This window comes from Streptomyces sp. APSN-46.1, assembly GCF_022815725.1.
Lineage (GTDB): Bacteria > Actinomycetota > Actinomycetes > Streptomycetales > Streptomycetaceae > Streptomyces.
The window spans coordinates 115,012-170,913 of the sequence record NZ_JALGRF010000002.1 but is presented as its reverse complement, the minus strand read 5'-3'; the positions used below and the strand labels follow the sequence as shown (position 1 = coordinate 170,913).

Here is a 55,902-nt window from a genome sequence, read left to right as displayed (position 1 = left end):
AGCCGACGGAGTTCGTAGCCGTAGTAGTCCAGCGGTGAGGCGCTGGGATCGAGTTGGCGGGCCTGGACCATGGATGGTCACCCCCATGGAGACGTGGGACGGATTCAGTCTGTGGCCGAGCGTAACGAGTTCAACACGCTCCGGTGTCAGAAATTCGGTAACCATGTGACACACCTCCGCCCCGCACCCGGGAGGCGGGTGCGGGGCGGGGTGTCGCTCGGCGCGGGGTGGGGGGATCAGCAGGCGCCGAGGTCCTTCCAGACACCCCATTCACCGGTGGTGCCCGGCGTCTCGTTCTGCGTCCACCACTGGGCCTTGTACTTGCGGCCGTTGTACGAGACCTCGTTGCCGGCCGTGTAGACCGTGCCCGCGACGTACGCCGGGGTCGAACCGCAGCCGGTGGGCGGCGTCGTGGTCGGCGGGGTCGTCGTGGGCGGCGTGGTCGTCGGCGGCGGTGTGGTCGGAGGCTGGGTGGCTCCGCCGAGGGCATCCGAGATCTGGTTCAGCAGCGTGGCGTTGGTGTCCAGGCCGAGCAGGGAGTACATCATCGCGCCGGCCAGGCCGCGCTGCTTGCCGTAGTCCACCCGGGCCTGGATGGACTTCTGGTTGAGGCCGGTGAAGAACTCGCCGTCCTTGTAGAAGTACGAGGCCTTGGCCGTGTCGTCCCAGAAGGTGGTCGCCGGGTTGTCGACGATCCCGCCGAGCTCCTTGTAGTTGGCGATGCCGGCCTGCTGGCTGGTGGGCCGGGCGGCGGAGGGGCCGGTCGCCGTCTGGGCGAGGCCGTTGCTGGTCCCGGCGGGAACGCCCTTCCAGCCGCGGTAGTAGAACTCGTAGCCCAGCGTCAGCTTGTTGGCGGGGAAGCCGCCCGCGATGCCGTAGGCCGGGTTGCCGTCGATCCAGGAGTCGATGGCGTTGTCGATGCTGTACTTCTCGGTGCCCGGAGCGATCGGGTCGGTCGGGTCGGCCGCCGAGGGCTGGAGCGGGGACTGGTGGTACGTCGGCCCGTCGCCGTCCCAGGCGCCGTGCATGTCGTACGTCATGATGTTCGCGTAGTCGAGGTACGAACCGATCTTGTCCGTCTCGATGTACTTGATCTTGTCCTGGCCCGCCGGGAGGGCCGCGGTCAGCAGGTACTTCTTGCCGCCGTTGGCCGCGCCGTGCGCGTCGAGCTGCTCGCGGAACTCCTTGAGCAGGAGCGTGAAGTTCTGCTTGTCCTCCGGGGCGTAGTGGTTGCCCAGGTGGCCGCCGGAGGAGCCGGGGTACTCCCAGTCGATGTCGATGCCGTCGAAGATGCCGGCCGCCGTGCCGGGGCCTCCGTAGCCGCCCTCGACCGGCAGGTTGCCCTTGATGTACTGGTCGATGCAGGAGGACACGAGCTTCTTGCGGGAGGCGTCGGTCTTCGCCGCGTCGCTGAAGTACTTGGAGTACGTCCAGCCGCCGATCGAGATGTTGATCTTCAGGTGCGGATACTTCGCCTTCAGTTCCTTGAACTGGTTGAAGACGCCCACGATCGGCTGGTCCCACTTGTCGGCGACGCCGTCGACGCTGTCCGCCGCACCGAAGGACTTCTGGTAGTCGGCGTACGAGTCGCCCGCGCCGTCACCGGCGTTGGGGTTGGCGTCGTCGCCCGCCGCCTTGTTCGCCTCGAAGCAGGTGAGGTTGGTGGGGTGGATGTTGCCGAACGAGTAGTTGATGACGTCCAGCTTGCCCGCTATGCCACGGGTGTCGAGGTGCTTGGGATAGAAGGCGTTCCCGTACACGCTCCACTGGTCGTAGTAGGCGATCCGGACGCCGCCGCTGCTCACGGTGGTGGCGGTGTCGGCGGCCTGGGCGGTGCCGAGTCCCGCGAAGGCGGCCAGCGCTCCGGCTGCCAGCGCGGCCGTGGCGGCGGCCGCGATGAGGGGTTTACGGATGTGCATGAACTGTCTCCGTGGGGATGGGAGGGGAAGCGAGAGATCAGGTGGGAGAAGTGATAGCGATCGCCTCGCGCCCGCGTCAATGGTTTGGACCAAAGAAGGACTAGACCACTCCCGGCCCATATCCCCTCGTCAGAGACCTGAGCGCACATCAGAAACCGCTCGCCACCCCGGGTGACGAGCGGCTTAAGGGTGCCTTCAGGCACCCTGTGCGCAAGGTTTCGGCAATAGACCAGCCACACCCCGTTCGCGATCAGCCGGTCGGGGCGGGACCCGCCTCCGGCATCCCGTACGCATCTGCGACGAGCTCGTACGAGCGCAGGCGGGCGGCGCCGCTGTGCGCGCTGGTGGTCAGCATCAGTTCGTCGGCGCCCGTCCGCTTCGCCAGGTCGTCGAGCCCGTCACGGACCTCGTCCGGGGCACCATGGGGGATGTTCGCGATCCAGCCGTCCATGAACTCCCGCTCCGCCGAGGAGAAGTGGTACGCCGCCGCCTCCTCGGGTGTCGGGACCAGCCGCGGCCGGCCGGTGCGCACCAGCAGCGAGGCCAGCGCGCCCGCGCGGACCTGGGCGCGGGCCTCCTCGGCGGTGTCGGCGGCGAGCGCCGCGACCCCGACGGCGGCGTACGGGGCGTCCAGGACGGCCGAGGGGCGGAAGGACTGCCGGTAGAGGTCGAGCGCGGGCAGGGTGCCGGCCGGGGAGAAGTGGTGGGCGTACGCGAAGGGCAGCCCGAGTTCGCCGGCGAGGCGGGCGCTGTACCCGGAGGATCCGAGCAGCCACAGCGGCGGCCGCCCGGTGAGGCCCTGCACGGGCCCGGGTATGGCGTGCACCCGGGCGTACGGGTGTCCGTCGGGGAAGTCGTCGTCGAGGAAGCGGGCGAGCTCCGCGAGTTGGCGCGGGAACTCCTCCGCGGCCTCGTCGAGGCGCCCGGGCCCGCGCAGCGCGGCCGCCGTACGCCCGTCGGTGCCGGGGGCGCGGCCGAGGCCGAGGTCGATCCGGCCCGGGGCCAGGGCCTCCAGGGTGCCGAACTGCTCCGCGATGGCGAGCGGGGCGTGGTTGGGCAGCATGACGCCGCCCGACCCGAGCCGGATGCGGGAGGTGTGGGCGGCGAGGTGCGCCAGGATCACGGCCGGGGAGGAGCTCGCGACCCCGGGCAGGGAGTGGTGTTCGGCGACCCAGTGGCGCGCGTACCCGCGGGACTCGGCGAGCCGGGCGATCTCGACGCTGGTGCGCAGGGAGGCGTAGGCGGTGCTTCCGACGCCGACGGTGACGAGGTCGAGCACCGACAGCGGCACCGGCGCCCGGCCCGGCGCGGTCCCCCGGACGGGGTCCGCGGCCCCCGCCGCCTCCGGGTTCCCCGTGTCCCGACCCGCGTCCCTCGTGTCACTCATCATCGCTCCTGTCCCGTTCGATGTCCGTACGAAGACCTCGAACCGTGGGGCGGCGCCGGGCATTCCCGGCGGATTCCCGGAAACCGGGACTCCGGACATGACCCTGGCATATGCCAAGTGAATAGGGCCTGGCCGAGGGACTTGATTGAGCCATCAATCTCATCAACAGGCGCTCCACGTGGGCCTCTTGATGGCTATCGTGGTAACGCAAGCGGTAACAACCTGGTAGGGGGAAACCGTGGCGCTGAAGCCCGAGCCGACCGCGCCGTTCCACTCGGTGCAGTACGCCCTGCGCGTACTCGAAACGATCGCACGGCACACCGGAGGTGTGACCGACGCGCAGATCGCGCGTGAGACCGGCCTGCCCGCAGTCCATCTCACCCCGATGCTGCTCATGCTGCGCCGGGAGGGGTACGTGCTCCAGGTGTCCGACGGCGCGTACTCGATAGGTGACTCCCTGGTCCTGCTGGGCTCGGGCATCGACCGCCAGCAGGCCTTGCAGGACAAGCTGCAGGAGACCCTGGACCGGCTGCGGGACTCCGTCGGCGCGGCGGTCTACATCAGCCGGTACGTGGACGGCGAGGTGAAGATCACGCAGTTCGCGGACAGCCCGCGCACCCCGAAGGTGCACGAGTGGGTCGACTTCCGCTCGGCGGCGCACGCCAGCGCGGTGGGCAAGTGTCTGCTGACCCAGCTCGACCAGAACGGGCGGCGCGACCACCTGTCCCGGCACAGGATCGCGCGGCTCACGTCGAAGACGATCGTGAACGAGCGGATCCTGTTCTCCAAGCTGGACGCCCAGCCGGCCACGGTTCCGGTGCTGGACCTCCAGGAGTACGCGGTGGGCACGGTCTGCGCGGCGGTGCCGATCACGGCCGGGGCCTCGGTGGGCTGCCTGGCCCTGTCGTTGCCGGTCGAGCACGCGCACCGGCTGCGGGCCGCGGCGGACGCGCTGAACCGGAAGGCGGCGCCGCTGCTGCTGTCGCTCACGCTGTGAGGGCGAAGGGAGGGGCGGGGGCCCGGTCGGGGGCCCGGAAAACACTTCGGGCGGTTCCCAGTGAACCGGAAACCGCCCGAAGGACAGGTGCGCCGCCAGGGACTCGAACCCCGGACCCGCTGATTAAGAGTCAGCTGCTCTAACCAACTGAGCTAGCGGCGCCTGCTGACAGAGAAAATACTACCTGGTCCCGAGGGGTGCTCAAAACCCATACCCCGAGGCCGGGCGGGGTGCGGGTCACCAGGTGGTGGCGATCACCTTCGAGCCGTCCTCGGTCCGCACGCCGACCGTGCCCTTGTCCCCGTAGATCGCGTGCCGCCACGCGCCGAACACCTCCGCGACCCGGCGGGCATCGTCCCCCAGGCCCTTGCCCACGCTGTCGGTGGAGATGGTCACCCAGGCCTCGGCGCTCTTCGCGGTCGTGCGGACCCGGACCTCCTTGACGCCGTCGCGGGCGATCGGGTCATCCGAGGCGTCCGGGCGCGCGGCGTAGTACGCGGTGAAGTCCCGGGTCATGTCGTACCAGCCGGCGACCACGGCGCAGGGGGCGGCGCCGTCGGTCGGGATGTCGGGCCCGCCGGTGAGCTCCTCGGTCGGGATCACGGGGGTACCGGTTTCCTCCTCGGTCGGGATCACGGGCGTACCCGTGTCCTCCTCGGTCGGAAGGTTGGGCGTACCGGTCTCCGCCTCCGTCGGGAGGTTCGGCGTACCCGTGTCCTCCTCCGTCGGGAGGTTCGGCGTACCGGTCTCCTCCTCCGTCGGGAGGTTCGGCGTACAGGTCGGCGAGGCCGGGATGCCGGAGGGCGGCGCGGCGCTCTGGCCGGCCACGCGCGTGCCGCACGCCGCCAGCACCACACAGAAGAGCCCCGTCACCACCACGCGCCCGGCTGCGGAAACAGCGGAAACAGCTGTCATGGTCATCCCCCCTTTCCGAGGAAGAGGGGCGTCGGGCCCCCGGCGTTCCCGCTACCGGTCCAGGAGATCGGTGCGGCCCCGCGCCTCATAGGCCGCGAGGAGGGCCGCCAGCGCCTCGGGGTTCAGGGGGCGGTAGCCCGGGTGGCCCGGCGGGGAGCACCAGACCGGGTCCGGGGCGGCGCGGAAGCCGGCCCGCCGGAGGGCGACCCGGTGGACCTTGTTCGTGGCGGTGACCGGCATGTCCGCGACGATCCGGACGTAGCGCGGGGACATCTTCGTGCCCAGGTCCGGCTGGGCGGCGAGGAACTCCGCGAAGGCCTCCGGGTCGAAGACGGCGCCCTCCCGGAGGGCGAGGGCGGCCATCACCTGGTCGCCCGCCACCTCGTCGGGGACGGCGTACACGGCGACCGCCGCCGCCTCGGACCACCGGGCCAGGATGTTCTCGATCACCGCTGCCGCCAGGTTCTCGCTGTCGACCCGCAGGCGGTCGTCCGTACGGCCGGCGAAGTAGAGGAACCCGGCGGGGTCGCGGAAGAAGAGGTCACCCGTCCAGTACCAGCCGTCGCGGGTGCGGGCGGCCTCCGCGTCGGGGTTGCGCCAGTAGCCCTCGAACAGGCTGCGGCCCCGGTTGACCAGTTCCCCGATGGCCTCGTCCCCGTTCAGCAGGCGGCCCCGCGCGTCGAGGAGGGCCGGCGGGCACTCCGCGCCCGTGTCCGGGTCGATCACGGCCAGGTCGTCCCCCGCGGCCGCCCGGCCCAGGGCGCCCGGCGGGGTGTCCGGGGCGTGCTGGACGGAGGCGCCGCCCTCGGTGGCTCCGTAGCCCTCCACCAGCCGGACCCCGAACCGCTCGGCGAACCGGGCCGCGTCCACCGGCCCGGCCTCGGTGCCGAAGCCGAGCCGCAGGGTGTGCTCGCGGTCGTCGCGGCGGGGTTCGGTGGCCAGGAGGTACTGGACCGCCCGGCCGACGTACGTGAAGTACGTCGCCCCGTACGCCCGTACGTCGTCCAGGAACGCGGTGGCCGAAAAGCGTCGGCGCAGCGCCACCGAGGCCCCGCCGGCGAGGGCCGGGAGCCAGTCGGCGATGACGGCGTTGCCGTGGAAGAGCGGCATGCAGACGTAGTGCACGTCGTCCGGGGAGACCGAGAACCGGCGGGCCAGGGCGTCGCCCGCGGCGGCGAGCCGGCCCTGGGTGCGGATGGCGGCCTTGGGGGCGCCAGTCGAGCCGGAGGTGAAGTAGAGGAGCAGCCGGGAGGCCGGGCCCGGGCCCGGGGCGGCGATCGTCGCCTCGCCGGGCTTGGCGGCGGCGTACGGGGCGAGGAGGGCCTCGTACTCCTCGGTGTCGGTCACGAGGATCCGTACGCCGGGCAGGTCGAGGCCGCGCAGCAGCGGCAGGTGGGCGCGCTCGGTGACCAGGATCCGGCAGTCGGTGTGCAGGATGTCGCGGGCCAGTTCGGGGCCGCGCCGGGTCGGGTTGATCCCGGCGACGGCGGCCCCGGCGAGGGCCGCCGCGCCGAGCCAGAACGGGAACTCGGGGGTGTTGTCGAGCAGTACCCCCACGTGCGGTTCGGCCTCCGGCGGCAGGAGATCGACGAGCAGCGCGGCGCGCGCGGCGGCCTCCTGGGCGGTCCGGTGGCGGCTGAGGACGGTGTGCTCGTTCTTCAGGCCGGGCCGGTGGTCGCCCCATTGGCGCGCGATGAGCTCCGCGACGGTTTCGGGTGTCGTCCGCATGCCGCCGGAGGGTAGCTGACGTACCGTCAGAATTGAACGTCGGAGCAGGCGTAGAAGGCCATGGGGGTGTCGTTGACGGTCCAGACGGCGAGGATCATGTGCCGGCCGGTCTTGCCGCTGGGCATGGCGCCCTGGTGGACGGTGGTCATGGCGGGACGGGCGCCGTTGTAGGCGACCGTGAGGAAGGGCTGCGGGTCGAGGGCGGCGCGGGTGAGGGGCTTGGTGGGGTCCCAGCCGTTCCGCGTGACGTAGTACTTGAAGTCGGTGGTGGAGTGGTTGGCGGTGAACTGCCAGCGGAAGCCGTAGCTCTGCCCGCTGGTCACCCGGGTGGTGGGCCAGGCGCCGCCGCGCGGGTCGTCGAGCTGGGCGAACTCGCTGTGGCCGCCGGAACAGATCGCGCCGTCGGCGGGGCCGGCGGCCGGGAAGCCCTTGAAGCCCTCGACGCTCTGGGGCTCCCACTGGATGGGGCCGCAGTCGGCGACGGTCTTGTTGGCGCAGAGCTTCTGGCGGCTGATGGGGGTGTCGGTGTAGCCGTGGCTGCTGGCGTTGGGGGCGCCGAGCAGGCTGACGCCGGCGACGATGCTGACGCCGAGCGCGGCGATGCCGGCTCGGCGGGGGATTGTGGGCATGCGGACGGTACGCATGGGGCTCCTTGGACGTGGGGGGAGTGCGGTGGGGGCGCGTGCGCACGCATGGCGGTGCATCCCAGGTTCCAGGTCTAGACCAAGTCCCAGAGTATTGACGGGAGTTGGCCGTGTCTAGACCAATGCGGGAACGGGTGGTCCGGTCGATACCGGCCACCCGTTCCGTGGTTCTCTTCGGCTATTCGGCTATTCGGCGCGTCCCGTGTAGAAGGCGACGGTGAGGTCCTTCACCAGGGCCTTGCGTTCGTAGTCGTCCAGTTCCACGAGCCCGCGCGAGGTCAGCCGGTGGACGGTGTCGTCGACCGCGTCCACGACCGAGGTCAGGACGGCGTCCCGGTGCTTGGCGTCGATGGCCGCCACCCGGCGCCGTCGCATGGCTTGCGCGACCTCGGGCGCGTACTCGATCCGGGTCGGCTGGGCGGAGAACACCTCGACCCCCACCGCCTCGGTCTCGGCCGCCAGCATCCGGGTCAGCGCGTCGCCGACGGCCTCGGCGTCGCGCAGGGTCGGGGCGTCCTCGTGGAAGGCGTCGGCCGGGAGCTGGGACAGGACCCGGGCCATGGCCGACTCCACCTGCTCAGCGAGGTATTCCGTGTGGTCCGCGACGGCGAGGGTGGCCCGGGCGGTGTCCTTGACCTGCCAGACGACCTGGACGACGACCTGGAGGGCGAGGCCGCCCGAGTCCACGGCGGGCATGGGCTCGCTGCGCCAGTGCCGCAGCCGTACGTCCACCCGGCGGCGCAGCAGGAGGGGGCTGACCCAGGTGAGTCCGGTACGCCGGACCGTGCCCCGGTAGCGGCCGAAGAGGGTGAGCACCCAGGCGTGGCCTGCCTTGGCGCGGCCGAGGCCGCCGAGGGCGACGAGCGCGACGATGCCGAGGAAGGCGAGCGGGGGCCAGTGCGTGGCACGCAGCCCGTGGTAGGCGCGGGGGGTCGCGCCGAAGGCGGCCATGATGACGGCGGGGACGGCGCCGGCCCGCCAGAGCACGGCCGCGCAGCCGGTGAGGGCGAGGGCGCCGACGAGTACGGCGGCCCAGCCGGGCAGCACCGGGCCGCGGTGCTCGCGGAGCCGGTCGTCGCCCCGGGGGACGCGGCGGCCGGCGGGGGTCCGCGGGGTCGCGGTGGCGGCGGCGGGCGGGCGCGGCGGGGTGGCGCGCGCGCCCGCCGGGGGCTCCGGGGGGTGCGCCGCCCGCCGGAACGGAAGGTGCACGGGCACCTCCGTGACGGCGGCTCCGCGGCCCGGCCCGGGCCGGGGAACGTCCTGGGCGTCGTCCTCCTCCCGCTCCCGGATACCGCGGACCACGGCCTGCGCGACGAGATCGACGACGCGGCGCCGGACGCCTGCGGCGGGCGGCTCGGAATCGGCGGGACGCGGGACGCCTGCGGCGGGCGGTTCCGAATCGGCCGGACGCGGGACGCCTGCGGCGGGCGCGTCGGGGTGGGCGGGATGCGGGACGCCTGCCGCCGGCGGCTCGGAACCAGCGGGACGCGGGACGCCTGCGGCGGGCGGCTCGGGGTGGGCGGGATGCGGGACGCCAGCGGCCGGCACGTCGGAATCAGCGGGACGCGGAAAGCCTGCGGCCGGCACGTCGGGGTGGGCGGGATGCGGGACGCCTGCGGCGGGCGGCTCGGGGAGGGCGGGATGCGGGACAGCTGCCGCCAGCGGCTCGGGATCGACGGAACGCGGGATGCCTTCGGCCGGCACGTCGGAATCAGCGGGACGCGGGACACCTGCGGTCGGCGTGTCGGGGTCAGCGAGGCGCGGGATGCCTGCGGCAGGCGGCTCGGGGTGGGCGGGGTGCGGGACACCTGCCGCCAGCGGCTCGGAATCCGCAGGATGCGGGACGGCTGCGGCGGGCGGGCGGTTGGGGGCGTGCGCCGACTCGGGATTCGGTTCCGACTGAACCCGGGCCGCCGGTACGTCGCTTCGGGCCGGGCGGGTTTCGGGCTCCTCGGCGTCGTGGCCCGCTGGGCCCTCGCGCCAGTCCGGGGTGGCGTGCCACCCGAACGGCACGACCGCGCCCACGCCGGCCAGGGCGTCGGCCTCCTGCCCGGGTCGCGTGTGCGGCACCGCCGCAGCGTCCCGTCTTCCGGCCGACCCCGGAGGCTCCGACTGCGCCGCAACCTCCGTCCACCGCCCGGGGCGGTGCTCGGGCCCGGCCGCCGGAACGGGGGCCGGGCCCGCCTCGGACAGGGGCTCCGGCGCAGCCGAGGAGGCCGCCTCGGACGTGGTGTCCGTCCACCGCCCGGGGCGGGACTCCGGCCCAGCCGACGGAACCGGGGCCGGGCCCTCCGGCACCGCGGCCTCGGCCGCGACCGGCACAGCAACGGACTCCGCCCGCTGTACGGGACCACGCTCGGACGCAGCCACCGCCACCGGAGGCTGCACCCCGACCGCCGTCCACCGCCCCGAGCGGGGCTCCGGCGAAGCCGAGGAGGCCGCCTCGGACGTGGCATCCGTCCACCGCCCGGGGCGGGACTCCGGCCCAGCCGACCGAGCCGAGGCCGGGCCCTCCGGCACCGCGGCCTCGGCCGCGACCGGCACAGCGACGGACTCCGCCCGCCGCACGGGATCACGCTCGGGCGCGGCCGGGGGCTGCACCGCTGCCTCCGGCGCAACCGCCGGAACGAGGGCGGGGGCCGCCTCGGACGCGGCCTCCGTCACCCACCCGAGGCGGCGTTCCGCCGCCAGGGGCTGCGGCGCGGCATCCGTCCACCGCCCCGGGCGGGGGTTCGGCGGGGACACCGGGGCCGGGGACACCTCGGACGCTGTCTCCGCCCACCGCCCGAGGCGGGGCTCGCGCGCGGACACCGGGGCCGGGGGTTCGGGCGCGGCAGCCACCGGCCGGGGCGAAGCCGGGGCCTCCGTCAACCGCGGAAGGCGGGATTCCGGCGCGGCAGCCGCCGCCGGGAACTGCGCCGCAGCGTCCGTCCACCGCCCCGGGCGGGGGTCCGGCGCGGACAAGGGGGCCGGGGGCTCCGGCGCGGCAGCCGCCGCCCGGGGCTGCGGCGCGACCTCCGTCCACCGGCCCGGGCGGTGGGCCGGCGGGGAGGCCGGGGCCGCCTCGGTCGCGGGCTCCGTCCGCTGCGCGGGGTGAGGCTCGCGCGCGGCCCCCGAAAGCGGGGCCGCCTCGGCCAGGGGTTCCGGCGCGGCAGACGCCGCCGGGTGCTGCGGCGCGACCGCCGTCCACCGGCCCGGGCGGGGTCCTGACGCGGCGGCCACCGCTGGGGGCTGCGCTGCGGCGTTCGGCCAGTGGCCGGGGCGGGGCTCCGGGGTCGGGCGGGCCTCGGGCGCGGTGACCGGTCGCCGTGGTGCGGCCGGCGGAATCGGGGCCGGGGGTGCCTCGGGCGCGGCGGCCGGCCACCGCAGCGCGGCCGGGGGAACCGGGGCCGGGGGCGCCTCGGGCCGCCGGTCCCGGGCGGGGGCCGGGGGTGCCTCCGGTCGCTGCCCGGCGGCGGGGGTCGGGGGTGCCTCCCGGCGGTGGCCGGCGGCGGGGGGCGGGGGTGTCTGCCGGCGGGGGCCTGGGGTCGGTGGGGGGGAGGGGAGGTGGGGGGTGGTTGGGGGGATGGTGAAGGTGCCCGTCGTGGAAGTGGTGCGGGTGGGGTACATGGTTGCCTCCCTCATGCGAACAGTCGGCGCCAGGTTTCCGGGCCCGGGTAGCCGTCGGCCTGGGCGCCGCGCCAGCCCTGGGCGCGCTGGAACGCCTCGACGGCGCGACGGTCGGCCTCCGTCCAGCGGGGCCCCGTCCCGGACGTGTAGTACTTGCCGAAGCCCTTCTTCACGAGCCGGCGGCCAAGGGCCGCGACGGCGGCGTGGGTCGAGCCCGGGCGGAACACCTTCGCCCCCGGGTACGCGCGTACGCCGCCCGGACCCTGCGCGCCCTCGACCGTCGGCCGGATGTCGTTGCCCGTGTTCTCCACCAGCAGCCGCCACGTTTGCGCGCCCGGGATCCCGTCCGCGTCCGCGCCCGTCCAGCCCTGCGCCTGCTGGAACGCCTGGGTGGCCAGCCGGTCGGCGTCGCTCCACTTCGAGCTCGCGCCCTTGGGGTAGAAGCGGAGCCCGCCCCGGTCGATCAGCATCTTGCCCAGCTGCTTGACGTACTCGTTGTCCGCGCCCGGGCCGAACTGGGCGGCGCCCGGGAACTCCGTCGGGGTGCCCGGCTTCACGGCCCCGGGCGGATCCTCCGGAACGATGCCGCCCGTCACCCCGGTGAACCGGTACGGGACGTACTTCGTCGCGTTGGTCCAGTACCCGTACGGCGTGGCCAGCTTCCGGGTGGCCGGCCGGGTCTGCTCGTAGCCGATGTAGCTCGTCTGCGTCTCGTCGACCCAGCCGCCGAAGATGAGGACGTGCGAGCCGTTGGTGGGGTCCTTGGGGTTGTGGAAGAGCAGCATGTCCCCCGGCAGCAGCTCAGCCTTGGTGATCTGGGTGGCGAACTTGTCGAGGCTGCCGGTCCACTCGTTCGTACCAAGGTTCCAGACCATCGAGACGTAGCCCGAGCAGTCCTGCCGGTATCCGTCGGTCCAGTAGTCGGACATGCTGTACGGGACCTCCGCGTCCAGCCACAGCTGCGCCCGGTTGATGATCGTCGTCCGGTCGATCCGCTTCACGGCGGCCGGCGCCCCGTGCGCGCCCGAGGGTCGTGCCTTCGGACCGTGCAGCGGGGCCCGGCCGCCCTGCGGGGTGCCGGGGACGTCGTCCCGTTTCACCGGTCCGGCGCCGGGGCCGGCGCCGGGGCCGGAGCCGGTCCCGGGACCCGGGCTCGGGACCGGGTTGGCCATCGCGAGTGCGGCGCTGCCGCCCCCGCCGAGGACCACGCCGGCCGCGGTCGCCAGCACCAGCACCCGGCGGGCACCGCGCGCGGCGGGGTGGCCGCCGTCCCGGAGCGGTATGGCCCGCGCGTGGGCGAGGGCGCGACGGCGCTGCGTACACCCCAGGCACACGCAGTCGCCGGCGGGCTCGTACTCCTGGAAGACCGGCATCTGCATGGACATCGACTTCGACATCGACGTCGGCGCGCGCGGCGGCGTCTGCGTCGGCGGCGGCATCTGCACATGCGTCGGAGGCAGCATCGTCATGCGGTTCCGTCCACTCCCCTGCTCGTCCATTGATCGGCCGGCCCGGATCTGGCGGGGCATCAGATTCGGCTCGGCCAGACATATCGTGCACGATAATCCCCTCAAACATGGGTTAATCGGACAAGGTGGGCGTGGCTGGTCACGAGCACCGCTGGAGGTGGGGTAGAGTTTTCCCTGTCAGCAGGCGCCGCTAGCTCAGTTGGTTAGAGCAGCTGACTCTTAATCAGCGGGTCCGGGGTTCGAGTCCCTGGCGGCGCACAGACGGAAGAAGCCCCTCGTAGCGAAAGCTGCGAGGGGCTTCTTCGTTCCACGGGGCCGCCGGGGCCACGGGGCCGCAGGGCCGCGATGGCGGCCTCACACCGCCGTCCCGGCCCGGACTCCCGATCCCGTCAGGTACGCGGAGACCACCACGTTCGCCGTGTACTCCTTGGCCGCCTTGTCGTACGTGCCCCCGCAGGTCACCAGCCGCAGCTCGGCCCGGCCCCGAACTCGCGGCCCGTACGCCTTGTGGGGGTCGAATGCCGCGCGCTCGTAGACCCGTACCTCCTCGATGGTGAACTCGGCGACCGTCCCGTCGGCCCGCACCACCCGGACCGTGTCGCCCGGCCGGGCCGTGCTCAGGCCGTAGAAGGCGGCCGGCTTGGAGGCGGTGTCCACATGGCCGACCAGCAGCGCGGTCCCGGCCGCGCCGGGCTGGGTGCCGCCACTCCACCAGCCCACCGTGCCGGGGCGGTCGTACGGGGGCGGTTCGATCGCGCCGTCCTTGTCCAGGCCCCGGGAGATCACCGGGGCCTTGATTCCCATGGAGGGCAGGTCGACCCGGGCGGGCGGGGCCGCGCCGAGCGGGGCGTGCGCCGCGGGCAGCGGCACTCCGGCCGGCCCGGCGAGCGAGCCGCCCGGCCGGCCCGGGACCTGGGCCGGGACTCCGGTGATCTCCCGGCCCCACAGCCACAGCGCGAGGACCAGCACCGACCAGGCGGCGAAGGTCAGCAGCTTCGCGCCGCCGCCGGACTTCGGCGCGTCCGAGGCCGTCACGGGCCGGCCCTCACTCGCCGCTGCGGCGCCGGCGCAGGGTCAGCGCCCGGCCCGCGACCGCGAGCGTGGCCGCGGCGGCGAGGGCGGCGCCGATCAGCGTGTGCGGCAGGCCCGGGCCGTCGTCGCCGTGGTGCTTCTTCTCGGGCGCCGCCTCGGCCATCGGGGCGGACGCGGCGAGTTCGGCGGCCATGCCGCCGCCGCCCGCGTGGACCGGCCGGACGGGGCTGTGGTGCGGGTAGGGCTTCGAGGGGTCCTGCCGGTGGTGGGCGGTGATCTGGAGGGAGCCCCGCACCGCGCCGTCCCGGCCGCCGCACTTGATCCGGATGTCGTGCCGGCCCGGCTCGGCGCGCGAGCTGATCAGGGCGTCGCCCGACAGCCCGTGCCCGCTGTCGCGGCCTGCGTCGCCGCCTCCTTCACGGCCTGCGTCACGCCCGGCGTCGCCGCCTGCGTCACGCCCAGCGTCGCCGCCGCCGTCCCGGCCTGCGTCACGCCCGCTGTCGCCGCCTCCGTCGCGGCCGCCGGCAGCGCCTCCGTCACGCCCGCCGTCATGACCGGACAGGTCCACGTCCGCAACGAAGACGGAGGACTTGGCGGACGCCGAATCGCCGTCACAGCCTTGGACGCGCAGTTTGACCCGCGCCCCCGGCTCGGCCGGGTTCGGGTCCGCCGAGACACTGCCGCGGTCGTCGTCGCCCGCGAGGGCGGCGGGGGCGGTCGCGGCGGAGACGGCCGTCAGGACGACGGCCACCCCGGCGGCACGGAGAGCGATCTGAGCACTGCGCATGGTGAACCTCCTCAACAAGGAGGTTCACGCGCGGCCCGCCGCTCCGCATCCGGAGCGGCGCGCGCTTGGCCCGTACGTGTCAGCCGCCGCCCTGATCGGACGAGCAGACGATCAGACGAGGTCGATCAGGTCCGCGATGGAGTCGACGGTCTTGGTCGGGCGGTACGGGAACTTCTCGGTGTCCGCGACCGTGGTCAGGCCGGTCAGCACGAGGAAGGTCTGCATGCCCGCCTCCAGCCCGGCCAGCACGTCGGTGTCCATCCGGTCGCCGATCATCGCGCTGCTCTCGGAGTGCGCGCCGATGGCGTTCAGGCCCGTCCGCATCATCAGCGGGTTGGGCTTGCCGGCGAAGTACGGCTGCTTGCCGGTCGCCTTGGTGATGAGCGCGGCGACGGCGCCGGTGGCCGGGAGCGGGCCCTCGGTGGAGGGGCCGGTCTCGTCGGGGTTGGTGCAGATGAAGCGGGCGCCGGCGTTGATCAGGCGGACCGCCTTCGTCATGGCCTCGAAGCTGTACGTCCGGGTCTCGCCCAGGACCACGTAGTCGGGCTCGTGGTCGGTCAGGACGTAGCCGATGTCGTGCAGGGCGGTGGTCAGGCCGGCCTCGCCGATGACGTACGCGGTGCCGCCCGGGCGCTGGTCGTCGAGGAACTTGGCGGTGGCGAGCGCCGAGGTCCAGATGTTCTCGACGGGGACGTCCAGCCCCATCCGGCTGAGCCGGGCCTGGAGGTCGCGCGGGGTGTAGATGGAGTTGTTGGTCAGGACCAGGAAGGGCTTGCCGGATTCACGCAGCCGCTTGATGAAGGCATCGGCTCCGGGGATCGGAGTGCCCTCGTGGATGAGGACCCCGTCCATGTCGGTGAGCCAGGATTCGATCGGCTTGCGCTCTGCCACTGGACTGTTCTCCGCTCTCGGTGGCCGTGACTGCGTCCGGCGGCCGCATGGCCTGCGACCGCTGGTCTCTACCACCCTATCGGGGGCGGGCTGTGGACGCCGTCGGCGTCCACAGCCCGGACCGGGTCGGAGCCGGATCAGCCGAGCTTGACGTTGTCGACGGTCCAGAACCAGTTGTTGCTACCGCTGTAACGGAAGCGGATCTGGACGTCGGTGGCGCCGGCCGGGACCTGGAGGGTCAGGGCCTCGGACCGGGCGACCGCGTCGGCGGTGTAGCTCTTGACGACGGTGGGCGCGGCGCCGTTGTAGGAGACCAGGACCTGAGCGGTCTGGCCGGCCTCGTGGCGGTAGTGCGTCTGGAAGGACAGGTTCTTCGTGGTGCCGCCCGTGACCGCCCACTTGGGGGTGATCAGCGTGGAGTCGAAGGAGCCGGTGTGGCTCTTGTCGTCCCACTCGTCGGAGTCGGCGACGGCGAACACGTCACGGGAGCGGACGTTCAGCTCGCGCCACTGGTCGCGCTGCGCCTGGCTCCAGAACTCGTCGGTCGCGAAGGCCCATCCGGCCCACTCGGTGACACCGCCGGTGCCCATCTTGGAGTTGTCCACGGACCAGCCGGCCGGCGGGGTGTGCGTGAAGCCCTTCGCGCCCGCCGGGATGCCCGTCTCGTCCACGCGGGCCCGGAGGTTGGGGCGCAGGGTGTCGAAGGGGTCGTCGTCCGGGGCGCCCAGCGGGACGCCGTCGATGCCGGTGGCGCTGACACCGACGTGCGCGAGCGCGGTCGCGGCGACGTCGACGAGCCTCACGTCGTCGCGTACCGAACCGGCCGGGATGCCCGCGCCCTTGGCGAGGACGAAGGTACCGCGCTCCTGGAGGGTGGAGCCGCCGTGACCGCCGGCATCGGTGTGGCCGTGGTCGGTGGTGACCAGGATCTTCCAGTTCTCCTGGGCGTACGTCGGACGGTTCTGGACGGCGGTGAGGAGCCGGCCGACCAGCGCGTCGGACTCGGCGATGGTGTCCAGGTACCGCTGGCTGGCCGCGCCGTAGGTGTGGCCGGCGTGGTCGATGTCGCCGAAGTAGACGAAGGCGGCATCCGGGTTCTGGTCGCGCAGTTCGGCGGAGGCCGCGGCGGCGATCTTCGGGTCCTCGGTGTGGTAGCCGTCGCGGTCGCCCTTGAGGGAGAGCCGCTTGTCGACCTTGGCGGAGAAGATCGGGCCGTTCTGGTCGGTGGAGGTGATGGGCTCCCAGTCGGCGGCCGCGTAGGTGTTGAGCGCCGGCTCGGCGTTCTCGATCCGGGTCAGGAAGTCCGGGTACGCGGTGTAGTTCTTGCCGGTGAAGGAGTTGTCCTTCACCCCGTGCTTGTCGGGCCAGACGCCGGTCGCGATGGTGGACCAGCCGGGGCCGGAGGAGGTGGCGGCCATCGGGTTCGCGTACAGGGTGCTCTTGGCGGTCAGGCCCTGGGCCATCAGGCCCTTCAGGTACGGGGCGTTGGCGGCCTTGACGCGGTCGAGGACGGCGCCGTCCAGGCCTATGACGAGGACCTTGTCGGTGGTGGCGGGGGCGTCCGCGGGGGCGTCCGCGGCGCCGGCCGGAGTGGCCAGGGCGGAGGCGGCGATCAGGGCGGCGCAGGCGGCGGTCACGGTGATGACGCGGCGGCCGGGCAGGGCAGGGGACACGTACTCCTCCTGGGAGCAAGTGAGCGGCGAAGGGTGCGGGGCACGAGCGGGGGTCTGAACCGAAGGGCATTGCGGTCCAGACCCGTTATCCATTCGTCACTGTCCTGGTCGTGGGTGACCAGAAGGTGACCGATCAGCTGCCGGTCGCCGACTTCCACGCGTCCACGTAGCCGGTGAGGTTCTTGTCGATGTCGGCCCAGTCGGGCTCGAAGATCTCGACACCGGTCATGAGCTTGGTGAGCTCGACGGCGTTGGCGTCGGTCGGCTTGACGTCGGCGCGCGCCGGGAAGCCGCCGCCGACCTCGCTGACGAGCTTCTGGGCGTCCTCGCCGAGCAGGTGGTCGAGGAGCTTCTTGCCGTTCTCGGTGTGCGGGGCCTTGTCCACCAGGCCGGCCGCGTACGGGAGGGAGAAGCTGGTGGGCTTGCCGCCGTCCTTCGCCGGGAACCAGATGCCGAGGTTCGGCATGGACTTGGACTGCGCGAAGTTCATCTGGACGTCGCCGTTGGCGACGAGGAGTTCGCCCTTGTCGGTCTTCGGCGCGAGCTTGCTGGTGGAGGAGGACGGGCCGACGTTGTTGGCCTGGAGCTTCTTCAGGTACTCCATCGCCGGCTCCTTGCCGCCGAAGTCGTGCATCGACTTGATGAGCACGGCGGTGCCGTCGCCCGCCACGCCCGGGGTGGAGTACTGGAGCTTGCCCTTGTACGTGGCGTCCAGCAGCTCCTCCCAGGTCTTGGGGGCCTCGGCGAGCTCCTTCTTGTTGTAGATGAACCCGAAGTAGTTGTTGACCACTGAGGTCCACTTGCCGTCGGAGGCCTTGTCGCCGCCCTTGACCTGGTCGGAACCCTGCGGCCGGTAGGCCTGGAGCAGGCCCTTGCCGTCGGCCTGCTGGATGAACGGGGGGAGGGTGATCAGCACGTCGGCCTGGGTGTTGCTCTTCTCGCGGACGGCGCGCTGCACCATCTCGCCCGAGCCGCCCTCGACGTACTTGACCTCGATGCCGGTCTTCTTGGTGAAGTCGGCGAAGACCTTGTCGTACCAGCCATCGCCCTTGTCGCCCTTGAGGCCGTCGGCGCTGTAGACGGTGACGACCTTCTCGCCGCCGCCCTTGGAGCCGGTGGCGGCGGAGGAACCGCCGCAGGCGGTGAGGGCGGCGGCGAGGGCGAGGCTGCCGGCGACGGCGGCGGAGGAGGAGAGGCGGGGGTACGTGGTGCCGGTCATGGAACTTCCTTACGGGGAAAGGGAGTCAGCGGTGGGTGGCTCTGGTGCGGATGCGGGAGACGGCCAGCAGGACCAGCAGGGTGGTGGCCATCAGGACCACGGCGACGGCGGAGCCGCTGAAGAGCGAACCGCGGTCGGTGGCCGTGAAGATGCGGACCGGGAGGGGCATCCAGTCCGGCGGGTAGAGCATCATCGTGGCGCTCAGCTCCCCCATGGACAGGGCGAAGCAGAGCCCGGCGGCCGCGGTGAGGGACGGCAGCAGGAGCGGCAGCTTGACCCGCCACAGCACGTACGCGGGACGGGCGCCCAGGGAGGCGGCCGCCTGCTCATACGCGGGATCGAGACGGACGATCGCAGCCGAAACCGACTGATGGGCGAACGCCGTGACAAGAACGGTGTGCGCCAGGATCACGATGGAGCTGGTGCCGTTGAGCAGCAGCGGGGGCTTGCTGAAGGCGACCAGCACGGCGAGGCCGACGACCACGGACGGTACGGCGACCGGCAGCATGAACAGGGCGTCCAGGGCGCGCTTTCCGCGCTCTTTCAGCCCGGCGGCGGCCAGCGCCGCCCAGGCGCCGACGGTGAGTGCGAGCACGCTGGCGACCAGGGCGGTGACCAGCGAGGTGGTCAGCGCCTGGAGGGATTCGCCGCGCACGGCGGAGGCGTAGTTCGCGGCCGTCGGTCCGGAGGGGAACGCGCCGGACCAGTGGGTGGCGAAGGACGCCGCGACCACCACGAGCAGCGGCAGCGCGAAGAGCGGCAGGAAGAGGAGGCCGAACAGGCCCCAGGCGGCCAGGCGGCCGGTCTTGCTATGCACCAGCACGCTTGCTCACCACCCGGTAGAGGCCGAACAGGCCGACGGAGATCGCGATGTTGACGACGGCGACCACGCAGGCGGCCGCGTAGTCGGATTCGAGGATCGCCTTGCCGTAGATGAGCATCGGGAGCGTGGTGACGTCCTTGGCTCCGGTGAACAGGACGATCCCGAACTCGTTGAGGCACATGACGAGGACGAGGCTGCCGCCCGCGGCGAGGGCGGGCAGGGCCTCGGGGAGGATGATCCGCCGGATGATCCGGGCGGGCTTCGCACCGAGGGAGGAGGCCGCCTCCAGCTGTGCGGTGTCCAGCTGGGAGAAGGCGGCGAGCAGCGGCCGCATCACGAAGGGCGTGAAGTACGTGATCTCCGCGAGGAGTACGCCCCAGGGGGTGGCGAGGAAGTGGAAGGGGCCGTCGGCGGCGCCGACGCCGGTCAGGCCGGTCCAGACCCCGTTGGCCATGCCCACCGTCCCGTAGATGAAGAGGAGGGCGAGGGTGATGAGGAAGGAGGGGAAGGAGAGGAAGACGTCGATGAACTTCGAGACGGCCTTGGCCCCGGGGAAGGGCACGAAGGCGATGACCAGCGCGAGCGTGAACCCGAGGACGAGGCAGCCGGCGGTGGCGCCGAGGGCCAGCCAGACCGTGGTCCCGAGAGCCTCGCGGAAGCCGTGCGAGGCGAAGACGGAGGCGTAGGCGTCGAAGGCGCCGCCGCCGTTCTCGGGGGTGAGGGACTGCTGGACCACCAGCGCGAGGGGATAGAGGAAGACCAGCCCGAGCACGACCACGGGCGGCCCGGCCCACACGCCGCGCGGCACCCGGGCAAGCCGCGACCCCTGCGGGGCAGCTCGGAGGGGGCGGGAGCCGGACCCCTGCGGGGTGGCCCGGGGGTGCGGGGTGTTGGGCCCCGGCGGGGCGGCCCGGGGGGTGCCGGACCCCGGCGGGGTGTCTTCCTGGTGGGTGCCGGGTGTCGGGGTGGCTTCGCGCTGGGGGGCGGGGGGCTGCGCGTCCGGGCCGGAGGGCCCGGCAGCGGGCGGCCCCTGCGGGGCTGGTCCGCTGACCGCGTCTTCCCCCCGCACTGCCCTGTGCGGCTCCGCCCCGTGTTCCAGCCCCGCCGGCGTTTGAGGCGCGGGGGCCGGGGCAGAGCCCCGGGCCTCCCCGGAGGGGGCCTCACGGGTGACCGGGGCCGCTTCGCCCTGGCGGGCGGGGGGCGGAGGCGTGGACGGTGCTGAGGCCTCGGCCGGGAGGCGCGTGGGCGGGCCGGGCTCGGCGGAGGGTCGGCGGGCGGCCGGGATGGGCGTCGTTCGGTGCGTCGCGGGACGCGAGTCCTCAGGCATCCGACACCCCCGCGGCCAGCAGCACCGCGTCCCGGGGCTCGAAGTGCAGGGTCACCTCGTCGCCCAGCGCCGGGGTTTCGCGCAGCTCCGGGAGGTCCGCCTTGACGCGGTGGCCGCCGATGTCCACGTACAGCCGGTGCGTGGAGCCGCGCCACTGGACCTCGGCGATCGTGCCGCGCAGGGAGTTGGGGCCGTCGCCGAGGCCGAGCAGGTGGGGCCGTACGCACAGCGTGGCGGTGGAGCCCGGCGCCGCGCGGCCCCGGTCGAGGGCCAGCGGGCGGCCCTCGAAGACCGCCCCGGCCTCGGCCACGGTCACCGGCAGCAGGTTGGCGTTGCCGACGAAGGACGCGGTGAACTCGGTGCGCGGGGCCCGGTACAGCTCCTGCGGGGTGCCGCAGTCCTGGAGCCGGGCCCGGTCCATGACGGCGATCCGGTCGGCCAGGGTGAGCGCCTCCACCTGGTCGTGGGTGACGTACAGAATCGACACGTCGGGCAGTTCGCGGTGCAGCCGGGCCAGTTCGGTGAGCATCCCGGAGCGCAGCTGCGCGTCGAGCGCCGAGAGCGGCTCGTCGAGCAGGAGCACCCCGGGGCGGATGGCGAGCGCGCGGGCGATCGCGACGCGCTGCTGCTGGCCGCCGGAGAGCTCGCGCGGGTAGCGCTTGGCGTAGGCCGCCATCCCGGTCATCTCCAGGGCCTCCAGGACCCGCCCCGGAATCCCGGCCTTGGGGGCCTTCCCCGCCTTGAGCCCGAACGCGACGTTGTCCTCGACCCGCATGTGCGGGAACAGCGCGTACTGCTGGACGACCATGCCGATGCCGCGCTGGTGCGGCGGGAGCGCGGTGACGTCCCGGCCGCCGATCAGCACCCGGCCCGCGACGGGCCGTACGAACCCGGCGACCGCGCGCAGCGCCGTGGTCTTGCCGGAGCCGGAGGGGCCCAGCAGCGCCATGACCTCGCCCGGCTCGACGGTCAGGTCGAGGGAGTCCAGGACGGTGGTGCCGGCGTAGGCGACCGAGACGGAGTCGAAGCGGATGCCGCTCACGCGCCGGACTCCCGTTCCAGCAGTGCGGGGAGGTCGGCGATGGAGTCGAGGACGTGGGTCGCGCCGTGCGCGTCGAGGGCCTCGCGGCCGTGGGCTCCGGTGAGGACGCCGGCCACGGTCCCGGCCCCGGCGCGGCGGCCGCTGAGCATGTCGTACGCCGTGTCGCCGGCCACCACGGTGTCGCGGACGTCGGCCACGGCGCCGGTGCGCAGGAACGCGGCGAGCACCATGTCCGGGTACGGGCGGCCCCGTCCGCCGGCGTCGGCGGGGCAGAGCGTGAGGTCCGCGAGGCCCTGCCAGCCGAGGGCGTCGAGGATGGCGTCCTGGGTGACGCGGGCGAAGCCGGTGGTCAGGACGACGGTGCGGCCGTCGGCGCGGAGCTTCTCGATGGCGGCGCGGGCGCCGGGGACCGGGGCGATCAGGCCGCCGTCGACGAGCTCCCCGTACGCCTCCTCGAAGGCGGAGTTGGCGCGCCGGGCGAGTTCCTCCGTACCGAAGAGGTGGCGGAAGACCGAGATCTTCGACTCCCCCATGGTGTCGCGGACGTACTGGAGTTTGGCGGTGTGGTCGGCGGTGCCGGGCTCGACGCCGAGGCGTCCGGCGGCGCGCTCGAAGGCGCGCTCGACGAGGCCGCCGTCGGCGACGGTGGTGCCGGCCATGTCGAGGACGATCAGGTTGTCGCGGGTGCGGTCGCGGTCGCGGTCGCGGTCACCGGTGCGGTCGCCGGTGCGGTCGCGGTCTCGGGTGCGGTCGGTGCTCATGGTGGCTACCAGCCCAGTTCGTCGGCGGTGGTCTCGGCTATGGCGGGCGAGCAGGTCATGCCGCGGCCGCCGGGTCCCGTCACCAGCCAGACGCCGTCGGCCACCCGCTGGCGGTGGACGACGCGGGTGGTGTCGGTGCACTGCGCGTACACGCCGGCCCAGCGGCGGTGGATCTTCGGCAGCGGGCGCCCGAGGAAGGATTCGACCACCTCGGTGAGGTGCTCGTAGGGGTCTTCGAGGGTGTCGAAGGCGAAGGGGTGCTCGTATTCGTGGGTGTCGCCGATGGTCAGTCCGCCGTCCTGGCGCTGGACCATCAGGAGCTGCATCTTGTGCGCGGCGGCGACCGGCGCCTGCGCCTGCTCGGCGTTGAGCGCGTCGAGGGCTTCGCTCTTGTACGCGGGGTAATAGCGGAAGCTGTCGGCGTCCGCGACCGAGGTGGTGAGCGGCTCGCCGAGCGGGGCGGTCTGCATCATCTGGAGCCGGACGCGGCGCACGGGCAGGTCGGGGACCAGCTCGCGGACCAGGCCGGACAGCCAGGCGCCGGTGGCGAGGACGACGATGTCGCCGCGGTGGACGTCGCCGCGGTCGTCGCGGACGGCGCCGTTCCCGACGACCTCGCGGACCTCGCGCCCGGGCAGGAAGGTGTAGCGGCCGGGCGCTTTGGCGCGCAGGGCCTGGCGGAGGTGGAGCTGGGCGGTGCGCGGTTCGACGGCCGCGTCCCGCTCGCACCACAGGGCCGCCTCGAAGGCCCCGCGCAGGGCGGGGTTGATCTCCCGGGCCTCGGCGGCGGTGACCAGTCCGTAGCCGCGGGCGGCGGCGTCGGGGCGGGCGGCGGCCGCCTCGGCGACCGCGTACTCACGGGCGCCCCGTAGGGGGGTGAGGGAGCCGATGGCGCGGAAGCCCAGGCCGGGCACCTCCGCGCCGATGCGCTCCCAGAGCTCGCGGGCCCGCAGGGCGGTGTCGAGCTCCTCGCCCCCGGCCCGTCCGCTGACCCAGATCTGGCCGAAATTGCGCAGCGACGCGCCGCGGGCCTCGGCCTCTCGCTCGATCTGGACGACCTCGTGGCCGCGTTCGACTGCTTGCCAGGCGTGCATGGTGCCGACCACGCCGCCTCCGACGACTATGACTCTCACGCCGTCCAAGGTGGTCGCGGCCCGTGGCCCGGAGGGGTCGCGATGTCAACGGGCCGGTGAACAGCCCTCGACGCTTGGACTAGACCCGTTACCTTCTCGTGATGCTAGTGCGCCCCTTTTGGGAGCGTTGGATGGATATTGATTGGCGCTACTCGGGCCTACTCGGGCCTCAGGCGGGTCGTGAAGCTGAACCGGTCGCCACGGTAGAGCGAACGCACCCGCTCCAGGGGACGGCCGTCCTGGTCCCGCGAGAAGCGGTGGATGAGCAGCATCGGCAGGGCCGGCGGGGTGCCGATCAGCAGGGCCTCGCGCGGGGTCGCCAGTACGGTCTCCAGCTTCTCGTCGGCGTCCCCGAAGGAGATGCCGAGGCTGTCGTGGAGATAGCCGTAGAAGGAGGAGTCCGGCTGGAAATCGCTGTCCAGGCGGGGCGCCCGGGCGACCCGGATGTACGTGCTCTCCAGGCCGACCCGTTCGTCGTCGGCCAGCAGCACGCGCTCCAGGTGCCAGACGGGCTCGCCGGCTTCGGCGCCGATGCCGCGGGCCAGGTCGGGCGGGCACGGGAACCGCTCCAGGCCGATGAGGTGACGGCCGGGCGTGCGCCCCTGGCGGCGCACGCCCTCGGTGTAGCTGGCGAGCGACAGCGGCTGCTCCAGCTTCGGCCCGGCCACGACGGTGCCCCGCCCGGCGCGGCGGAGCCGGCCTTCGAGCAGGAGCTCGCGCAGGGCCTGGCGTACGGTCTCGCGGGAGACCTCGTACCGCTCGGCGAGATCGCGCTCGGTGGGCAGGAGCCCGCCTTCGCCGAGCTCGTCGAGCAGCTCCGCGATGCGGGCTTTGACTGCGTAGTACTTGGGGACGCGGCCGTGCTCGGGGATGCCGGAGCGGACGGGCGATCCGGGGCGATGGGGCGGCGGGATCTGTTCTTCCACGCTCGGACTGTACGTCGGCCGGTGAGCCGGCCGTCCTGCGCGTCCGCCGGTCGGCCTGTACGCCGGGCTGGTCGGCCTGTTCGCCGGCCTGCGTGCCATGTCTGCCGGTCAGCGCAGGCGGCGGGCCCCCAGCAGGAGTCCGCCGCCGGCGACGAGGGCGACCGCGGCCGCGGTCCCGTACGCCCTGTACGTCTCGTACGTCCACCCGCGCGGGCCGGTGTCCGCGAGGGTCCCGGCTTCGCCCGACTCCTCGCCCGACTCCTCGTCCGATCCCTCGATCGAGAAGCGGTAGCCGCCGGCCTCGCCGACCCAGTCGCCGTCGTCTCCGTTGCGCTGGACGAGTGCGGCGTCGGCGACGACCTCGCCGTGCGGGGCGTCGGGGGCGAAGGCGAGCCGCACCTTGACGGTCAGCGAGCCGCCGGCGCCGACGGAGAACCCGGAGAAGGCGTCGCCGCCGTCGAACACGGCGATGATCTCGTCGCGGTCGGTGTGCTCCAGGCTGACGGGGAAGCTTCCGCCGGGGGCGTCGAACTCCATCCGCAGGTGGGCGGGGCGCAGGGTGCGGGCCTTGTCGGTGAAGACGACGACGGGGTGGATGGCCGTGCAGGCGGAGCCGGTGGTGTTGGTCAGGTCCAGGAACCAGGTCTGCGGCCCGCCGCTGGTCCGGTAGACGGCCGGGCCGCCGCGGATGCGGGACCCGATGGGGAACGCGGTGCTCTTTCCGTCGCCGCAGGTGGCCTGGGCGCGGGAGGGCAGCGCGGGTGCGGGCCGGGCACCACCGCCGGCGTCGATGTCCGCGGCGGCGGTGGGCGCGGCGGTGGCGAGGAGGACGGCGGAGAGGGCAAGGGCTTTGCGCAGTCGCATGGAAGACCTTCGCTGCTCGCCAGACGGTCGGGACGGGTCGGGACGGGACGGGACGGGATGACGATCGGACGAGGCGACAATCGGCCCGCCCCTGCCCGCACCCTCCCACGCGCGCGCGGCCCTTCCCCGCCCGCCGCGCGCCGGTGCCCCCCGGTTTACGCCCGATCGGCGCACGGGGTCAACCACACCACGGCCCCACCCAACACATGCCCCGCCGGCGATTGAGGCGCGGGGCACGGGTCAGAGCCCCGAACCCCGGGGTCGAGGCCCGCCACCCACCCCAAGCCCGTCAGCACCCAGGGCGCGGGGCGGAGCCCCGGATCCAGCCCCGCCGGCGATTGAGGCGCGGGGCGGAGTTCGGCATCACGGGCATCACGGGCATCACGCCGGGCGGCCGAAGAAGGGGCCCCACACCAGTTCCGCCGCGCCCTCCGCCACCCCTCCCGCGGCCAGCGCCACCGCCGGGGCCTCCGCTCCCCCCAGCGCCCGCGCCGCCAGCACCCCCCGTACCCCGGCCAGGAACACCTCCGCCGCGCCCCCCACCACGCGGCCGCCCAGCAACACCCGGTCCACATCGAGCAGCGCGACCAGGTTCGCCGCCGCCTCCCCCAGCACCCGCGCCGCCTCGGCGACGTCCCCCCGCGCCACCGCCCCCAGGCACAGCACCTCCACGCACCCCCGCCCCCCGCACCGGCACGGCGGCCCGTCCAGCGCCAGCACCTGGTGCCCGAACTCCCCCGCCGCCGACCGCGCGCCCCGGTACACCTCGCCGTCCAGCCGCAGCCCCGCCCCCAGGCCGGTCCCGACGTGCAGGTAGACCGAGGTCCCGGAACCGCCGGCCGTGGCCGCGCCCGCGTTGGTGTCCTTGTCCACCACCACCGGCACGCCCAACCGCCCCTCCAGTACCTCCCGCAATGGGAACCCCTCCCATTGCGGAAACCCCGTCACCCGCCCCAGCACCCCGGTCCGCCAGTCGAGGGGCCCCGGTGCGGCGACCCCCACCCCCAGGAGCGCCGCGGCCGGCTCCGGCGCGACCCGCGCGACCGCCCGTACGACCGCCTCCACCACCACCGCCGGCCCGGCTCCGAAGTCCAACGGCACGCGCCATTCCGCCGCGAGACGGCCCGCCAGGTCCACCCGTACCGCCCGCAACGCGTCGCGATCGACATGCACCCCGACCACATGGCGCGCCTCCGCGACGAGCCTCAGCAGCGTCCGCGGTTTGCCGCCGGTGGACACGCCCCGCCCGGCCTCCGCGACCAGGCCCTCCGCCCGGAGCCGCGCCGTGATCTTGCTGACGGCTTGCGGGGTGAGGCCCGTACGGTCGGCCAGCTCGGCCCGCCCCCACCCGGCCGGTCCCGCGCCGCGCAGCAGATCCAGTACCAGCGCGTCGTTGTGCCCGCGCAGCGCCGGCAGGTTCGCGCCACCGCGGCCGGCACCGCGCCCGGCACCACGGCCGGCACCGCGCCCGCCGCCCCGCCCACCGTCGCGGCCGGCACCGCGCCCGCCACCGCCACCGTCCCCACCGTCCCGCCCCTCACCGTTTGCCCTGTTCACCCGCCCATTGTCCACCCTCCTTGCACTTAGGCAACACTGTTGCCAAAGTGGTCCCATGCACCCCTCCACCCCCCTCCGCGTCGGACTCATCGGCTACGGACTCGCCGGTTCCGTCTTCCACGCCCCCCTGGTCTCCGCCACCGACGGGCTCGTCCTCGACACGGTCGTCACCTCCGACCCCGGCCGCCAGGCCCAGGCCCGCGAGGCGCACCCCGGTGTCCGGATCGCCACCACCGCGACCGAGCTGTGGGAAGGGGCGGGCCCGCGCGTCGATCTCGTCGTCATCGCCTCCCCCAACAAGACCCACGTCCCCCTGGCCACCGCCGCCCTCACCGCCGGCGTCCCGGTCGTCGTGGACAAGCCGCTCGCCGCCACCGCCGCCGAGGCCCGCGAGCTCACCGATCTGGCCGAGCGGACCGGAACCTTCCTCTCCGTCTTCCAGAACCGCCGCTGGGACAACGACTTCCTCACCCTGCGCCGGCTCATCGCCGACGGCGAACTCGGCGAGATCCAGCGCTTCGAGTCCCGCTTCGAGCGCTGGCGTCCGCAACTCAAGGGCGGCTGGCGCGAGTCCGGCGCCCCGGAGGAGATCGGCGGCCTGCTGTACGACCTCGGCAGCCACGTCGTGGACCAGGCACTCGTCCTGTTCGGCCCGGCGGTACGGGTCTACGCGGAGGCCGACGTCCGCCGCCCGGGCGCCGAGACCGACGACGACACCTTCATCGCCCTCACCCACGCGAGCGGGGTCCGCTCCCACCTCTACGTCAGCGCGACGACCGCCCAGCTCGGGCCGCGGTTCCGCGTCCTCGGATCCCGCGCGGGCTACGTCAAGTACGGCCTGGACCCGCAGGAGGCCGCCCTGCGCGAGGGGCTGCGCCCGGGGGGCGGGCAGCCGTGGGGCGAGGAGCCGGAGCACATGTGGGGCCGGCTCGGCTCCGGGGAGTCCCCGGCGACCGGCGGCGGAACGCCCGTACCGACCCTCCCGGGCGACTACCCGGCGTACTACGCGGCGGTGGCGGCCGCCCTGCGCGAGGGCGGACCGGCTCCGGTCACCGCGCACGAGGCGGCGCGGTGCCTGGCGGTTCTGGAGGCGGCGCGTACGTCGTCCCGGGATGGGGTGACGGTAGACATTGCTGCCGATATGTCCGATTCACAATAAGCGGGAAGTTCACGACAAATGCGCGTGCATCAGGAAAGCGCAATATCTGTCTTTTTTCGGAACTGGGTCATGTCGTCCGCGAAGTGTCGGCACGATGGGGGGCCATGAAGGCAGACGCGGGGCGCAGGTATCGTGCGTACCCCACCAAGGTCCAGGACGAGATCCTGACCGGGTGGGGTCATACGGCGCGTGCTCTGTGGAACGTGGCCTTGGAGCAGCGCGTGTACCTGTGGGAGCAGCGCCGGTACACCCTGCGCTCGGCCGAGCAGTGCAAGCACTTGACCGCTGCCCGCACGGATCTCGACTGGATCGGTGACCTGCCGGCGCAGGCGGGGCAGCAGATCCTGCGCAGCCTCGACCGGGCGTACGACAACTTCTGGAACCCGGGGCATCCTGCTGGGTTTCCGGTGCGGAAGAAGCGCGGCCACCGCCTGTCGGTCCCGTTTCCGGGGCAGGCGGTCGAGGTCCGCAAGCTGAACCGCAAGTGGGCCGAGGTGCGTCTGCCGAAACTCGGCTGGCTGCGGTTCCGGCTCTCCCGAGCCATCGGGGGCACGATCCGTAACGCCACCGTCTCCCGGGACGGCAACGGCTGGCACATCTCCTTGGGCGTCCATACCGGCCGCAAGCCGGACGCGCCGAACGGGAAACCCGCGTGCGGGGTGGACTTCGGCGTCGCCGCCTCCGCGTTCGTGTCCACCGAGACCACACCCAGGCTCATGCCGCAGACGCTCACCGCCAACGAGAAGAAGCGTCTCAAGGCACTGGAGCAGCGCAAGGCGCGCCAGTTCACCTACGCGAAGAAGCACAACGGAGAGAAGTACAGCAACCGCCTGCGCGCGACGATCGCCCAGATCGCGACGCTCACCACCCGCCGGGCCAACCGGCGAAGGGACTTCACGCACAAGCTCACCACCGACCTCGCCAAAAACCACGGCCTGATCGGCATCGAGGACCTGTGCGTGAAGAACATGAGCAAGTCGGCGAAGGGCACTGCCGAGGAGCCGGGTAAGAACGTCCGACAGAAGGCTGGGCTGAACAGGTCGGTCTTCGACAATGCCCCGGGCGAACGGCGGCGGCAGCTTGAATACAAGGCCCGCAGCTACGGATCCGTACTCGTCGCCGTGCCGCCGTTCCACACCTCCCAGACCTGCGCCGCCTGCGGCCAGGTCGATGCCGAATCCCGTAAGGGATGCGGCCGACTGTTCGCCTGCACCCACTGCGGGCACGAGGACGACGCCGACCACAACGCCTCGGTCGAGATCGAGGCCCGAGCCCGCCGGACGGGCGGCTCGGACATCAACAGCACGCGCAGCACCCCCAGGGTGCGAGTCCCGGCCACCGGCCGTAGGCGGATGCGTGAAGCCCCAAAGCCCGCTCACGCGAGCTGAAGGGAATCGCCCCCGATTCACGGGAGCGAGTATCGTCAAGCGCCCTTGAACTCCTGGCGCTGCCGCCCCAGGCCCTCGATCTCCAGCTCCACGACGTCACCCGCCCGCAGGTACGGCTTCGGCTCCGGCTGGCCCATGGCCACGCCCGCCGGCGTACCGGTGACGATGACATCGCCCGGGTGCAGGGTCATGAACTGGCTCAGGTACCGCACGACCTCGCCGACCGGGAAGATCTGGTCCGCGGTGTTCCCGTCCTGCTTGAGCTCCCCGTTGACCCACAGCTTGACGCCCAGTACCTGCGGGTCGGGGACCTCGTCAGCGGTGAGCAGCCAGGGGCCGAGCGGGGTGAAGGTCTCGCAGTTCTTGCCCTTGTCCCAGGTGCCGCCGCGCTCGATCTGGAACTCGCGCTCCGAGACGTCGTTGACCAGCACGTACCCGCCGACGTGCGCGAGACCCTCCTCGGCGGAGGACAGGTAGCGGGCGGTGCTGCCGATGACGACGCCGAGTTCGGCCTCCCAGTCGGTCTTCACGCTGCCGCGCGGGATGAGCACGGTGTCATCCGGGCCGACCACGGTGTCCGCGGCCTTCAGGAACAGGATCGGCTCGGCCGGCGGCTCCGCGCCGATCTCCGCCGCGTGACCGAAGTAGTTCAGCCCGATGCCCACGATCTTGCCGATCCGGCCGACCGGGGAGCCGGTGCGCAGCCCCTCCGCGTCGAGCACCGGGAGCTCGCCGGATTCCGCCGCTTCCCGTACCCGGGACAGCACGGAGTCGTCCGCGAGCACCGCGCCGTCCACATCCGTGATCAGGCCGGACAGGTCCCGCAGGATCCCGTCGCGGTCGAGCAGCGCGGGGCGCTCCGACCCGACCGGTCCGACACGCAGCAGCTTCATGGGCATTCTCCCGTGGTCGAGGGTGGTCGGCCCATGGGCATGCCCCGGGCCGGCCGATGGGTTGCGGCCATCGGAGGATTGGTCGATCCTCCAAGATAACCGGACAATGCGCAAGACCCTGTTCACAGACTGGAACGCACCCCCTCATTCGGCTCACGCGCCGCCCGCTCCTTGCGGTACTGGAGCCAGGCGCGCTCCGCGACCGACCACGCGGTGGTGGTCAGCAGGTAGAGCCCGGCCGCCAGCGGCACCACGGCGGCGGTGATCAGCGTCCCGAACGACAGCAGGGGCAGTACGCCGCCCAGCTTGCGCATCGCCTCCAGCTGCTCGGGAGTCACCGCGGCCTTGCCGGCCGACGTCAGAACCGGGGCCGGGGCCGGAGCCGCCGGCGACGCGGCGGCCGCGGCCCGCCGGCCCCGCACCGCGCTCCACGCGGCCACGACCCCGATCGCCGCGAACAAGCCGAGGAACACCAGCCCCTGCGCCCCGAACAGTCCGCCCTCCTCCAGCGCTCCCGTCCACCGGGCCCCGAGCGGCGCGGCGAACAGCCGGTGCCCGAGCAGCTCGTTCGCCGCCCCGCCGACCTTCGCCGAGGAGGAGGCCTGGTACATGACGAAGAACACCGGCAGCTGCAACAGCACCGGCAGACACCCGGCCGCCGGGGTCGCGCCGAGGAAGGCCGCACGACTCAGGGGGTGCAGGGCGAGCCGTACGAGCACGGTGAACAGCACGATCGCCGCAGCGGTCGCGGACTCGGCCAGTACCGGCTCCAGGAGCCGGCCCAACTCAGCAACAATGACCGCGACCGGCCCGAGGCGTCGGGATCGCGCTGCGGCAGGAACGCCGTGCGCTGCTCGCGATCACGGATCGCGGTGCGTATGCGGTGCCGCGGCACAGGCCGTACGAGCCGTGCGGCCAGGGCGCGGTGCCCACGGCGACGGTGGCGGCGAGCACCACCACGGCGGCGGCCAGCCCGCTCTCCCCGAGAACCAGCCCGAGGAACCCGCCGACCAGCAGCAGGCTCACCTCTAGCGCTTCAGGGTCCCCCACACCACGAGCCGGTACTTGGAGCTGTACTCGGGCGTACAGGTGGTCAGCGTGATGTACGCGCCGGGCTCGCTGTATCCATAGTCCGGCTTCACCACGCTGCGCGGCACCGCCGCGATCACCCCGGTATCCCGCTCGCTCGTCTCACCGAGCGTCTTCCCCACAACGTAGACATACCGCTTCCCCCTGACATCGACGATCAACTCGTCCCCCTCCCGCAACCGGTTGATGTACCGGAACGGCTCCCCATGGGTAAGACGATGCCCGGCCACCGCAAAGTTCCCCTGCGCCCCGGGCATCGCGGTCCCGGGGTAGTGACCGGCGTACCCCTTGTCCAGCACGGCCCGCTTGTCGATGCCCTGCGCGACGGGCACGACCAGCCCGAGGCGCGGGATGCGCAGCACGGCGTACGCGGACTGCGACCGAGGCGGCGGCGGCTCGACCGCGGGCGCGGGCGCGGGCGCGGGCCGGGCAGACGGCATGGCGGGACCGGTCTCAGCCGGAGCGACGACAGCCCCGTCAACCGGCACCCCACCGGGATCCGGAGACACACCGGCATCCAGCGGCGCACCCACCTGCTCAGCAGTATCGATGGTGGTGGCCCACCGCTCCTCCAGGGCCTGAACCTGCTCCCGCGCGGCAGCGGCCGCCTGCCGGTTGGTCCACCACACCTGGTGCACCACCAACAGCATCACCACCACACCCACCGTGACGGCCAGTTCGGCGGCGGCCCACAACACGCCCGCGAGCCCGGCCCCGCGAGGCCTCCGGCCGCCCCCCTGCACCACCACACGTATGTGATCCCGCACGGGCGGCACCTTAAGTCCTCCCCCGTCAACTGACCAGCGGCAGTACGGTGTGAACCATGCGCCCCGACACGCCTGCCGAGCACATCGCCGAAGCCGAGCGCCTCATCCGCACGGCGACCCGCTACCCCGAGGACCAGGAGCCCTTGCTCCTCCAGGCCGCGGCCCATCTCGAACTGGCCGACGCACGCGAACGGGCGAGCGCGCTCTACGATCAACTCCTCTCGGCCTCCCCCGCCAACCCCCACCTGATCAAGGCCCTACAGGCGGCGAACCTCTGGGAGTACGGCCACGAGGCCGAGGCCCGCGCCCTGATCGCCGGCATCCGCGCCGCCTCCCCCAAGGACCCGGCGCCCTGGGAGGTCATCGCGGAAGCCCTTGAGACCCACGACGAGTTGGAAGCCTCGCACGACTGCTTCACCGAAGCGGCGAGCCTCCTCATCACCGAGGAAGAGCCCCTCACCACGGCCACCACAGCCCTCCTGACGGGCCGCCACCGCGTCCGCCGCCTCCTCGGACTCCCGCACGACGACTGGGACATGGTGGCCGACACCCGCCACATCGGCCCGATCCCCCTGGACGAACTCCACGACCCGAAGCGCATCTGGGCCCTGGGCTCCGACGACCCGGCCGAACTCCGGGCCGAGATCGCCCGCCTCCGCGCCGAACTGGGCGACCGCCGCGCCGCCCTCTCCCGCCCGTTCCCGGTGGCGATCCTCCACTGGCCGGTGCGCGAGCTGACGGAACTCCTCACGTCGTACCCCACCCTCGCAGCGGAGTACCCCTCGCACGAGGCCCACCTCCGGGAGGTCGAAACCTCCCTCCGCGCCCTCGCCGCCTCGGGCACCACCAACCTCGGCATCGTCACGGCCAGCGTCCCGTCCTACGAAGCCTTCGCGGCCTCCGAAAAAACCTCCCCGGCCTCCCCCAGCCTCCTGGCCGAATACGCCACAACCCTCGCGGCCCGCGGCAAAGCCACCCCCTGGCCCCCCACCCCCACCTCCCCCTGCTGGTGCACCTCAGGCAAGCCCTACGCGGAATGCCACGGCGCCCGCGCGTGATAGAAGGCTGGGCACTTTCCAGTCGTTAGTCCGTTCCCATTACGAAGGAATCATGACCAGCGCATACGAGTCGGACCCAATCTTTCAGACCAACCCGCTTCAGGTACTGAATCTTGTGACTCGAATTCAAAGTCGAGAGATCGCCCTTCCCGATTTCCAACGCGACTTCGTATGGGATTCCACTCGCACCGCCGAACTCCTCGGCTCCATCATGTCGCGCTACCCCGTAGGAACGCTCCTCTTCTGGGAGCAGGGCGAGGGGCAGGCCTTCGCCAGTCGCAGCTTCGACGGCGCCCCCAGCTCCTCCAATAACCCCCCTTCCATCCTGGTCCTCGATGGACAGCAGCGCCTCACCTCTCTCTACCAGGCACTGACAGGATCGGGCGACGAGCGCTACTTCATCAACGTCGACGAGTTCGTCGATATCCCGTCCAGGCGCGTACGCGAAGTGCCAGATGTGGACTTCGAGAAGGCAATCTTCTCCATGCCGGCCGCAGGGAAGGCGGGTCGCCGCTACCAGGCACCGATGCCATCCCAGCTCCCCATCGCCGAAGTCCACAAGTTTGACGAATGGCTGGACGATTACGCGGATTCTATAGGGAACAACCCTGAGCTGTCGCTCACCGCGAGGGAGGCTAAGAGCCTCTATCGAGAAATGCGCGACAAATACATCAGCCCGCTTAAAACCTATGGCCTCCCCATCCTGACACTGCCCAGTTCAACTTCCATGGACGCCGTCTGCACGATTTTTGAGACGTTGAACCGAACTGGAAAGCCGCTTGGCCCCTTCGAACTCCTCACCGCACGTTTCTTCCCGCAGGGAGTGAACCTTCGGGACCTTTGGGACGAAGCCGAAGCGAATCACAGGACCCTCAAAGAATTTCGAATTGATCCATACAACGTGCTCCAGGCGATTTGCCTGCGGGTCCGAGGAAGTGCCCAGCGCTCCGACGTTCTCAAGAAACTGACCGGGGATGACATCAAGGCGCACTGGGAGAGCGCGACCGCAGGCTTCGCGGGGGTGATCGACATGATTCAGTCGGATTGTGGCGTCATCTCTCAGAAGTGGCTTCCGTACGGGATGATCCTCACTCCCATGGCAGCCGTGTGGGACAAGCAGAAGGAATTGAAGCCGCTGGAGCGGTCCCAGGCACTGCGTCGACTCCAGCAGTTCTTCTGGGCGAGCACCTTCACGACCAATTACGACCAGGGTGCCAACAGCCAAATGGGCGCCGACTACTCACGTCTCACCAAGTGGATCACGACCGGCGAGGGTGAGGCGCCCGAAGTAATCGATGAGTTGCAGATCAACGCGAGCACGCTGCGGACAGCGTCGGTGCGACGCAAGGCCCTCTACTCAGGGCTAATCTGCCTACTCGTCAAGAACAAGGCTGCCGACTTTCACACCGGGCAGAGCATGACGGCCACGCGTGCGCTTGAGGCGGAGTCGCACCACATCTTCCCGAAAGCGTACCTGGCTAAGCAGCAGAGTCCGGAGAGCTCAGAGCTGATGCTCAACCGCTCGCTCATCGACGGGGAGACGAATCGCATCATCGCGAGCCATGCCCCCAGCGTGTACATCGAGAAGATGAAAACGGCGTACGGCGAGCAGAGGCTGGCCGACGTACTGGCGTCCCACGCCATCGCTAATCAGCAGGCCAACGGGCTCCTGAACGATGACTACTCGACGTTCCTGGATGAGCGATTGGAGATCGTCATCCAGCTCATCGAGGAGGCCACGGGGAAGACGATTCAGCGCGATGTGACCCGTTAACCTCTTCGTCTCGCTCGACGTTGACGCCGCTTCATGGACCCGCTCCATTCCCCGGGAAGAGCGGGAGCTGTTGGTGGCCGCGGGCCAGGGCTGTGGGTGGGGTGGGGCGGGTGGATGCGAGGGTGAGGAGGGTGCGGAGGGCTGCGAGGACTTCTGTTGGGGTGTCGCGGATCATCGACGGGGTCGCGCTGACCACCAGGATGCCGTGGGACTCCAGGCGGAGGCGGCGGCGGAGGGTGGCGTGCCAGGCGTCGCGGGTGTAGTGGTACTCCGCCGAGTCGATCTCCAGGGCCACGCCCTCCTCGGGCCAGTAGGCGTCCGGGCTGGCCAGGAAGGTGCCGTCCGGGGTGTGGACGCGGGCGTTCCACAGCGGGGTCGGGAGGTCCGTCGCCGTCAGGGTGTCGCGGGCCTGGGCCTCGGCGACCGAGCGGACACCGGCCAGGAGTTCCGCCGCGGCGGCGCGGATCGCGGGGCGGGTCAGGAGGCGGCAGGCGCGGAGTTCGGCGTGCAGGTCCTGCGGGTGGCACCAGCCGGCCTGGACGACGCCCGCCAGGACCGAGCGGACCAGCTCGGGGGCGTCGGCGCGTGCGGCGAAGTCGGCCGCCGCGCGGACCGGGCGGGCGCTGGGGATACCGGAGACGGTGATGGTGCGCGGCCACCGCGCGGTCGGGAGCGGGCGGAGCTCCGGGGTGCCGGCCAGTCGGCGCGGGGCGCGGATCAGGACGTCCGCCGGGGTGTGCGGGGCGTCGCGGATGCCGAGGAGGGTGAGGGCGGCGCCGCCGGTGAGGGCGGCCGTGTCGCCGGACAGGGGGTCGGCGCCGGGTTCGGCGGCGTACAGGACGGCGGCGAGGGCGCGCTGGCGGTGGTCCGGAGGCCCGGTCTGGAGGAGGTAGACGCGGGGCAGTAAGCGCTGCCAGGGGCCGCCCGGGCGGGTCCGGGAGGTGACGGTGCCGTCGGGGACGCCGGCCGCGGTGAGCTGGTGGCGCGTGGCCAGGTTGAGCTGCCTGCGGGCCACCTTCGCGGCGGCGGCCCCTGCCGAGTTCGTGATCATGCCGCGGGTATGCCCGGCCTGATCGGCGGGACACCCTTCAGCGGTTCGGATGCTCCGGGGACAGGAAGACGATCACACCGGTCTCCGTGCCGGGCAGGGCGGGGACCTCGTGCCAGCCCAGGCGCCGGTACGTGGCCACGGTGTCGGTGGCCAGGCGGGAGGTCAGCAGCCAGGCCCGCCGGTCGGGGGCGTCGGCGGTGATCTCGGTGAGCAGGGCCCGGCCGGTGCCGTGGCCGCGCGCGTACGGGCGTACGGCGAGTTCGTCTATCTCCAGCGCGCCGGACAGGAGTTCCTTCACGCGGCCGGCGCCGAGTTGGGCCGCGACCTGGGCGTACGCGCGGTTCTTGGGGAAGGCGGCCGGGGTGATCCAGCCGGTGGCGAAGCCGTCGATGCCGGCCTCGGACTGGGAGATGGCCGTACGGAATCCACGGCGCCGGACGTCGGCCTGGAGGCGGGACGCGAACTGACGAATGGTTTCTGCGTCCTCGTTCCACGGTGGGGCGGAGAAGACGTCGGCGTAGGCGTCGACCAGTTCGTCCGCGAGGTCGAGGACGGCCTGTCCGTAGCAGATCACGATGTCCCGGCTCCTGATGTGTGCGTGGGGATTTTCCCCTTTGGGTGGGGAGATTGAATTTATGCGCTTCGGGTTCCCGGGGCGGGCATCGCACGGATCCGGCGAGTGTGCGACAAATCCCCTCACCTCCCTCCGTGTCGGGCTGCCCGGCGGCCGCGTTGAGCAGGACGTGGACAGACTGCTTCGGGCAGCCGGCCGGTGCGCCCTCGCCTTCCTGCTCGTGCTCGGGGTCGTGGCCCTGCTGCCGCGCGCCGTACGGGACGCGGTGCCGCGTGACGTGATCGGCGGGGCGGTACTCGTGCTGGGGGCGCTGGGCGCCCGCCGGGTGGTGAAGCGGTCGCGTTAGCCTCGTATGGCAGTGGCAGTGGCAGTGGCAGTGGCAGTGGCAGATCATCGGACAAGACGACGCAGGGAGTTCGGCATGGTGCGAGTACCCAGTTCCGCAGTGGCGGCAGCCGGTCTGGTCGGCGGGTACGCCGTCGCCCGGTGGACCGGGAAACGGCCCCTGGGCGCTGCCGTACTGGGCGCCGCAGGGCTCGTCGCCGGACGGGAATGGCACCGCCGGGGCGGCGTGCCCGCGGCGGCCGGGCTGGGGGCGCTGTACGTCGCCGGGTTCGCGGGATCGCACCCGCTGGCCAAGAAGGTCGGCGCGTGGCCGGCCGTCTTCGGCGTGGCGGGGGTCGTCGCCGCCGCGTCGTGGGCCGTCGCCGACCGCGGCTGAGGGGGGCGCGGGGCCGCGGTCCTGTGTTGCGGAGCCCGCCTGACGGCTGACGGCTGCGGGAGCCCCGGCCGACCCTGACCCGTCCGGCCGGCCCGGCCCGTCCGGCTGACCCCGGCTGGCCCAAGCCCGTCCGGCTGGCCCCGGCCCCCAGCCCTTCCGGCCCGTCGGGTGCCCGACACCCCACGGCCCGAAGGGCCGGCCCAGGCCCGTCCGGCCGTCGGGGCTACGTCACGAACAGCCGGGACACCGTGTAGATCAGCAGGCCCGCCAGGGCGCCGACCACCGTGCCGTTGATACGGATGAACTGCAGGTCACGGCCGATGTGGGCCTCGATCTTCCGCGAGGTGTGCTCGGCGTCCCAGCTCGCCACCGTGTCCGTGATCAGCGAGGTGATCTCGGTCCGGTAGGTGGTGACGACGTAGACGACCGCGCCCTCGATCCAGCCCTCCACCTTGTACTGGAGGCGGCCGTCGGTGGCCAGGCGCGCGCCCAGGGACATCAGTGAGGCGCGGACCCGCAGGCGCAGCTCGCTCTGCTCGTCCTCCGCCGCCGAGATGATCATCGACCGGATCGCGGTCCAGGCGGAGGCGATGACCTCCTGGATCTCGCCCCGCGCCAGCAGCTCGGACTTGAGGCGCTCCACCTTCGCACGCGTCTCCGTGTCCGACTGGAGGTCGGCCGCGAAGTCCGTCAGGAACCGGTCCAGCGCCCCGCGCGCCGGATGCTCCGGCATGTCCCGCATCTCGGTGACGAAGCGGAGCAGCTCCTTGTAGACGCGGTCGCCCACCTTGCGGTCCACGAACCGCGGGGTCCAGCCGGGGGCGCCGCCCTGGACCGCGTCCGTGATCGAGTCCTCGTGCGTGACGAGCCAGTCGTGAGCCTTGGCGCACACGAGGTCGACGGCCCGGTGGTGCCCGCCGTCCGCGACGACCCGCTGCAGTGTCTTACCGATGCCCGGCGCGATCTCGGCGGTCTCGGCACGCCGCGTGATGGCCTCTCCTACGACGGCCTGCACATCGGAATCGCGCAGAACGGTCAGGGCTCCGCGCAGCGCGGCGGCCAGCTCCGCGGTGACCCGGTCGGCGTGCGCGGGCTCCGCCAGCCAGGCGCCGAGTCGGCCGCCGATGCCGAGGGCGTGGAGGCGGGCCTTGACCACCTCGGAGGAGAGGAAGTTCTCGCCGACGAACTCTCCGAGGGTGACGCCGAGCTGGTCCTTCTTGGTCGGGATGATCGCGGTGTGCGGGATGGGCAGGCCGAGCGGCCGCCGGAAGAGGGCGGTGACGGCGAACCAGTCCGCGAGCGCGCCGACCATGCCGGCCTCGGCGGCGGCGGCGACGTAGCCGGCCCATGCGCCGGCGCCGGTGTGCTGGGCCCACTTGGCGAGTACGTAGACCAGCGCGACCAGGATCAGCAGCCCGGTCGCGGTGGTTTTCATCCGGCGGACACCGCGGCGGCGCTCCTCATCGGCGGTGCTGAACACGAACACTCCGCGGGTGGGGCTTGCGTCGCCGCGGTCGGGCGGTGGGGCGGCCGGAGGGGCGATGCCGCCTCCGGCTGCGCTGCGGTGGTCCACGTGCTCCTGCTTCCCCCGGGGGGCCGGTTTTATCTGCATAGCATCCGACTCCTGGGAGGCCCGAAGAGTTCCCGGCACGCCGATCCCCTGGCCGGGGGTCAACGGGCCCACCCCGCCCCGGCCCGGACGGCCCGCCCGGACGGCCGCCGGCCCCGGCGGGCCCGAGGCCCGGCGAACATCGTCCGGACCCACGGGCGGCGAGCCCGAAACCCGGCGAGCATCGTCCCTGCCTACGGGCGGCGGGCCCGAAGCCCGGCAAGCATCGTCCGGACCTACGGACGGCAGGCCCGAAGCCCGGCAAGCATCGTCCCTGCCTACGGGCGGCGGGCCCGAGGCCCGGCGAGCATCGTCCGGGCCTACGGGCAGCGGGCCCGGGGGCCGGGGGCCGGGGGCCGGGGGCCGGGGGCCGGGGGCCGGGGGCCGGGGGCCGGGGGCCGGGGGCCGGGGGCCGGCGAGCATCGTCCGGACCTACGGACGGCGGGCCCGAAGCCAGGCGAGCACCGTCCGGGCCTACGGGCGGCGGGCCCGGAGCCCGGCGGCGGACCGGGAGTCAGCGGACGTACTCGTCTCAGAGCTCCTTGCGAAGGTTGCGGCCGTCGCCCGGGAGGGGCTTGGGGGGCTTGATCCGGATCTCCACTCCGCCCCACATCGCGAAGCCCGTCACCACCACCCGCGGCGCGCCCGGGCGGCGGGGGCCCGAGGTTCCGCGTTGGTCGAAGGCGCCCATGAAGCCGATGCCGCGCACGTCCACCTCCACGCCCGGCGGCACCGTGATCTGGATGCCGCCCATGATGGCGACGCAGTTGATCACCACCTCGCGCTGCGCGAAGTCGGCCTCGCGCAGGTCGAGCTCCCCGCCGCCCCAGAAGGCCACCGCGTTGAAGCGGCCGGGCACCGTCCAATGGCCCTTGCGCTGGAACCCCGACATGACGGCGACGGCCGTGCTCGACGTACCCGCGCCGCCGATCCGGCCGGCCGGCCAGGCGTCGCCCGGGGCCGGGGCGGCGAAGGGGGCCGGGGGCGCGGCCGAAGACGGGCCCGTCGCCGCCGGCAGGTCCCGTGTCAGGGGCTCCAGCTCCGCGTACGTCCGCGACGCGTACGCCGCCTCCAGCCGCTCCTCGAACTCCTCCATGTCGAGCCGGCCCTCGGCGACCGCGTCCCGCAGGCGCTCCGCCACCCGGTCCCGGTCGGCGTCCGACGCCCTCAGCTCCGGCAACGGCTTCTCCGGCCGCTCGTCACTCATGCCGCCCAGCCTATGACTTGGCCCTGCCAAAACCAGCCCCTCACCCCGGCTCACCCCTGCCAGGGCCACCCCGGCTCAGCAACCCCGAAGCGCGCACCCCCCTCACCCCCGCCCCGCGTACATCCGCGCGATCACGTCCTCGATGTCCGGCTCCCGCACCGACAGGTCCAACAACGGGTAGTCCGCCGCCACCGCCGCCACCAGCGGCGCCGCCGACGCCTGCGCCGGGAACGCCAGCCACTGCCGCGGCCCCTCCACCTTCACCACCCGCGCCCCCGCCACCTCGATCGGCGCGAACTCCCGCGCCAGGTCCAGTACGAGCATCCGCTCGCTCTCCCCCGCCGTATGCAGCCCGCCCAGCGGGCCGTCGTACATGAGCCGCCCGTGGTCGATCACCATCACCCGCTCGCACAACTGCTCGATGTCCTGGAGGTCGTGGGTGGTCAGCAGCACCGTCGTCCCGAGCTCCTCGTTCAACTGCCGCAGGAACCCCCGTACCTTCGCCTTGCTCACCACATCGAGCCCGATCGTCGGCTCGTCCAGGTACAGCACGTCCGGATCGTGCAGCAGCGCCGCCGCGATGTCCCCGCGCATCCGCTGCCCGAGCGACAGCTGCCGCACCGGTACGTCGAGCAGCTCGGCCAGGTCCAGCCGGTCCACGCAGCGCTCCAGGTTCTCCCGGAACCGTGCCCTCGGAACCCGGTACATCCGCCGCATCAGCCCGTACGAGTCCTTCAGCGGCAGGTCCCACCACAGCGTCGTGCGCTGCCCGAACACCACCCCGATCCGGTGCGCCAGCCGCATCCGCTCCCGCGCCGGGTCGATGCCCGCGACGCGCAGCCGGCCGCCGCTGGGGGTCAGGATCCCGGTCAGCATCTTGATCGTGGTCGACTTCCCGGCCCCGTTGGGCCCGATGTAACCGACCATCTCGCCCCGCGCGACCTCGAAACTGATCCCGTCCACCGCCCTGACCTGGCGTTTCTCCCGCCGCATCAGGCTCACCCGGCGCCGTACGTCGAAGACCTTCTCGACCTCGTCCAGCGTGATCAACACATCGGCCATGCCCACTCAGCTCCCCGTGCTCCGGTACGAACGAACTCCCGCGCGCCACGCCAGCGACGCGGGCAGGAACGCCACGAACGCCACGAGCGGACTCAGGTACCCCACCCACCCCGGCAGCCCCAGCGGATCGGGCCGCCCCAGCACGTGCAGCGCGGGCAGCCAGTTGACGAATGCCAGTGGCACGATGAAGGTCACCCCGCGCAGCAGCTCCTTCGCGAACACCGTCGGCGGGTACTGGAGCATCTGATTCCCGCCGTACGTGAAGGAGTTCTGCACCTCCGCCGCGTCGCCGGCGAAGAACTGGAACGCCGCCCCGGCCACCATCACCGCCGCGAAGATCGCCGCCCCGGCCACGACCATCACGGGCACCAGCAGCACCTTCCCGACCGTCCAGTCCACGTCCAGCACCGACAGCGCCCAGCCCAGCACCACCAGCCCCTGCCCGACGCGCCCCAGCCGGCGCAGCGCGAACCGGTCCGCCGCGACCTGCGCGAGCAGCGGGACCGGGCGCACGAGCATGGTGTCGAGCGAGCCGTCGCGGACGCGGGCGCCGACCCGGTCGGTGTTGCCGAGCAGCAGGTCGGCCAGGCCCAGCGAGGTCGAGGAGGCCCCGTACAGCAGGGCGATCTCGGGCAGCGAGAAGCCGCCCAGCGTGTCCACGTGCCGGAACATGATCCAGATCGCGACGAAGTCGAGCAGCTGGATCGTCGCGTTCCCGAACACCGAGAGGAAGAAGGACGTCCGGTACGTCATCGTCGACCGGATCCACATCGCCACGATCAGCCCGTAGCCGCGCACCCCCTCCACGGCGCGATGGCGCCGCGGCACCTCCAGCGTGGCCTCGACCACCCGCGGCACCTCCAGCGCCGCCGCCTCAGCCACCCTGGACCACCACCTTCCGCGTCGCCGCCGACTGCGTCAGCCGCCCCAGCCCCAGCAGTACGAGCGCCCAGCCGGCCTGAAACCCCAGCGCCCGCACCGCTCCCCCGGCCCCCGCGTTCTCGCCCAGCAGCACGTCCAACGGGACCTGGAGCATCGCCGCCCACGGCAGCACCCGCACGAACTCCCCGAAACCGCCGGGGAACACGGTGAGCGGCAGCAGCGTCCCGGAGAAGAAGACCGTGACGACGGTGCTCATCATGTTGATCCCGGTCCCGTCCAACAGCCAGAACGCCGCCAGCCCCACCAGGTACCGCACCGCGAAGCCCACCACCAGCGCGAGCAGCACGGACACCAGGAACAGCAGCCACCGCACCGGATCGACGGGCAGCGCCAGCGGAAACACCAGCGCGCCCGCCAGCAACGGCGCCACCCCGCGGCCCACCAACTGGAATCCCGCCCGGCCCAGATCGGCGGCGAGCCACCACATCTGAAGGTCCGCCGGCCGGTAGAGATCGACGGCGATGTCGCCCGTCCGAATGCGCTGCTGCATCTCCTCCTGGAACCCACCCCCGATCAGCGACGCCGCGGCCAGCAGCGACTGGCTCACCCACACGAACGTGAGGGCCTGCGCCTGGTCGTAGCCGCCGAGCCCGGGCCGCTCGTCCCACAACGCGAGGTACGTGTACGCGACGATGAAGCCGAACACGGTGTTGGTGACCACACCGGCCGCGGTCGCCGTCCCGTACGCGGCGTACCGGCGGAATCCGCCGGCCGCCACCGCCGCGTACAGGGCCGCTCTCTGACGCACCGTATCCCTCCGTTTTCCCAGGTCGTTCCCACGTCGGATTCCCAGGTCGTTGCCAGGTCGTTCCTACGTCGTTGCCACGTCGTTCCTACGTCGGCCAAAGCGCGCGAGCTTAGTGCGGAGGGGCGAGCCACGCGAACGATTTACGCCCGTCCGGCGCGGAATCACCCGGCATCGGGTAGACACCATGAGGTACAGAAGTGGATATTTCGCACGGCGCCGAGGAGTTCTGGAGATGAGCGACCAGTCACCACCACCGGGCTGGACCCCTCGCGACCCGGACACCCCCGACGAACAGCCGAACCGCCGCCCGGCAGGCTCCCCGTCAGGACGCCCCGAGAACCCCAACCCGCCCGACCCGCACGGGAGGACGCCCGTACCCCGGCGCACCGGCTGGCGCCGCTTCCTCCCCACCTGGCGCCTCGTCCTCGGCTGCGTCCTGCTCTTCGCCCTGCTGCTCGGCGGCGCCCTGATCGCCGGCTACCTGCTGGTCGACATCCCCCCTGCCAATGCCGCCGCGACCGCGCAGTCCAACGTCTACCTCTACTCCGACGGCTCCCAGCTCGCCCGCGACGGCGAGGTGAACCGCGTCAACGTCCCGCTCTCCCAGGTCCCCCGGACCGTGCAGGAGGCCGTACTGGCCGCAGAGGACCGGGACTTCCACTCCGAACGGGCCGTGGACCCCAAGGCGATGGTCCGCGCCGCCTGGAACACCCTCATGGGCAAGGGCAAACAGTCCGGCTCGACCATCACCCAGCAGTACGTCAAGAACTACTACTTGGGGCAGGAACAGACGGTCAATCGCAAGGTCAAGGAGTTCTTCATCGCGATCAAACTCGGCCGCGAGAAGTCCAAGAACTACATCCTTGAGGGCTACCTGAACACCAGCTACTTCGGCCGGAACGCCTACGGGATCCAGGCCGCCGCCCAGGCCTACTACGGCAAGGACGTCGGCAAACTCAGCACCGCAGAAGGCGCGTACCTCGCCACCCTCCTCAACTCCCCCAGCGCCTTCGACGTCGTGGCCCACCCCCAGAACCGCGGCCGCGCGGTGGCCCGCTGGAACTACGTACTCGACGGCATGGTCAAGAAGGGCTGGATGACCGAGGCCGAGCGGGCGGCCACCCGGTTCCCCGAACCCGGGAAGATCCGCCCCGCCGCCGGCCTGTCGGGGCAGCGCGGCTACCTCGTCGAGGCCATCAAGGACTACATCGCCGAACGGAAGATCCTCGACGACACCACCCTCGCCGAGGGCGGCTACCGCATCACCACCACCATCGACAGACGCCGCCAGAACGCCTTCGTGGACGCCGTCAACGACGAGATGGTCAGCAAACTCGACCCGGAGGCACACAAGGCGGACCGCCTGGTGCGCGCCGGCGGGGTCTCCATCGACCCGGCCACCGGCAAGGTCGTCGCCATGTACGGCGGCATCGACTACACCAAGCAGTACGTCAACAACGCCACCCGGCACGACTACCAGGTGGCCTCCACCTTCAAACCGTTCGTCTTCACCTCCGCCGTCGAGAACGCCTCCCGCACCCAGGACGGCCGCCGGATCACCCCGAACACCCTCTACAACGGCGACAACAAACGCCCGGTGGTGGGCAGTCCGATCCCCTTCAACCCCGAGAACGAGGGCCGGCTGTCGTACGGCAACATCACCGTCAACACCGCCACGGACCTCTCCGTCAACGCGGTCTACGCGCAGATGGTCGTCGACGTCGGCACCGGGAAGGTCAAGAAGACCGCCATCGCCCTCGGCATCCCCGAGAACACCCCGAACTTCGTACCGGGCCCGGCCATGGCGCTCGGCACCATGCAGGCCAGCGTCCTGGACATGACCCAGGCCTACGCGACCCTCGCCGACCACGGCCGCTACACCCCGTACACCTTCCTGGAAAAGATCACCAAGGAGGGGGACACCGTCAAGCTGCCCGACCGCACCCCGCGCCAGGCCGTCTCCCGCGAGGCCGCCGACACCACCACCTCCATGCTGGTCAGCGTCGTCGACAACGGCACCGGTACGGCCGCGCTCGCCGCCGGACACCCGGCCGCCGGCAAGACCGGCACCGCCGAGCTGGACCGCTCGGCCTGGTTCGCGGCGTACACCCCGGACCTCGTCACGGTGGTGTCGATGATGGGCCAGGACCCGGACACGGGCACGCTGGAGTCCCTGTACGGGGCCCTGGGCGAGACCCGGATCGGCGGAGGCGGCTACCCGGCGCGGATCTGGGCGGCGTACACGAAGAGGGCCCTGGAGGCCTCCGACCCCCTCGACTTCGACCTGGTACTCCAGCCGGGCGGGGCCGCGTCACCCCCGCCACCACCGAGCACCCCGGAACAGACCCCCGGCGAGCGCCCCCCGTGGCGGCCGGGGCGGCCGACGCCGCCGACGGGCGGGCAGAACCAGGGAGGCCAGGACAACGGCGGGCAGGGCAACGGAGGGCAGGGCAACGGAGGTCAGAACAACGGGGGCCAGACCCAGGGCGGGCAGACGCAGGGCGGCCAGAACAGCGGGGGGCAGAACAACGGAGGCCAGACCCAAGGCGGCCAGAACGACGGAGGCACCACCCAAGGCACCGGGGGAACCGACGGCGGAACCACCGGGGGCGCCGACCAGGGCACCACCCGGGGAACCAACGCCGGCTCAACCACCACCGGCGGCGCCCAGGGCGGTACCCAAGGCGGCGCGACGGCGGGCCGGCGCCCGCTCCCCGAGTTCCTGGAGTGACGACCGACGGGACGGCCAGTGCCCAGCGGTCCCAGCGGTCAGTGACCGGAGGTCGCCTTCAGCCCCACCACGGCGACCAGCAGAAGGCAGATGAAGAAGATCCGGGCGGCGGTGACGGGCTCACCCAGCACCGCCATACCGAGCACCGCCGCCCCGGCCGCACCGATGCCCACCCACACCCCGTACGCCGTACCGATCGGCAGCGTCTTGGCGGCGTAGGACAGCAGCACCATGCTCGCGACGATGCCGGCGCCGGTGAACACGCTGGGCCAGAGCCTGGTGAATCCGTCGGTGAACTTCATTCCGATCGACCAACCGACTTCGACCAGACCGGCGACGATGAGCAGAACCCAGGCCATGACAGGCACCTCCGTGACGAGAGCGAACGGGGTGCGTCGTCTTTGCGGCCAGCTACCCGGTACGGCGCGTCTCGTCGGGGGTTCTCCTCCACCGTAGCAAAGGGCCACGAAAAGGGCCGGTGACCTCAGTCACCGGCCCTCGGCCAACTCAATCAATCAATATCAATCTCAATCGATCACAGGTAGAGCCCGGTGGAGTCCGTGGACCCCTCCAGCCGCTCCGCGGCCACGGCGTGCAGGTCCCGCTCGCGCATCAGCAGGTACGTCGCCCCCCGCACCTCGACCTCGGCGCGCTCCTCCGGGTCGTACAGCACCCGGTCGCCCGGCTCCACACTCCGTACGTTCTGCCCGACCGCGACCACCTCGGCCCAGGCCAGCCGCTTGCCCACCGCGGCCGTCGCCGGGATCAGGATCCCGCCGCCCGAGCGGCGCTCGCCCTCGGGCGTGTCCGACTTCACGAGCACGCGGTCGTGGAGCATGCGGATGGGCAGCTTGTCGTGGGTGGTGGTGTTCTCGCTCACCCCTCGAACCTACCCGCCCGGGCCCTCCCCGCACGCCGCAGGGTCATCAGTGCTTGCGTCGCGCCGACACGACGATCAGACCGACCACGCCGACCGCGAGCAGCGCCACCGGCACGATCCGCTCGGGGCGCGGGGTCCCGTCCTCGTTGCACAGGCCGGCCTTCACATCGGTCACGAGGCGGTTCACCGCGACGACCGCCCGCCCGGCGGTGTGATCCACCGTCGAGGCGACCCTGGCCTTGGCGTCCCCGATGATCGTCTTCGGATGCATGCGCACGCCGATCTCGTCGAGCGTCTCGGCGAGCTGCTCGCGCCTGCGGACGATGTCCGCCTCGATCTGTGCGGGGGTCCTGGCTTCCGGCACCGCGCTGCCTCCGTCGTCGTGTCGTGCGAGTGGTCGCATGGGGGACGTGATCCGCCCGTGGACAGTCTGTCAGCTTAGTCTCGTGGCGTACTGATCCCCTCCCGAGGAGCTGTTGAGATGAGCGAGCGACTTCAGCAGGGCGACACCGCCCCCGCCTTCACCCTGCCCGACGCGGACGGCAACGAGGTCTCGCTTGCCGACCACAAGGGCCGCAAGGTGATCGTGTACTTCTACCCGGCCGCCCTGACCCCGGGCTGCACGAAGCAGGCCTGCGACTTCACGGACAACCTGGCCGTCCTGGCCCAAGCGGGTTACGACGTCATCGGCGTCTCCCCGGACAAGCCGGAGAAGCTCGCGAAGTTCCGGGAGCAGGAACACCTGAAGGTGACCCTGGTCGGCGACCCGTCCAAGGAGGTCCTCGCGGCGTACGGGGCCTTCGGCGAGAAGAAGCTCTACGGCAAGACCGTCACCGGGGTCATCCGCTCCACGGTGATCGTCGACGAGGAGGGCAAGGTCGAGCGCGCCCTCTACAACGTCAAGGCCACGGGCCACGTAGCGAAGATCATCAAGGACCTGGGCATCTGACCCGCCCTCTTCCCAACGGAGCGGCCCGCACCCTGAACCGGTGCGGGCCGTTCCGTTTACCAGACGAAATCAGCCGTAACTGTCCGACTATCGGTCCGTTACTCCGTACGAGGGCCGCACGTGTGGCCGACGATCAAGGAGGGAGCAGGCCGTGGCCGATCCGTACGACCGGGACACCCTGTCCGCAGCGGTTGCCGAATCACGAGGTTGGGCCGATCTGATGCGGCGACTGGGACTCAAGGAGAGCGGTGGTCAGCGCCGCACACTCCAGAAACAGGTCTCCTCCCACGGAATCGACAGCAGCCACTTCGCGAAGCGCAGTCCGTGGCGCAAGTACTCCGACGAGGCCATAGCTGCCGCAGTGGCTTCATCGACCACACTGCGCGAGGTAGCCGTCAAGCTCGGCGCCCCTCCGGCCACCGGCACCCTGTCGCACATCGTCCGCCGAATCGCCGCAGCGGGTATCGACATCAGCCACTTCCCCGGCATGCAGCGCGGCGGCGTCGAACTACCGTTCACCGCGGACGAACTCGTCCTTGCGGCGGCCTCCGCCGACAGCATCCGCGGCACGGCGCGCACCCTGGGCATCCCGGATGACAGCCGGTCCCGCGCCGCCCTCGGGAGGATGCTGAAGGAGCACGGCATCGACACGACCCACTTCCGGAACTCCCGGCTGGCCATTCCTGAGGAGGCCCTGCGCGCGGCCATCCCGGAGGCCGCCAGTTATGCGGATCTCATGCGCGCTCTCGATCTGACCGTCAACGACGTGAACCATCGCCGCCTCCGGCGCCGCGTCACTCAACTCGGACTCGATGTCAGCCATTTCAAGCGACGCACATGGGCGAGCACCCGCGCGGTGCCACCCAGGGCCGTCGCGGCCGACACGCTCATCCTGCTTCCCGAGGGCGCCCCCCGAACCAACCGCACCCGCCTACACCGCGCACTGCAGGAGATCGGCGTTCCCTACCTCTGTACAACATGCGGAAACCCCGGAGAATGGCTGGGCCTGCCGATCACGCTCCAGATCGACCACATCAGTGGGAACTGGCTCGACAACCGCCACGAGAACCTGCGCTACCTGTGCCCCAACTGCCACACCCTGACGGACACGTGGTGCCGCAACCGTCGCCCGAAACCCGCCGCCGCTCCCGGCCGACCCGTACACTGATCCCTAGCCCAGACAGGGAGATGTCCGATTTGGGTTAAATGTCGCGGTTGTGGTGGAATTTGGTAGTCACGCTGGGTTTAGGTCCCAGTGGGGTAAAACCCGTGGGGGTTCGAGTCCCCCCAACCGCACGTGCACGAGGGCCCCGTACGCAGCTTGCGTACGGGGCCCTCGGCGTCTGCGCGGTCAGCCCAGCAGGGCGCGGATGAACGGGACCAGGGCGCGGAAGGCCTGGCCTCGGTGGGAGATGGCGTTCTTCTCGGCCGCGGTGAGTTCCGCGCAGGTGCGGGTGTCGCCCACGGGCTGGAGGATCGGGTCGTAGCCGAAGCCGCCGGTGCCGGACGGGGTGTGGCGGAGGGTGCCCAGGAGGCGTCCCTCGACGACGCGTTCGGTGCCGTCCGGGAGGGCGAGGGCCGCCGCGCAGGCGAAGTGGGCCCCGCGGTGTTCGGCGGGGATGTCCGACAGCTGGGCCAGGAGGAGCTCCAGGTTCGCCTTGTCGTCGCCGTGGCTGCCGGCCCAGCGGGCCGAGAAGACGCCGGGGACGCCGTTCAGGACGTCCACGCAGAGGCCGGAGTCGTCCGCGACGGCCGGCAGGCCCGTGGCCCGGGCGAGGGCGTGGGCCTTGAGGAGGGCGTTCTCGGCGAAGGTGATGCCGGTTTCCTTGACGTCCGGGATCTCCGGGTAGGCGTCCGCGCCGACCAGCTCGTGCGGCAGGCCGGCGTCGGACAGGATGGCGCGGAGTTCGGAGACTTTGCCCGCGTTGCGGGTCGCGAGGATCAGGCGGCTGGTCGTCGTCATGCGTCCATTATTCCGGCCGCCCCCCGCGGCCCCCGCCGCCTCCGCGGCCCCCGTACGGCCTCAGCCCGGCGTGCAGACCTTCGAGATCTCGGACGCCGCGTCCGCGACCGGCGTGATGTCGGGGGCGGCGTTGCCGCCCTCGATCGACGTACGGACGTTCTTGACGGCCGTGTTCATCGAGTCGATGGCCTTGCGCAGGTCGGCGTTGTCCGTCTGGTCGCCGATCTTCTTGAGGTTCGTGTCGATCTGGTTGAGCGCGTTCTGCGCGTCCTGCGGGCTGTTGCCCGCCTGCGAGACGGCCTGCTGGAGGTCGTTCGCACCGTCCGTGATGGCCACGGCCGTGCTGGCGCAGTCCATCGCCGTCGAGATCGCGTCGCAGGACGTGAGGGCGGGAACGGTCAGGACGGCTGCCACCGCGACGGCGGCTATGCGGAGCTTCATGCGGTTCCCCCAGGGAGGCGTGCGTGGTGACGTGGACGGGCGCACGGTAGTGACACCGTGCGCCCGTGTCTACGGGGACGCCGGGGCGGGCCCGGCGGTTGCCGAGCGGCTCCGGTCAACTGATCCGGTTACGGGGTCACAGAACCTGGAGGTCCAGCGCACTCAGCTGGAGGGCCTGGAGGTCGGCGCAGCCGCCGGAGGCCAGGTCGAGGAGGGCGTTGAGCTCCTTGCGGTCGAAGGGCTCGCCCTCGGCGGTGCCCTGGACCTCGACGAAGCGGCCGTCGCCGGTGCAGACGACGTTCATGTCGGTCTCGGCCCGCACGTCCTCCTCGTAGCAGAGGTCGAGGAGGGGTTCGCCGTCGACGATGCCGACGCTGACGGCGGCGACCGTGCCGGTGAGCGGCTTGCGGCCGGCCTTGATCAGCTTCTTCTTCTGGCCCCAGGCGACGGCGTCGGCGAGGGCGACGTAGGCGCCGGTGATCGCGGCGGTGCGGGTGCCGCCGTCGGCCTGGAGGACGTCGCAGTCCAGGACGATGGTGTTCTCGCCCAGGGCCTTGTAGTCGATGACGGCGCGCAGCGAGCGGCCGATGAGGCGGGAGATCTCGTGGGTGCGGCCGCCGATCTTGCCGCGGACGGATTCGCGGTCGCCGCGGGTGTTGGTGGAGCGGGGCAGCATCGAGTACTCGGAGGTGACCCAGCCTTCGCCGCTGCCCTTGCGCCAGCGCGGGACGCCTTCGGTGAAGGAGGCGGTGCAGAAGACTTTGGTGTCTCCGAAGGAGATGAGGACGGAGCCCTCGGCGTGCTTGCTCCATCCGCGTTCGATGGTGACCGGGCGGAGCTGATCGGGCGTACGGCCGTCGATGCGAGACATGCTCCCGAGCCTAGTCCCTGCGGGCCCGGGCCCATGTCCCCGTACGGACACCTCGTACGAAGACCCGTACGAAGACCCCGCGCAGGACCCCGTACGAAGACCCCGTCCGGGAGGCGGCCGGGAGGCGGCGGCGGCCGGGACGGGGTCTCGTGAGCGCGTGGGCTCAGGTCACATCATGTCTTCGATCTCGCCGGCGATCGGGTCGGCGTCGGTGCCGATGACGACCTGGATCGCGGTGCCCATCTTGACGACGCCGTGGGCGCCGGCGGCCTTCAGGGCGGCCTCGTCGACCAGGCTCGCGTCGTGGACCTCGGTACGCAGGCGGGTGATGCAGCCCTCGACCTCTTCGATGTTGTCGATGCCGCCGAGCCCGGCGACGATCTTCTCAGCCTTGGTGGCCATGCATTTCTCCCTGGATGTTCGAAGAACGAGTCTCGGCGGCCGTTGTCCTCCGGCCCGGCCGGCGACCTGCCGGCGCGGTCCGTTTGTCACGGTAGCCCACGGTTGGCCCATCTACGCGAGCGCGTGCCCGGTAGCTGCCGAATGATGACGATCAGCAGCAACCTGCCCTCCAGGCGGGTCACATGCGATCACATCACTAGTGGTCTACACCAGTGTGCCGCAAGTGTCGCGACTGCCAAAAACGGGCCGGTCAGGGAGGAAGCCGATGAGCGCGAGCAGCGCCGCAGCAGTGCCGCGACGCCAGTGGTGGAACGGCTTGTTCCAGGGCCTGCAGAAGATGGGCCGGAGCCTTCAGCTGCCGATCGCCGTCCTGCCCGCCGCGGGCATCCTCAACCGCCTCGGGCAGCCGGACGTCTTCGGCAGGGACGGCCTGAACTGGACGGACGTGGCCAAGGTGATGGCCGGCGCGGGCGGTGCGCTGCTGGACTCCGACCTCGGACTGCCGCTCCTCTTCTGCGTCGGCGTCGCGATCGGCATGGCCAAGAAGGCGGACGGCTCGACGGCGCTGGCGGCGGTCGCGGGCTTCCTGGTCTACCGCGGCGTGCTGCACGCGTTCCAGAAACCCTGCCCGGCGGGCACCAGGGACATCGGGGGCGGCTGTCTGGCGCCGGGCGACACCTTCGTCTCGTACACGTACCAGAATCCCGGGGTCTTCGGCGGCATCATCATGGGCCTGCTGACCGCCTGGTTCTGGCAGCGCTACCACCGGGTGAAGCTGGTGGACTGGCTGGGCTTCTTCAACGGCCGCCGGCTCGTCCCGATCATCATGTCGTTCGTCGCGATCGGCTTCGCCGCGCTGTGCCTGTGGATCTGGCCGCCCGTCGGTGACGCGCTGGAGAGTTTCTCCGACTGGCTGGTGGGTCTGGGTTCGTGGGGCGCCGGCATCTTCGGCGTCGCGAACCGCGCGCTGCTGGTGATCGGCCTGCACCAGTTCCTGAACGTGCCGGTGTGGTTCCAGTTCGGCAGTTACACGAAGCCGGACGGCCAGACGGTGCACGGCGACATCAACATGTTCCTGGCGGGCGACCCGGATGCCGGGCAGTTCCTCAGCGGGTTCTTCCCGATCATGATGTTCGCCCTCCCGGCGGCGGCGCTGGCGATCACGCACTGCGCGAAGCCGCAGCGGCGCAAGGAGGTGGGCGGCCTGATGCTGTCGGTGGCCCTGACCTCGTTCGTCACGGGGATCACCGAGCCGCTGGAGTACTCCTTCCTCTTCGTGGCGCCCCTGCTGTACGTGATCCACGCGGTGCTGACGGGTGCGTCGATGGCGGTGACCTGGGCGCTGGGCGTCCATGACGGTTTCAGCTTCTCGGCGGGCCTGATCGACTACATCATCAACTGGGGCCTGGCGACGAAGCCGTGGCTGATCATTCCGATCGGTCTGGGCTTCGCGGTCGTCTATTACGCCGTCTTCCGCTTCGCGATCACGAAGTTCGACATCCCGACCCCGGGCCGGGAGTCGGACGAGGAGATCGCGGCGATGCAGGCGGAGGTCACCAAGGCGTAACGGGCAGGTGGCGCCGGGCCCTTCGGCCCGGCCGAGCGAGGCCCTCGGATCCTGGATCCGGGGGCCTTCCGCTTGTCCGAAGATCACGGCGCCGCACCGTCCGACCCGTCGAGGCCGAGTGTGGCGTAGACCACAGGAAATCGAAGGTTCCTTATCTATCCCTCACCGTGCTACAACTGGTCTACACCATCGATTGGTGTAGACCACGCGGGCCTGTCCGAGCCCGCGTACCCCCGTATCTGAGACGTCGCCGTCCCCCGTTTCCCTCTGGCGTCGCCTTGCCCACTGGAGGAAGTTGTGACCACGGCTGCCGCCCCCGCGGCTGAGAAGAAGAAGGGCGCTGGCGTGATGGCCGTCATGCAGCGCATCGGCCGGAGCCTCATGCTCCCCGTAGCCGTGCTGCCCGCGGGCGCACTCCTGCTCCGCCTGGGCGCGGGCGACATGCTCGGCGACAAGGACGTCTTCCCGACGTTCATCCTCAAGATCGCCGGTTACATGGCCGCCGGCGGTGGCGCGATCCTCGACAACATGGCGCTGCTGTTCGCCGTCGGTATCGCGATCGGCTTCGCCAAGAAGTCGGACGGCTCCACCGCCCTCGCCGCCGTGACCGGATACCTGGTCTTCCAGAAGGTGCTCGCCACCTTCACCGACAGCAACCTGCCGAAGGTCGCCAAGGTGGTCGACGGCAAGATCGTCATGGTGGATGCCGCGGTCAACGCCGGTGTCCTCGGCGGCGTCGTGATGGGCATCATCACCGCCCTGCTCTACCAGAAGTTCTACCGAACCAAGCTGCCGGACTGGGCGGGCTTCTTCGGCGGCCGCCGTCTGGTCCCGATCCTCTCCGCGCTCGCCGGCCTGGTCACCGGCATCGTCTTCGGTCTCATCTGGCCCGTCCTCGGCGCCGGCCTGCACAACTTCGGTGAGTGGCTCGTCGGCTCCGGTGCCGTCGGCGCGGGCATCTTCGGCGTCGCCAACCGTGCGCTGATCCCGATCGGCATGCACCACCTGCTGAACTCCTTCCCGTGGTTCCAGGCCGGCTCGTTCGACACCCCCACCGGCGCCGTCCACGGTGACATCGGCCGCTTCCTCGCCGGTGACCCGAGCGCCGGACAGTTCATGACCGGGTTCTTCCCGATCATGATGTTCGCCCTCCCGGCGGCCTGCCTCGCGATCGTCCACTGCGCCCGCCCCGAGCGCCGCAAGGTCGTCGGCGGCATGATGTTCTCCCTCGCGGCCACCGCGTTCGTCACCGGTGTGACCGAGCCCATCGAGTTCACCTTCATGTTCATCGCCCCGGTGCTCTACGCGATCCACGCGGTGCTGACCGGTGTCTCCCTGGCCCTCACCTGGGCGCTGGGCATGCGGGACGGCTTCGGCTTCTCCGCCGGCGCGGTCGACTTCCTGCTGAACCTCGGCATCGCGAACAACCCGTGGGGCCTGGCCGGAGTCGGCCTCTGCTTCGCGGTGGTCTACTACTTCGTCTTCCGCTTCGCGATCATCAAGTGGAACCTGCCGACGCCGGGCCGCGAGTCCGACGATGAGCTCGCCGAGCTCCAGAAGGCCGAGGCCAAGTAAGCAGCCCCGGTACGCCACGACGCCCCGCTCTCCCTGAAGGGAGGGCGGGGCGTCGTCGTGTCCGGGGGCCCGGGTGGGGTCAGACCTCGTACACCGCGCCGGGGTACGCGAGGTCGACCGGGCCGTCGTAGACCGCGCGGGCGTCGGCGAGGTTCTGGTCGGCGTTCGTCCACGGCGGGATGTGGGTGAGCACGAGCCGGCCGACCCGGCCGCCGCGGGCGTACTCCCCGGCCTCGCGGCCGTTGAGGTGGAGGTCCGGGATGTCCTCCTTGCCGTGGGTGAAGGAGGCCTCGCAGAGGAACAGGTCGGTGCCGTCGGCGAGCAGGCCCAGCTCGGGGCAGGTGCCGGTGTCCCCGGAGTACGTGAGCGAGCGGCCGCCGTACTCGACGCGGATGCCGTACGCCTCGACGGGGTGGCAGACCTTCTCCGTACGGACCTGGAACGGGCCGATCTCGAAGCTGCCGGACTTCAGGGTGCGGAAGTCGAAGACCTCGCTCATCGAGCGCTCGTCGGGGACGTCGTCGTAGGCCGTGGTGAGCCGCTTCTCGGTGCCCTCGGGGCCGAAGACGGGGATGGTGCCGCAGCGGCCGCCCTCGTGGCGGTAGTAACGGGCGACGAAGTACGCGCACATGTCGATGCAGTGATCGGCGTGCAGATGGCTCAGGAAGATCGCGTCGAGGTCGTAGAGACCGATGTGACGCTGGAGCTCTCCGAGGGCGCCGTTGCCCATGTCGAGGAGCAGCCGGAAGCCGTCGGCTTCGACGAGGTAGCTCGAACAGGCCGATTCCGCGGACGGAAACGACCCCGAACAGCCGACGACTGTGAGCTTCATGGAGCGTGAACCTCCGTGGACGGTCCGTGGACGGAATGCGGGCCGTGCGTTCGTCGAGCGTAAGGCGCGAAACGTCTGGTCGCTCCTCCGTGGCGGGCCGTTGTGGGGGGAATCACCTGTGGTGTCACCCGTGGGAGCGACGGGGGGTGCGGAGGTTGTCGTGCGCCGCCGGGGCGCTGCCGCGCGGGGGGTGCGGGGCGGGGTCCGGTGCCGGTGCGGTGGCGGGTGCGGTGCCGGTCCGGTGCCCGGTGCCCGGTGCGGTGCCGGTCCGGTGCCGGGGCGCGGCCGGTGCCGGATGTTGTCATACGCCACCGCAGGCACTGGCGCGCCGCCGGTCCGGTGCCGGTGCGGTGCCCATGCGCGGCCAGTTCCGGTGGGCGGCCAGTGCGCGGCCGGGGCCGGAGGTTGTCGTCCACCGCAGGCGCTGACGCGGCCGCCGGTCCGGTGCCGGTCCGGTGTCCATGCGCGGCCAGTGCCGGTGGGCGCCGCCGCCGCGCGGCCGGTCCGGTGTCCGGTGCGCGGCCGGTGCGCTGCCGTGCCGGGGGCGGGGGGCGCGGCTACGGTCGGAGTATGGACACGTCCTGGTGGCCTGCCGTCGCCGCGGTGGTGGCGGTGGCCGTGGTGGTGCTGGTCGCGGGGCGTCGGTGGGGGGTCGCGCGCCCTACCCCGCCGGCGCACGGCGCCGGTCCGCCGCCGCGGCCACGGTCGGGTGAGCTGTGGTGTCTGGTGGACGGCCGGTTGTGCCTGGTGCTGGCGGTGAGGTCCGTACGGGGCCACCGTGCGCGGGTCGCGTGGATCACCGGTAAGTACGACGACCGGCGCGCCGGGGTGATCCCGCTGCCGCCGGGGACGGTGGAGGCGCAGGGCCGGACGACCTTCCTGGAGGCGGACCGGCCGACGGAGGTGTCGCTGTGGGAGTTCCGGCGGAGGCTGGGCGTGCTGGATC

General features: G+C 71.9%; 52 protein-coding genes, 3 tRNA genes, 1 pseudogene and 1 riboswitch (2 of these 57 cut by a window edge). Of the genes and pseudogenes, 15 read left to right on the top strand and 41 right to left on the bottom strand.

Features of this window, described 5'->3' with window-relative positions:
* The 3 genes from MTF65_RS07375 to MTF65_RS07365 all read right to left on the bottom strand — a co-directional run.
* On the bottom strand, nucleotides 1-71 hold the beginning of the coding sequence (locus MTF65_RS07375) for a helix-turn-helix transcriptional regulator (RefSeq protein ID WP_243627493.1). The gene continues 778 nt to the left of window position 1, outside the view; 71 of the gene's 849 nt are visible here — the first part of the coding sequence; its start codon is at nucleotides 69-71; its stop codon lies off the left edge, out of view.
* A 165-nt stretch (nucleotides 72-236) separates the two neighbouring features.
* Entirely contained in the window at nucleotides 237-1,919 is a 1,683-nt protein-coding gene (locus MTF65_RS07370) for a glycosyl hydrolase family 18 protein (RefSeq protein ID WP_243627492.1), read from the bottom strand.
* A 250-nt stretch (nucleotides 1,920-2,169) separates the two neighbouring features.
* A complete protein-coding gene (locus MTF65_RS07365; RefSeq protein ID WP_243627491.1) occupies nucleotides 2,170-3,306 on the bottom strand; it encodes an LLM class flavin-dependent oxidoreductase in 1,137 nt (378 codons plus the stop codon).
* 238 nt (nucleotides 3,307-3,544) lie between these two features.
* On the opposite strand from MTF65_RS07365, the gene MTF65_RS07360 reads away from it, so the two are divergent.
* Entirely contained in the window at nucleotides 3,545-4,303 is a 759-nt protein-coding gene (locus MTF65_RS07360) for an IclR family transcriptional regulator (RefSeq protein ID WP_243627490.1), read from the top strand.
* 88 nt (nucleotides 4,304-4,391) lie between these two features.
* On the opposite strand, the gene MTF65_RS07355 is transcribed toward MTF65_RS07360, so the two are convergent.
* The 6 genes from MTF65_RS07355 to MTF65_RS07325 all read right to left on the bottom strand — a co-directional run bounded on the left by MTF65_RS07355 (nucleotide 4,392) and on the right by MTF65_RS07325 (nucleotide 12,578).
* Nucleotides 4,392-4,465, bottom strand: a tRNA-Lys gene (locus MTF65_RS07355).
* A 75-nt stretch (nucleotides 4,466-4,540) separates the two neighbouring features.
* Nucleotides 4,541-5,218, bottom strand: a complete 678-nt coding sequence (locus MTF65_RS07350; protein WP_243627489.1) for a hypothetical protein — start codon at nucleotides 5,216-5,218, stop codon at nucleotides 4,541-4,543.
* A 51-nt stretch (nucleotides 5,219-5,269) separates the two neighbouring features.
* Complete coding sequence (locus tag MTF65_RS07345) at nucleotides 5,270-6,946, bottom strand: AMP-binding protein (protein ID WP_243627488.1); 1,677 nt, start codon at nucleotides 6,944-6,946, stop codon at nucleotides 5,270-5,272.
* 26 nt (nucleotides 6,947-6,972) lie between these two features.
* Nucleotides 6,973-7,575 (bottom strand): lytic polysaccharide monooxygenase, encoded by a 603-nt coding sequence (locus MTF65_RS07340; protein ID WP_279398780.1) that lies wholly within the window; start codon nucleotides 7,573-7,575, stop codon nucleotides 6,973-6,975.
* A 201-nt stretch (nucleotides 7,576-7,776) separates the two neighbouring features.
* On the bottom strand, nucleotides 7,777-9,660 hold the full coding sequence (locus tag MTF65_RS07335) for an SPFH domain-containing protein (protein ID WP_243627487.1): 1,884 nt from the start codon (nucleotides 9,658-9,660) through the stop codon (nucleotides 7,777-7,779).
* A 1,550-nt stretch (nucleotides 9,661-11,210) separates the two neighbouring features.
* Nucleotides 11,211-12,578 (bottom strand): peptidoglycan-binding protein, encoded by a 1,368-nt coding sequence (locus tag MTF65_RS07325; RefSeq protein ID WP_243628603.1) that lies wholly within the window; start codon nucleotides 12,576-12,578, stop codon nucleotides 11,211-11,213.
* A 274-nt stretch (nucleotides 12,579-12,852) separates the two neighbouring features.
* On the opposite strand from MTF65_RS07325, the gene MTF65_RS07320 reads away from it, so the two are divergent.
* A tRNA-Lys gene (locus MTF65_RS07320) sits at nucleotides 12,853-12,926 on the top strand.
* A gap of 96 nt (nucleotides 12,927-13,022) precedes the next feature.
* Here MTF65_RS07320 and MTF65_RS07315 read toward each other — a convergent pair.
* The 13 genes from MTF65_RS07315 to MTF65_RS07255 all read right to left on the bottom strand — a co-directional run bounded on the left by MTF65_RS07315 (nucleotide 13,023) and on the right by MTF65_RS07255 (nucleotide 26,703).
* Nucleotides 13,023-13,703 carry a class F sortase gene (locus MTF65_RS07315; RefSeq protein ID WP_243627486.1) on the bottom strand — a complete coding sequence of 227 codons (681 nt, stop codon included), beginning with the start codon at nucleotides 13,701-13,703 and terminating at the stop codon, nucleotides 13,023-13,025.
* A gap of 10 nt (nucleotides 13,704-13,713) precedes the next feature.
* Nucleotides 13,714-14,487, bottom strand: a complete 774-nt coding sequence (locus MTF65_RS07310) for a hypothetical protein (RefSeq protein WP_243627485.1) — start codon at nucleotides 14,485-14,487, stop codon at nucleotides 13,714-13,716.
* Between the two features lie 111 nt (nucleotides 14,488-14,598).
* Nucleotides 14,599-15,378, bottom strand: coding sequence for an HAD-IIA family hydrolase (locus tag MTF65_RS07305; RefSeq protein ID WP_243627484.1), 780 nt, complete (start codon nucleotides 15,376-15,378; stop codon nucleotides 14,599-14,601).
* Between the two features lie 137 nt (nucleotides 15,379-15,515).
* Complete coding sequence (locus tag MTF65_RS07300) at nucleotides 15,516-17,051, bottom strand: alkaline phosphatase family protein (RefSeq protein WP_243627483.1); 1,536 nt, start codon at nucleotides 17,049-17,051, stop codon at nucleotides 15,516-15,518.
* Nucleotides 17,052-17,184: 133 nt separating this feature from the next.
* Nucleotides 17,185-18,270: a 2-aminoethylphosphonate ABC transporter substrate-binding protein gene (locus MTF65_RS07295; RefSeq protein ID WP_243627482.1), complete on the bottom strand. Its 1,086-nt coding sequence runs from the start codon at nucleotides 18,268-18,270 to the stop codon at nucleotides 17,185-17,187.
* Between the two features lie 25 nt (nucleotides 18,271-18,295).
* Nucleotides 18,296-19,093: an ABC transporter permease gene (locus MTF65_RS07290; RefSeq protein ID WP_243627481.1), complete on the bottom strand. Its 798-nt coding sequence runs from the start codon at nucleotides 19,091-19,093 to the stop codon at nucleotides 18,296-18,298.
* A complete protein-coding gene (locus MTF65_RS07285) occupies nucleotides 19,080-19,901 on the bottom strand; it encodes a 2-aminoethylphosphonate ABC transporter permease subunit (protein ID WP_243627480.1) in 822 nt (273 codons plus the stop codon). The genes MTF65_RS07290 and MTF65_RS07285 overlap by 14 nt, the downstream gene beginning before the upstream one ends.
* A 511-nt stretch (nucleotides 19,902-20,412) precedes the next feature.
* The gene (locus MTF65_RS07280; protein ID WP_243627479.1) at nucleotides 20,413-21,462 is read right to left on the bottom strand and encodes an ABC transporter ATP-binding protein; all 1,050 of its coding nucleotides are present in this window, start codon (nucleotides 21,460-21,462) and stop codon (nucleotides 20,413-20,415) included.
* Nucleotides 21,459-22,121, bottom strand: coding sequence for an HAD family hydrolase (locus MTF65_RS07275; RefSeq protein WP_243628602.1), 663 nt, complete (start codon nucleotides 22,119-22,121; stop codon nucleotides 21,459-21,461). The genes MTF65_RS07280 and MTF65_RS07275 overlap by 4 nt, the downstream gene beginning before the upstream one ends.
* 107 nt (nucleotides 22,122-22,228) lie before the next feature.
* The gene (locus MTF65_RS07270; RefSeq protein WP_243627478.1) at nucleotides 22,229-23,356 is read right to left on the bottom strand and encodes a TIGR03364 family FAD-dependent oxidoreductase; all 1,128 of its coding nucleotides are present in this window, start codon (nucleotides 23,354-23,356) and stop codon (nucleotides 22,229-22,231) included.
* 158 nt (nucleotides 23,357-23,514) lie between these two features.
* Nucleotides 23,515-24,282 carry a GntR family transcriptional regulator gene (locus MTF65_RS07265; protein WP_243627477.1) on the bottom strand — a complete coding sequence of 256 codons (768 nt, stop codon included), beginning with the start codon at nucleotides 24,280-24,282 and terminating at the stop codon, nucleotides 23,515-23,517.
* 108 nt (nucleotides 24,283-24,390) lie between these two features.
* Nucleotides 24,391-25,146: a hypothetical protein gene (locus MTF65_RS07260; RefSeq protein WP_243627476.1), complete on the bottom strand. Its 756-nt coding sequence runs from the start codon at nucleotides 25,144-25,146 to the stop codon at nucleotides 24,391-24,393.
* 381 nt (nucleotides 25,147-25,527) lie between these two features.
* Nucleotides 25,528-26,703: an ROK family transcriptional regulator gene (locus MTF65_RS07255; protein WP_243627475.1), complete on the bottom strand. Its 1,176-nt coding sequence runs from the start codon at nucleotides 26,701-26,703 to the stop codon at nucleotides 25,528-25,530.
* Nucleotides 26,704-26,758: 55 nt separating this feature from the next.
* Between MTF65_RS07255 and MTF65_RS07250 the strand changes: the two genes are divergently transcribed.
* Nucleotides 26,759-27,862 (top strand): Gfo/Idh/MocA family oxidoreductase, encoded by a 1,104-nt coding sequence (locus tag MTF65_RS07250; protein WP_243627474.1) that lies wholly within the window; start codon nucleotides 26,759-26,761, stop codon nucleotides 27,860-27,862.
* Between the two features lie 104 nt (nucleotides 27,863-27,966).
* The gene (locus MTF65_RS07245) at nucleotides 27,967-29,250 is read left to right on the top strand and encodes a transposase (protein ID WP_243627473.1); all 1,284 of its coding nucleotides are present in this window, start codon (nucleotides 27,967-27,969) and stop codon (nucleotides 29,248-29,250) included.
* 35 nt (nucleotides 29,251-29,285) lie between these two features.
* On the opposite strand, the gene MTF65_RS07240 is transcribed toward MTF65_RS07245, so the two are convergent.
* The 4 genes and pseudogenes from MTF65_RS07240 to MTF65_RS07225 all read right to left on the bottom strand — a co-directional run bounded on the left by MTF65_RS07240 (nucleotide 29,286) and on the right by MTF65_RS07225 (nucleotide 31,999).
* On the bottom strand, nucleotides 29,286-30,143 hold the full coding sequence (locus tag MTF65_RS07240; protein WP_243627472.1) for a fumarylacetoacetate hydrolase family protein: 858 nt from the start codon (nucleotides 30,141-30,143) through the stop codon (nucleotides 29,286-29,288).
* A gap of 122 nt (nucleotides 30,144-30,265) precedes the next feature.
* Nucleotides 30,266-30,928 carry a YidC/Oxa1 family membrane protein insertase gene (locus MTF65_RS07235; protein ID WP_243627471.1) on the bottom strand — a complete coding sequence of 221 codons (663 nt, stop codon included), beginning with the start codon at nucleotides 30,926-30,928 and terminating at the stop codon, nucleotides 30,266-30,268.
* A gap of 14 nt (nucleotides 30,929-30,942) precedes the next feature.
* A pseudogene (locus MTF65_RS07230) lies at nucleotides 30,943-31,193 on the bottom strand (DUF6412 domain-containing protein); the annotation flags it as partial.
* Nucleotides 31,172-31,999: a class E sortase gene (locus tag MTF65_RS07225; RefSeq protein WP_243627470.1), complete on the bottom strand. Its 828-nt coding sequence runs from the start codon at nucleotides 31,997-31,999 to the stop codon at nucleotides 31,172-31,174. The pseudogene MTF65_RS07230 and the gene MTF65_RS07225, both read right to left, overlap by 22 nt.
* Nucleotides 32,000-32,055: 56 nt before the next feature.
* On the opposite strand from MTF65_RS07225, the gene MTF65_RS07220 reads away from it, so the two are divergent.
* Together MTF65_RS07220 and MTF65_RS07215 are read left to right on the top strand one after the other, a co-directional pair.
* Entirely contained in the window at nucleotides 32,056-33,057 is a 1,002-nt protein-coding gene (locus tag MTF65_RS07220; protein WP_243627469.1) for an SEC-C metal-binding domain-containing protein, read from the top strand.
* Between the two features lie 52 nt (nucleotides 33,058-33,109).
* Nucleotides 33,110-34,831, top strand: a complete 1,722-nt coding sequence (locus MTF65_RS07215) for a DUF262 domain-containing protein (protein WP_243627468.1) — start codon at nucleotides 33,110-33,112, stop codon at nucleotides 34,829-34,831.
* Between the two features lie 31 nt (nucleotides 34,832-34,862).
* Here the strand turns inward: MTF65_RS07215 and MTF65_RS07210 are convergent, their stop codons facing one another.
* Complete coding sequence (locus MTF65_RS07210) at nucleotides 34,863-35,882, bottom strand: hypothetical protein (protein ID WP_243627467.1); 1,020 nt, start codon at nucleotides 35,880-35,882, stop codon at nucleotides 34,863-34,865.
* A 37-nt stretch (nucleotides 35,883-35,919) separates the two neighbouring features.
* Nucleotides 35,920-36,456: a GNAT family N-acetyltransferase gene (locus tag MTF65_RS07205; protein WP_243627466.1), complete on the bottom strand. Its 537-nt coding sequence runs from the start codon at nucleotides 36,454-36,456 to the stop codon at nucleotides 35,920-35,922.
* 169 nt (nucleotides 36,457-36,625) lie between these two features.
* Here MTF65_RS07205 and MTF65_RS07200 point away from each other — a divergent pair, with 169 nt between their 5' ends.
* Both MTF65_RS07200 and MTF65_RS07195 read left to right on the top strand, forming a co-directional pair.
* Nucleotides 36,626-36,802, top strand: coding sequence for a hypothetical protein (locus MTF65_RS07200; RefSeq protein WP_243627465.1), 177 nt, complete (start codon nucleotides 36,626-36,628; stop codon nucleotides 36,800-36,802).
* Nucleotides 36,803-36,877: 75 nt separating this feature from the next.
* Nucleotides 36,878-37,177: a hypothetical protein gene (locus MTF65_RS07195; RefSeq protein WP_243627464.1), complete on the top strand. Its 300-nt coding sequence runs from the start codon at nucleotides 36,878-36,880 to the stop codon at nucleotides 37,175-37,177.
* 223 nt (nucleotides 37,178-37,400) lie between these two features.
* On the opposite strand, the gene MTF65_RS07190 is transcribed toward MTF65_RS07195, so the two are convergent.
* The 5 genes from MTF65_RS07190 to MTF65_RS07170 form a co-directional block, all read right to left on the bottom strand.
* The gene (locus MTF65_RS07190; RefSeq protein ID WP_243627463.1) at nucleotides 37,401-38,789 is read right to left on the bottom strand and encodes a DUF445 domain-containing protein; all 1,389 of its coding nucleotides are present in this window, start codon (nucleotides 38,787-38,789) and stop codon (nucleotides 37,401-37,403) included.
* Nucleotides 38,790-39,318: 529 nt separating this feature from the next.
* Entirely contained in the window at nucleotides 39,319-39,993 is a 675-nt protein-coding gene (locus MTF65_RS07185) for a DUF1707 domain-containing protein (RefSeq protein WP_243627462.1), read from the bottom strand.
* 102 nt (nucleotides 39,994-40,095) lie between these two features.
* Nucleotides 40,096-41,055: an ATP-binding cassette domain-containing protein gene (locus MTF65_RS07180; RefSeq protein WP_243627461.1), complete on the bottom strand. Its 960-nt coding sequence runs from the start codon at nucleotides 41,053-41,055 to the stop codon at nucleotides 40,096-40,098.
* A 6-nt stretch (nucleotides 41,056-41,061) separates the two neighbouring features.
* Nucleotides 41,062-41,826 (bottom strand): ABC transporter permease, encoded by a 765-nt coding sequence (locus MTF65_RS07175; protein WP_243628601.1) that lies wholly within the window; start codon nucleotides 41,824-41,826, stop codon nucleotides 41,062-41,064.
* Between the two features lie 103 nt (nucleotides 41,827-41,929).
* Nucleotides 41,930-42,745 carry an ABC-2 family transporter protein gene (locus tag MTF65_RS07170; RefSeq protein WP_243627460.1) on the bottom strand — a complete coding sequence of 272 codons (816 nt, stop codon included), beginning with the start codon at nucleotides 42,743-42,745 and terminating at the stop codon, nucleotides 41,930-41,932.
* Nucleotides 42,746-42,977: 232 nt separating this feature from the next.
* Here MTF65_RS07170 and MTF65_RS07165 point away from each other — a divergent pair, with 232 nt between their 5' ends.
* Entirely contained in the window at nucleotides 42,978-45,476 is a 2,499-nt protein-coding gene (locus MTF65_RS07165; RefSeq protein ID WP_243627459.1) for a transglycosylase domain-containing protein, read from the top strand.
* 38 nt (nucleotides 45,477-45,514) lie between these two features.
* Here MTF65_RS07165 and MTF65_RS07160 read toward each other — a convergent pair whose 3' ends face one another.
* From MTF65_RS07160 to MTF65_RS07150, 3 genes are all read right to left on the bottom strand, one after another.
* The gene (locus MTF65_RS07160; protein WP_243627458.1) at nucleotides 45,515-45,835 is read right to left on the bottom strand and encodes a multidrug efflux SMR transporter; all 321 of its coding nucleotides are present in this window, start codon (nucleotides 45,833-45,835) and stop codon (nucleotides 45,515-45,517) included.
* Nucleotides 45,836-45,865: 30 nt separating this feature from the next.
* Nucleotides 45,866-45,943: riboswitch (guanidine-III (ykkC-III) riboswitch) on the bottom strand.
* 68 nt (nucleotides 45,944-46,011) lie between these two features.
* Complete coding sequence (locus tag MTF65_RS07155) at nucleotides 46,012-46,356, bottom strand: co-chaperone GroES (RefSeq protein WP_243627457.1); 345 nt, start codon at nucleotides 46,354-46,356, stop codon at nucleotides 46,012-46,014.
* Between the two features lie 46 nt (nucleotides 46,357-46,402).
* On the bottom strand, nucleotides 46,403-46,720 hold the full coding sequence (locus MTF65_RS07150) for a DUF3618 domain-containing protein (protein ID WP_243627456.1): 318 nt from the start codon (nucleotides 46,718-46,720) through the stop codon (nucleotides 46,403-46,405).
* 117 nt (nucleotides 46,721-46,837) lie between these two features.
* On the opposite strand from MTF65_RS07150, the gene bcp reads away from it, so the two are divergent.
* From bcp to MTF65_RS07135, 3 genes are all read left to right on the top strand, one after another.
* Nucleotides 46,838-47,305 carry a thioredoxin-dependent thiol peroxidase gene (gene bcp, locus MTF65_RS07145; RefSeq protein ID WP_243627455.1) on the top strand — a complete coding sequence of 156 codons (468 nt, stop codon included), beginning with the start codon at nucleotides 46,838-46,840 and terminating at the stop codon, nucleotides 47,303-47,305.
* Between the two features lie 151 nt (nucleotides 47,306-47,456).
* Entirely contained in the window at nucleotides 47,457-48,473 is a 1,017-nt protein-coding gene (locus MTF65_RS07140) for an HNH endonuclease (protein ID WP_243627454.1), read from the top strand.
* A 43-nt stretch (nucleotides 48,474-48,516) separates the two neighbouring features.
* Nucleotides 48,517-48,601 (top strand) — tRNA-Leu (locus MTF65_RS07135).
* A gap of 55 nt (nucleotides 48,602-48,656) precedes the next feature.
* Here the strand turns inward: MTF65_RS07135 and rdgB are convergent.
* From rdgB to MTF65_RS07115, 4 genes are all read right to left on the bottom strand, one after another.
* Entirely contained in the window at nucleotides 48,657-49,268 is a 612-nt protein-coding gene (gene rdgB / locus MTF65_RS07130) for an RdgB/HAM1 family non-canonical purine NTP pyrophosphatase (protein WP_243627453.1), read from the bottom strand.
* A gap of 60 nt (nucleotides 49,269-49,328) precedes the next feature.
* Nucleotides 49,329-49,709: a hypothetical protein gene (locus MTF65_RS07125; protein WP_243627452.1), complete on the bottom strand. Its 381-nt coding sequence runs from the start codon at nucleotides 49,707-49,709 to the stop codon at nucleotides 49,329-49,331.
* A 136-nt stretch (nucleotides 49,710-49,845) separates the two neighbouring features.
* On the bottom strand, nucleotides 49,846-50,580 hold the full coding sequence (rph, locus tag MTF65_RS07120; protein ID WP_243627451.1) for a ribonuclease PH: 735 nt from the start codon (nucleotides 50,578-50,580) through the stop codon (nucleotides 49,846-49,848).
* A 168-nt stretch (nucleotides 50,581-50,748) separates the two neighbouring features.
* Entirely contained in the window at nucleotides 50,749-51,093 is a 345-nt protein-coding gene (locus MTF65_RS07115) for a PTS glucose/sucrose transporter subunit IIB (protein WP_279398775.1), read from the bottom strand.
* Between the two features lie 154 nt (nucleotides 51,094-51,247).
* On the opposite strand from MTF65_RS07115, the gene MTF65_RS07110 reads away from it, so the two are divergent.
* A complete protein-coding gene (locus tag MTF65_RS07110) occupies nucleotides 51,248-52,549 on the top strand; it encodes a PTS transporter subunit EIIC (RefSeq protein WP_243627450.1) in 1,302 nt (433 codons plus the stop codon).
* A gap of 348 nt (nucleotides 52,550-52,897) precedes the next feature.
* Entirely contained in the window at nucleotides 52,898-54,124 is a 1,227-nt protein-coding gene (locus tag MTF65_RS07105) for a PTS transporter subunit EIIC (RefSeq protein WP_243628600.1), read from the top strand.
* Between the two features lie 79 nt (nucleotides 54,125-54,203).
* Here the strand turns inward: MTF65_RS07105 and MTF65_RS07100 are convergent, their stop codons facing one another.
* The gene (locus tag MTF65_RS07100; protein ID WP_243627449.1) at nucleotides 54,204-54,956 is read right to left on the bottom strand and encodes an MBL fold metallo-hydrolase; all 753 of its coding nucleotides are present in this window, start codon (nucleotides 54,954-54,956) and stop codon (nucleotides 54,204-54,206) included.
* A 570-nt stretch (nucleotides 54,957-55,526) separates the two neighbouring features.
* Here MTF65_RS07100 and MTF65_RS07095 point away from each other — a divergent pair.
* Nucleotides 55,527-55,902, top strand: the 5' portion of a protein-coding gene (locus MTF65_RS07095) for a hypothetical protein (protein WP_243627448.1). The gene runs 47 nt beyond the window's last position; the window shows 376 of its 423 coding nt (coding positions 1-376); its start codon is at nucleotides 55,527-55,529; the stop codon falls past the right edge of the window.

Excerpts from the sequence above, each read along its gene's own strand:
- rph (WP_243627451.1), bottom strand. The coding sequence starts at position 50,580 with ATGTCTCGCATCGACGGCCGTACGCCCGATCAGCTCCGCCCGGTCACC.
- MTF65_RS07110 (WP_243627450.1), top strand. The coding sequence starts at position 51,248 with ATGAGCGCGAGCAGCGCCGCAGCAGTGCCGCGACGCCAGTGGTGGAAC.
- MTF65_RS07345 (WP_243627488.1), bottom strand. The coding sequence starts at position 6,946 with ATGCGGACGACACCCGAAACCGTCGCGGAGCTCATCGCGCGCCAATGG.
- MTF65_RS07180 (WP_243627461.1), bottom strand. The coding sequence starts at position 41,055 with ATGGCCGATGTGTTGATCACGCTGGACGAGGTCGAGAAGGTCTTCGAC.
- MTF65_RS07310 (WP_243627485.1), bottom strand. The coding sequence starts at position 14,487 with ATGCGCAGTGCTCAGATCGCTCTCCGTGCCGCCGGGGTGGCCGTCGTC.
- MTF65_RS07365 (WP_243627491.1), bottom strand. The coding sequence starts at position 3,306 with ATGAGTGACACGAGGGACGCGGGTCGGGACACGGGGAACCCGGAGGCG.
- MTF65_RS07250 (WP_243627474.1), top strand. The coding sequence starts at position 26,759 with ATGCACCCCTCCACCCCCCTCCGCGTCGGACTCATCGGCTACGGACTC.
- MTF65_RS07325 (WP_243628603.1), bottom strand. The coding sequence starts at position 12,578 with ATGCAGATGCCGGTCTTCCAGGAGTACGAGCCCGCCGGCGACTGCGTG.
- MTF65_RS07370 (WP_243627492.1), bottom strand. The coding sequence starts at position 1,919 with ATGCACATCCGTAAACCCCTCATCGCGGCCGCCGCCACGGCCGCGCTG.
- MTF65_RS07125 (WP_243627452.1), bottom strand. The coding sequence starts at position 49,709 with ATGAAGCTCCGCATAGCCGCCGTCGCGGTGGCAGCCGTCCTGACCGTT.
- bcp (WP_243627455.1), top strand. The coding sequence starts at position 46,838 with ATGAGCGAGCGACTTCAGCAGGGCGACACCGCCCCCGCCTTCACCCTG.
- MTF65_RS07215 (WP_243627468.1), top strand. The coding sequence starts at position 33,110 with ATGACCAGCGCATACGAGTCGGACCCAATCTTTCAGACCAACCCGCTT.
- MTF65_RS07190 (WP_243627463.1), bottom strand. The coding sequence starts at position 38,789 with ATGCAGATAAAACCGGCCCCCCGGGGGAAGCAGGAGCACGTGGACCAC.
- MTF65_RS07220 (WP_243627469.1), top strand. The coding sequence starts at position 32,056 with ATGCGCCCCGACACGCCTGCCGAGCACATCGCCGAAGCCGAGCGCCTC.
- MTF65_RS07295 (WP_243627482.1), bottom strand. The coding sequence starts at position 18,270 with ATGACCGGCACCACGTACCCCCGCCTCTCCTCCTCCGCCGCCGTCGCC.
- MTF65_RS07210 (WP_243627467.1), bottom strand. The coding sequence starts at position 35,882 with ATGATCACGAACTCGGCAGGGGCCGCCGCCGCGAAGGTGGCCCGCAGG.
- MTF65_RS07195 (WP_243627464.1), top strand. The coding sequence starts at position 36,878 with ATGGTGCGAGTACCCAGTTCCGCAGTGGCGGCAGCCGGTCTGGTCGGC.
- MTF65_RS07350 (WP_243627489.1), bottom strand. The coding sequence starts at position 5,218 with ATGACAGCTGTTTCCGCTGTTTCCGCAGCCGGGCGCGTGGTGGTGACG.
- MTF65_RS07260 (WP_243627476.1), bottom strand. The coding sequence starts at position 25,146 with ATGCGACTGCGCAAAGCCCTTGCCCTCTCCGCCGTCCTCCTCGCCACC.
- rdgB (WP_243627453.1), bottom strand. The coding sequence starts at position 49,268 with ATGACGACGACCAGCCGCCTGATCCTCGCGACCCGCAACGCGGGCAAA.
- MTF65_RS07100 (WP_243627449.1), bottom strand. The coding sequence starts at position 54,956 with ATGAAGCTCACAGTCGTCGGCTGTTCGGGGTCGTTTCCGTCCGCGGAA.
- MTF65_RS07185 (WP_243627462.1), bottom strand. The coding sequence starts at position 39,993 with ATGAGTGACGAGCGGCCGGAGAAGCCGTTGCCGGAGCTGAGGGCGTCG.
- MTF65_RS07160 (WP_243627458.1), bottom strand. The coding sequence starts at position 45,835 with ATGGCCTGGGTTCTGCTCATCGTCGCCGGTCTGGTCGAAGTCGGTTGG.
- MTF65_RS07245 (WP_243627473.1), top strand. The coding sequence starts at position 27,967 with ATGAAGGCAGACGCGGGGCGCAGGTATCGTGCGTACCCCACCAAGGTC.
- MTF65_RS07165 (WP_243627459.1), top strand. The coding sequence starts at position 42,978 with ATGAGCGACCAGTCACCACCACCGGGCTGGACCCCTCGCGACCCGGAC.
- MTF65_RS07240 (WP_243627472.1), bottom strand. The coding sequence starts at position 30,143 with ATGAAGCTGCTGCGTGTCGGACCGGTCGGGTCGGAGCGCCCCGCGCTG.
- MTF65_RS07175 (WP_243628601.1), bottom strand. The coding sequence starts at position 41,826 with ATGTGGATCCGGTCGACGATGACGTACCGGACGTCCTTCTTCCTCTCG.
- MTF65_RS07115 (WP_279398775.1), bottom strand. The coding sequence starts at position 51,093 with ATGGGCCAACCGTGGGCTACCGTGACAAACGGACCGCGCCGGCAGGTC.
- MTF65_RS07275 (WP_243628602.1), bottom strand. The coding sequence starts at position 22,121 with ATGGCCGGCACCACCGTCGCCGACGGCGGCCTCGTCGAGCGCGCCTTC.
- MTF65_RS07105 (WP_243628600.1), top strand. The coding sequence starts at position 52,898 with ATGGCCGTCATGCAGCGCATCGGCCGGAGCCTCATGCTCCCCGTAGCC.
- MTF65_RS07340 (WP_279398780.1), bottom strand. The coding sequence starts at position 7,575 with ATGCCCACAATCCCCCGCCGAGCCGGCATCGCCGCGCTCGGCGTCAGC.